Here is a 57671-nt window from a genome sequence, read left to right as displayed (position 1 = left end):
CTCTGCCCAATCCTTTGAAGATGGATTCAATCATATGATGTGTATTGGTTCCGTATAAAACTTCCACATGAAGGGTCACCTTGGCATGGCTGGTGAAGCCAATCAGAAACTCTTCCACTAATTCGGTATCGAAATTCCCGACTTTGTCCTTTAACCCGTCTACACGATAAACTAAAAAGGAGCGGCCGCTGATATCGATGGAAATGGAGGAAAGAGATTCATCCATTGGTGTTGTTGCTGTTGCATAGCGTTTAATGCTTTCCTTTGTTCCTAATGCTTCATTAAATGCCTGACCAAGCACAATGCCGATGTCTTCTACCGTATGATGCTGGTCTACCTCTAAATCTCCGTCACATGCGACCTGCAAATCTAATCCGCCGTGTTTGGTAAAGAGAGTCAGCATATGATCTAAAAAGCCGACCCCTGTTTTTAATTCTGATTTTCCTTCTCCATCTACGTTAAGAGCAAGGGATATATTCGTTTCTTTGGTTTGCCGTTCTTTTTCAGCTTGACGCATCGTTGTTCTCCTTTCGAATTCGAATTGCATTGGCATGCCCGGTCAGGCCTTCCGCTTCAGCAATTGTGATAATGGTATCAGCATAATCCAGCAGCCGTTCCTTTGAATAATGAATGGTGCTCGATTTTTTCATGAAGTCATACACACCGAGCGGGGAGGAAAAGCGAGCGGTCCCATTTGTCGGCAGCGTATGGTTAGGGCCAGCAAAATAGTCACCTAAAGGTTCGCTGGAATACGGACCGATAAAAATAGCTCCAGCATGCTTAATTTTCTCCACTTGTTCTTCCGCATTATTTCCCATTAATTGCAGATGCTCCGGAGCAATCGTGTTAATTAATTCGATTGCTTGTGCTTCATCCTCGCAGATAATAATTTTTCCGTTTGTCTGAATCGATTCACGGATAATAGCTGCCCGCTCCAGTAAAGGAATTTGCCGCTCAACCTCTTTTTGTACTTTCTCTGCATAAGCAGCATCTGTTGTCACACAAATTGAGGCAGCATCCTCTGCATGTTCCGCCTGGGATAATAAATCAGCGGCAACGTAGGAAGGAGGGACGGTATTATCAGCAAAGGCACAAATCTCACTTGGACCTGCAATCATATCAATGGCAACATCGCCAAACACCCATTTTTTCGCACGGGCGACAAATGCATTCCCGGGTCCAACGATTTTGTCAGCTTTAGGGAGACTCTCTGTTCCATAGGCCAGAGCAGCAACAGCCTGAGCGCCGCCAATTTTGAATACCTGATCCGCACCGGCGATTTTTGCTGCTGTCAGTACAACAGGATCAATCGTTCCGTCGGGGCGGGGAGGGGTTGTAATCACAACCTGCTCGACACCGGCAACGACAGCTGGAATCACATCCATTAATACCGTGGAAGGATAGCTTGCTTTTCCTCCGGGAACGTAGACTCCGACACGCTCCAGTGGGGTTATTTTTTGACCAAGACGAATGCCGGGCTGCGGGCTGAACTGAAAACCTTCTTCTTTGGTTCGTCGCTGGTACTGGCGAATGTTTTCCGCAGCTTCTGTTAATGCTTGAAAGAGAGCTGGCTGTTCAGATTTTACTTTATCAAAGGCAATATTCCATTCCTCATCAGAAACGAGCAAGGAGGATAAATCAGCTTTATCAAATTTTTTAGTATATGCAAGTGCTGCTTCATCACCGTGCTCCTGTACAGCACGGATAATTTCCAAAACCTGCTCATCTAAATTTCGCTGCATCAGCTGTGTTGCTTTTTCAGTATTTACTGCATTTTGTTTATATGTTTCATAACGGAGAATTTGCATTTTTCTCACTCACAACCTGTTCCAATTTTTTTAGTACATCTTGAATTTCTTTTGAACGTGTTACGAAGCTTGCTTTATTCACAATAAATTTTGTACTGATGGTTTCGATATCTGCTAATACCTCTAATCCATTTTCATGCAGGGTGTTTCCTGTCTCGACAATATCAACGATGTAATCCGCAAGTCCAATTAATGGCGCCAGCTCAACGGATCCATTGAGATGTACGGTCTCAATTGTCTGATTACGTTTGTCAAAAAATTTCTTGGCAATATTCGGATATTTGGTGCCAATCGTTAACGACTGATTATCAGGAAGAGAGACTCCTTTTTTTCCGGCGACAGAGAATTTACATTTTCCAATCCCTAAATCAAGAATTTCATAAACATCTGCTTCTGTTTCAATAATATTATCTCTGCCGACAATCCCGATATCCGCAGCGCCTTTTTCAACATAAATCGGAACATCCATCCCTTTTAAAAAGATTAACCGTAATGTCTTATCTTTATTAAAAAAAACGAGCTTACGGGTTTTTTCATGAAACCCTTCAAAATGGATTCCTGCTGCTTCTAGTAAATCAATCGATTGCTTTGCAGGGCGGCCTTTGGCTAAAGCGATAGTTACTGGCTGCATCATTTAACGTCCTTTCTAAAATACCAATCTAGTAATTCCTGATTTGTCTTAAACACTGCTGCTTCTTTTTGTTTACTATATACTATCTCTTCGGATTTTACGAGTATCTCCGGTGAATCAGAGCGATTTTCCTTTTTATCGAACGCCTTTACAATGACTGTCTGATTTGCTTCCCGGAACAATTCGGCGAGTTGAAAAGCATGCTGGCGTTCAGAAGCTTCATAACGAAGCTGGATTATCTCAGCTTCTGTAAAGATGCCAGGGAGCAGGTCAACAAGCAAATCAACCTCAAAAGCAAAGCCGATTGCCGGCGTTTCCTGATGAAAGGAGCGGGTTAAATAATCATAGCGTCCTCCCATCATAATGGGCTGGCCAAGCCCCTCCGCAAAGCCCTGAAAGATAATGCCGGAATAATAATTCATATGGTTGATCAGGCCAAGGTTGATCGAAATATAGGAATCCACCTGATAATCCTGGAGAAGCTGGTACACTCTTGATACATAGTCCAGTTCTTCACGCATCTTGTCTGATGAGATAATATTCTCCGCTTCATCGATAACAAAGCTTGCATCTCCGTATAACATTGGAATTTTACGAAGCTTTTCAATTAAGGCAGCCTCCAGTCCCAAGTCTTTTAAAAAGGGAACAATCTCCGAGATGTTTTTCGACTGAATATATTGATCCAGTTCTTTCTGCTGCATGGCGTCCAGGTCAGCCTCGCGTAATAATTCTTTATAAAAAGCAGCATGACCAATTTCTATTTTAAAAGAAGGAATCTCTAATTCTTTTAAGCTGGTTACAGCTAATGCAATCAGCTCTGCATCAGCTTCCGGCGTACGTTCTCCAAATAGCTCTACACCTGCTTGTGTGCGGGAGCGTTCTTCTGTCGTGGAACGGAAAATATCCAGCACATAGGAGAGGCGTCCGGTTGCTACTTCCTCCTGCAAATTGGTATAATGTCTGGCAATCGGGATGGTTGCATCCGGCCGCAGTACGAGCACTTTTCCAGATGGGTCGATCAGCTTCAGCATATCGGCTGTATTGACGGTCCCTTGAACATCGTTATATAAATCATAATTTTCAAAAACGGGTGTCTCCACCTGCTGATATCCAAATTTAGAAAAGCGGCCGGTTAATGTATGGATAACATGACGTTTTTTTGAAAATTGTTTCGGGTAGAACATGGTATGAAGCAGTTGTTTATTTCTCATAAAATTCTCCTTCGTATTCAACACTTTATCAATTTAATGCTTTATCTAATTAAAGTTATTTAGTATTATAGTAATGTTCAGAAAAAAAGTCAATGAAAGGAGCATAACTTTTATGTACGATTTTCATATGCATTCAAGCTTTTCGGCAGATTGTGAGGCAGAGATGGAGGAGATGGTTCAGGAAGCAATAAACAAAGGGATGGAGGAAATTGCGTTCACCGAGCATTTAGATGTGGACTACCCGGATAAGGAGTGGGATTTTAGCTTTGATACAGAAGCTTATCAAAAAAAATTAGAAGGGCTGCGGGAGAAGTATCAGGACAGGATTAAAATCCGCAAGGGAATTGAGGTAGGTGTGCAGCCGCATGTGCTTAAGGAAACTTCCGATTTTATTGAACGGCTGGATCCGGAATTTATCATTTGTTCCATGCACTCCGCGAATAAACAGGATTTGCATTCCGGTGAATTTTTTGAAGATAGAACCGTAGATGAAGCATATCGTATTTATTTTGAAGAGTACTATGAATGCCTGAAAAATTTTAAAAACTATCATATTTTAGGCCATCTTGATTTAGTCAGCAGATATGCCTCTGGGGGCTGGGAACATGTGCCGCAGGATATTATGGAAGAAATATTAAAACTGGTTATTTCAGAAGGCAAGGGAATCGAATTAAACACATCCGGCTATAAATATGGCATGAATGCACCGCTGCCAAGTAAAAATTTATTGCGCTTATACCGTAAGCTTGGCGGAGAAATTATCACATTAGGTTCTGATGCGCACCGTCCGGAAGAGATTGCTGCTCATTTTGAAGAGGCTAAAGAGATATTAACAGATTGCGGTTTTTCTTATATATGCAGTATGAATGAAGACGAGGTCCAATATCACTCCATAAAATAAAAAGGCAATTCAGCGGGGGTGGCTGCAAGTAGAACTAATTGGTCGTTACTGACTGTTAGAACTTCCGCAATGAAACACCGTATTTCTTGGTTTAGGAGTCGGGATTCTTACAGTCAGTTACACTGCGTAAATTAATGACGCTTTTTCAACACTTCTATTGAACATGTAACCGTTTTAACAGAAATGTGTTACGATAATAGTAGGAATATAATACGAAATAGGGAGGAATAGGGATGAGTATGAATGTATTAGTAGCTTATGACGGCTCCGACCTTAGTAAAAAAGCAATAGAAGAAGCCAAAGAGCAGGTGAAACTTGCTGAAGATGCCGTTGTACATGTTGTTACCGTAATCTCCAATGGAGGGCCAACGGTGAATGCCGCTCTTGCCCGCACTTTTATGAATGATTTGGCAGAGGAAGCGCGCCCTGCCATCCAAGAAGTATATAATGATCTGGAAGCGGATGGGATAACATGTGAAACAGAGGTTTTGATAGATTATTCTTTCCGTAATCCGGGTTATAAAGTAATTGAATATGCCAAAGAGAAGGAAATAGATTTAATCGTTATAGGAAGCCGGGGGCTTGGCGGAGTAGGAAGGCTTCTTCTTGGCAGTGTCAGTACGCAAATCGTTCATCAGGCAGCGTGTAAAGTGCTTGTTGTGAAATAAAGGATAAATAAAAGTCTCAAGCTCCCAGGATATTTGTTCGTGGGAGCTTGAGACTTTTATTTATAAGGGTTGAATCAGGTTTCAGGCCATTTTTGCCCAAACGATTAGTGGCAGCAGCAATCATATCATTCGATCAGCGTAGTATGGCAGCATATTTTCATGTCTATGAAGAATAGTATCTTAAAAAAATCACTTGACCACTAAACGGCATCTATGTATAATTTTAATCGTAATCGTTACGAAACGTAATCATTACGTATTATGGAAGGAGTGTTTTTTATGAAGAAGTTTTGGCAATTAGGAATTATATTAGGCTTAATTAGTTTCCTGTTTATAGCTGGCTGTCAGTCCGGAAATGAAGAAGCAGATAATCAAGATGAAGGGACAGACAGCCAGGAAGAGACAGAAGGAAATCATGAAGAAGAAGAGCATAACCATGATCATGATGACGAAGCGGTTTCCTTCGAGGATGTGCCGGAAAATATCGAAATTGAAGAGTTATCCGACCATTACCATACAGGCGATGTTTTTAAATTAGAGGCAGTAACAGAAGAGGAAGATTTGGATCATTGGCACTGGTACATACGTGATTCTGCTGAAGAGGAATGGACGGTGGCAGAAGATCAATACGGGGATTCTTATATGGGTGATGCAGAAGTAGATGGACAGGAAGTTCTTGCGGTTCTTTACGATGATGATCATAATCCAGTTGCCAAGTCTCCGGTTACAGAAATTACGATTGACGACCATGAAGGCGAGGATCATGAGCATGAAGATGGTGAGGAAGGCGATCATGACCACGATCATGAGCATGAAGATGACGACCATCATCATTAATCATATTATGAATAGAGGGCAATAAAGACTTATAAGCAGAAATGGATTATCGGCCGGGATATTATTATGAACGGATTGCCCAATAATGATTGAAAGCAAATAGAATGCTGTTTAAAAAGCAGATTCTATTTGCTTTCTTTTTATAGATACCCATGGCGGAGGAATGAACAGAGGGCTTCCTGCAGGTACTTATTTTTCAATCATTATTTTCTTAAAATTTGTATTTTAATTCCTGATAAAAAATATGCCAATGAAGTAAAAAAATAAACACATAAAGTAGAAGAAATGGTGTTCCAGCAAAGGAAGGATGTTATAATAGCTATGTACTTCAGAGCATGAGATGTACTTAGATTTACAACAGAAATTGAGGGAAATAAATGAGAAAGAAGATTGCAGGTATTGTCCTGGGTCTCCTGGTTATCTGCGCCATTGCAACAGGTATTTATTTTTACCAGAACGATGAAACGCAAGCAGAGGAGTATACCGGTGCACCGACGATTTTTATACATGGTTATAAAGGAACGGAGAATTCATTTGGTCATATGCTTGACCGTTTTGAAAATACGTACCAATGGGGAAATAAAGGATTTATCTACTATGTGACAGAGAACGGAGATATTGTCGATTATAACTTAAATAACGGGAGATATGCGCCCATGTTTGTACAGATTGTTTTAGAGGATAATCGTGCAAGCTTTGAGGAAAGTACAGAATGGATTGCGGCAGTGCTTCTTCATCTAAAGGAAAATTATCGAGTGGAGGAAGTTAACCTGGTCGGACATTCTATGGGCGGTATTCTTGCTGTGAAATATACGATGGAATATGCAAGGAATGACTATCCATCTGTTAATAAACTTGTAGCCATCGGCAGTCCATTTGATGGTATTTATAATGAAAGATATTTTGAAATTCATCAAGATGCAGCTGCAGAAGATTTGAAACCCGATTCGCATGCGATAAATATGCTGCAGCAGAATATGTTTCCTGCGGATGTGGATGTTTACAGCATTGCCAGTACAGGTGATTCCGTTGCTGTTCCGGAAAGTGTGAAGGCACTGAGGAGTATGATACCCGAACAAAATTTCAAAGAGACGATTATTGATGACCCGCAGCTGACACACAGTGCCCTGCACGAAAGTATGCAAATTGATAAATTGATTCATAGCTTTTTGTGGCAAGATTAAAGTGAATCAACTACAATGGTATAGGATTGATTTATCAAATAATCTTACTTCAGTTATGCGGAAATGCTCAACTGGAGTAAGATGAATGCCTGTTTTTAACAAAGTAGGAAAAGAATGAGAATATAAAGGTCAAATAGAGAAAAGCTTTTGACAAATTAAAGGAATGATAGCATGAATAAATACCATCATCTTTATGATCAATTAATTCAACATACGAAAAAAGAGAATGTATTGATGAATGAGCCGATTAGAGAACATACGTATACGAAATTAGGCGGGAAAGCGGATTTTTACATTACTCCGTCCACTTACGAGGAAGTACAGGCGATTATTCGCTTTGCTAATCAGGAAAATGTCCCATTTACAATGCTTGGAAATGGTTCTAATCTGATTGTGAAGGATGGCGGCATCCGCGGAATCGTTATGAACCTGCAGCAGCTGTCGGCTATTTGGAGAGAAGGAGGTAAAGTTATCTCTCAGAGCGGAGCAAGAATTATTGATGCTTCCCGTTTTGCTTTAAATGAAGAGCTTGCCGGTTTAGAGTTTGCCTGCGGTATTCCAGGTTCCGTCGGCGGAGCGCTATATATGAATGCAGGTGCATATGGCGGAGAAATTAAAGATGCGCTGGAAAGTACGGTAGTTGCGACAAAGGACGGCGAACTGCTGACATTAACAGCAGAGCAATTAGATCTCAGCTATCGCACAAGTAACATCCCGGACAACGGTTATATTGTGTTGGAAGCAACATTCGCGTTAAAGCCCGGGAACAAAGAAGAAATTAAAGAAATGATGGATGATCTTACATATAAAAGAGAATCCAAACAGCCGCTCGAGTACCCGTCTTGCGGCAGTGTGTTCAAACGCCCACCCGGTTTTTTTGCCGGCAAGCTGATCCAAGACTGTAATCTTCAAGGGAAGCAAATTGGCGGAGCAGAAGTCTCCACAAAGCATGCCGGTTTTATTGTAAATAAACAAAATGCAACGGCTTCCGAATATATTTCCTTAATTCAATTTGTTCAAGCGACGGTAAAAGAGAAATTTGATGTGCAGTTAGAGCGGGAAGTGCGGATTATTGGCGAGGATGTGGAAGGATAGCCTCATGGCACAGGTTCTGGCTGTGATAGAGGATGGCTGGGATAAAAAGAAAATTTGACATGCCTTTTATCTATTCTTATAATATGAAGTGTTATTTTAAACTTCAGGCAGAGGTTCTTAGCTTAAACCCTCTATAAAAAACTAAGGACAACTTGCGATTATCAAGCCGTGTTCCTTGGGAGCACGGCTTTTTCTATGTGAGGAAGTTTTGAACTGCAAGGTAATAGAAAATAACTGATTTCTGTTATCGTAATATATCTAAAGGAGGTGATGAGTATGGCAGGAAGAAGTGAGAAGGATCTTCAAGGAATTGAATTGCTGGGAAATAAAGAAACGAAATATGCGTTTGATTATACACCTGAGATTTTAGAAACATTTGATAATCAGCATCCAAATCGTGATTATTTTGTGAAATTAAACTGTCCGGAATTTACAACGCTTTGTCCGATAACGAATCAGCCGGATTTTGGGACGATTTATATCAGCTATATTCCAGATATCAAAATGGTAGAGAGTAAGTCTTTAAAATTATATTTATTCAGTTTCCGGAATCATGGTGACTTCCATGAGGACTGTGTCAATATTATTATGAACGATTTAATTGAGCTGATGGATCCGCGTTATATTGAAGTAAGAGGAAAGTTTACGCCCCGCGGAGGTATTTCCATCGACCCGTATTGCAATTATGGAAAAGCGGGGACAAAATTTGAAAAGATGGCAGAAAACCGGTTAATGCAGCATGATATGTATCCGGAAAAGATTGATAATCGATAGAGGGAAACTAAGATCCTTGCACCTTTGAAGAGAAGGGAACAGGAGAATGTATATTTATTTCACTGCCGTTTTTGTCGGCCTATTATTATTATCGAATATTTTGTCGGTTAAATTATTTGAAATGGGAAGTATTGTATTGCCCGCTGCAGCGATTGTATATGTGATTACTTATTTGATGACGGATGTCATTGGGGAAGTTTATGGAAAAAAGGCAGCTCGGAGAACGGTCCAGGCTGGTTTTCTCACACAGGTGCTTGCCATGGTATTTATTTATATTTCCATTCAGCTTCCGCCGGCTGCCGATTTCCAATCACAGGCTGCCTTTGAAGAGATTTTTAATGGGAGCTTCCGGATAATTTTAGCAAGCCTGGTTTCTTATTTTGTCAGCCAGCACCTGGATGTTTCCATTTTTCATACGTTAAAACAGCGGCATGGAAGGAAAAAGCTGTGGCTGCGTAATAATTTATCAACGATGACGAGCCAGCTCTTTGATACCGTCCTATTTATTACGATTGCTTTTTGGGGCGTTGTCCCGACATCTGTTTTACTGGGAATGATTGTCTCGCAATATATTTGGAAGTTTACCGTTGCAGCGGTTGATACACCATTTGCGTATCTGCTTGTCCGCTGGGCGCGAAAATATGAAGAAAAACATCAGTCGGAGTTATTGAAAGCTTCCTGATGAAGGAGAGGAAGTTTCATAAAATCTTATTTTGCATAACAGGAAAAAACCAGTCAATCCGGCTGGTTTTTTTAATACATTCGTAATATACGAAATCCTTTGCTCCCCTAAGAGCCTTTTCCTCTTATATTATTGCCTTTACGGAATATTTTTCCTTTAAATTATAAGTGAAACTTCAAAATTAAAATATTGATAGGTAACCCATTTGAACCCGTTTAACCAGAAACATAAAATATCTATAAAAACCTCAGCCGAAGCTAAACATGGCTGGGGAGGATTAAATATTTTTCGCTCACCCTCTAAAACGCTGCAAAAAGGATTGAACACGAGGGTTCTCTGAATGCTCGATGACCTCACTTGCTGTACCTTGCTCTGCGATAACCCCTTCATCTAAAAAGAGTACCTTATCCGCTATATCCAGGGCGAAGTTCATTTCATGCGTGACAAGAACCATCGCCATATCATCATTTTCTGCAATATCACGAATAACATTTAGCACCTCTCCGACAAGCTCCGGGTCAAGTGCAGAGGTAACCTCATCAAATAACATGATTTTAGGACGCATCACAAGGGCACGGGCCATGGCTACCCGCTGTTTTTGTCCGCCTGAAAGCTGACTTGGATAATTATCCAGTTTACTCCCGAGTCCTACACGCTCCAGCATTTCTATCGAGCGCTTTTTTACTTCGTTTTTTACTTCGTTTTTCACATGCATAGGCGCTGTCATACAATTTTCTAAAATCGTCATATGCGGAAACAGGTTGAAATGCTGAAATACCATTCCAATCTCACCGCGAATAGAGCGCAGATGACTTTCATTCGCATACACCCATTTTCCATTCTTCTCCATTTTCCACAAATTGCGGCCGTCTACGATAATGTCTCCAGATGTTGGCTGCTCTAATGTCATCAGCATCCGGATAATTGTTGTTTTCCCTGATCCGCTTGGACCAATGACAGCGACTTTTTCACCTGGATATATATCTAAATCAATCCCCTTCAATATCTCCACATTCCCAAAGGATTTATGAACATTTTGATAGGTAACGATAGGTTCTGGCATTATTGTATTGCTCCTTTGCACGCATTTTTTATTTCAACTTACTAAAAAAGAAACTTCTATCATAAAGAGATTTTCGAGTGATTCTCCGTGATAAACTTTAATAACATACATACTAGAGTTTATACTAAGTCCCAATATGGTACAAGCAAAGGGGAGTAAGTGGTTTCTTATATTGGAGGCGCAGTAACTTACAGCAAAATAGAAATTAATTGAAAAGGCATGCATAGTTTAATAGGATAGAATATAAGAAAAGATGATGGAGGTATATTATGGGGTCCTATATCGCAGTAATTGCTGTTTCGGTCATTGTGGTTGCAATGGTTATTATTTTATCCTTGGTTACATTATCAAAAGGGTATGGCTATAAGCATAAAATAGATCCGCTTCCTGGTGAAGAGGAGAAGAAGAATAGTGACGGTAACGGCAATGAGAAGAATCAGAAAGAAGAAAAGAAATAAGGTTATCTAGGAGAAAGCCATGAAGAGTATGGGATTATTTATGATTGCAGCATGTGCAGCTGCCGGTGTTTTATTTACTGTCTGTTCGCTGTATTCTACAAACCAAGTAATTTATGTAGCAATGGATGGAAACGATCAAAATGAAGGTACATTGGAGTCTCCCTTTCAGACAATTGCTAAAGCCAGCTCGGAAGCGGAGGCGGGCGCTACTGTATATATTCGGGAAGGGACGTATAAGGAGCCGCTGATCGTCCAGCACAGCGGCACGAGGCACAAGCCAATCTCCTTTCAAGCGTTTGAAGGGGAAGAAGTTATTATGGACGGCGAGAGTTTGAATACTGTGGATGGAAACCGTGCACTTGTTGTTCTGGAGGATAAAAATTACATAAATATAGAAGGATTGACTATCCAAAATGTAACGACAGATGCAATGGATGAAACGGTAATGGGGCTTTTCATCAGCGGTTCCAGCAGCCATATTACAGTGAGAGACAACTTTGTCAAAGGAATAAAAACGTGGCATGAGGAAGGGAACGGACACGGGATTGCGGTATATGGTACGGATTCAATGAAAGATATAAATATCATAGATAATATCGTTGAGGATTTGAAGCTGGGTACCAGTGAATCGATTGTATTAAATGGAGATATTGACGGGTTTACGGTAGATGGGAATATAGTTCAGTTCAGTGATAATATTGGAATCGATCTGATAGGATATGAAGGTGTTGCCAATAATCCCGCTGCGGATTATGTCCGTAATGGGACGGTCCAAAATAATACAGTCCACCATATTTCCTCTTCTACAAATCCGGCGTACGATGGCGAGTATAGTGCGGCGGCTATTTATGTAGATGGCGGAAAAGATATTCTGATTAAGAAAAATGAATTATATGAGAATGATATAGGTATTGAAGCTACTTCGGAACATGCCGGGAAATATGCGGAAGGTATACAAATTATAGATAATCTGATTTCAAATAATCATTATACCGGAATTGCTATTGGCGGCTATGATGAAGAGAGAGGCGGCACTCGTGATACGCTGATTACGAAGAATATCCTGTATCAAAACGATACGAAAGACTTAGACGGCGGCCAGCTTCTGGTGCAGTATAATGTGCATGATAATGAAATAAAGGAAAATGAATTCACTGCCGGTCCATCGCGTATTTTTATTGCGAATTTCTTTCAGGAAAACAAAGATAATCGTTTGATTGAAAATATTTATTATAGAGAATCAGAAGAAGAAGGCATCTGGATTTGGAAGGGTGAAGAATATCGTTCTTTTTCTGCATTTACAGAGGCTTCCGGGGAGGAAGCCTCGCAATATATTGCGGAATAAAACGGGCTGTATTGTCTGTTTTAAAGGGGCATCTCCTGCTGTGAAGAACAGACGGTAATCCAAGCCATATTTTTTCCTAATCTAATAGAGAAGTTTTAGACCTCCCAAAATAGGTAATATTTTTATAAAGGAGGTTTCCAAAGATGGCACGAAAGAAATACTATGTAACAGTGGATACGGAGGAAATCCGAGAGCTTTCGCTACCTGAAAACGGAATTGAGTATGAAATATATGCGACACCGGAAGAGGTAAAAGAAGTGGAAGTTTTATTTGCCAGAAAAGAAAAAAATGCAAAGGATGCCGTTAAATTCGTAGGAAAACCATTTGATGAACAGCCTGTCGATGCCAAACGAGATAATTACGAGGGAGATTTGATTGCCCTCTACCGCAAATTATATGATTTAGGAACTGATAAAACCAAGAGCGAAATCAAGGAACTTCGTCTGTTTTAAAATAGGATGATAAAAAGAAATGCAGGCAGAAACTTTTTTTCTGCCTGCATTTCTTTTTGTGAAATATATTCGAATATAATAAATCAGACCATCTTATTCTTCTCCAACAGGAGGACGGTATCCCTGCTGCAACTCAGAAATGCTCAAACCAAATGTCATTTGCAGATGCGGGTAATCTGTAAAGCTATTAAAATCTCCGCCCCATTCAAAACCTAATTCCTTTGCAATGTCTGCAACTTCAAACCAATCAGACTCTCCATTGTTATTCCCATCATAATGGATATCCCAAATAACCTCTCCATCATGATTACGAATCGCATAATCGACAGCCAGCCCATAATTATGATAGCTTTCCCCGGCTCTGGCATGGGTAACAATATCTTCTTCATTTTCTCTGCCTCTGGCGTACAGTGTTTCCTGCTCTTCCTCTGTACGCAGACCATCTGTAATAACGACCTCTATATCTATATCATCCGCACGATCAATTAACGTATCCACCGCTTCTTGGACATCGGGATGAAGTTCTGATACTGTTTCTTCTCCATCCACTCTTTCATAAGAAGGGGTTGTCTGCTCGTAAAGCCAGAACAGCAAACCTATAAAAAGAATAATGGCAATCCAAGAAAGCGTAAAATGCTTTAAAGCTTTCATTCGATATTTTGGGCTCCTTTAAAAAGAATCTCTAGTTCTATCATAACATGTACGGGCTTTTGGTGAAGGATTGAACAGTTAGCGAAATCTGGCAGTTTTGCAAATTGATTTCTTCGCTGATCTAGACATATAATGAGATAAACTTGACAGAAATGGAGGGAAAACAATGTATTATTACCTCATCAGCTGTTTGATTGGCTATATTTTTGGCTGTATTCATGGATCGCAAATCGTTGGCAAGATAAAAAAGCGGGATATTAAGGGGGAAGGCGTAAAGAATGCCGGAGCATCGAATACAACGATTCTGCTAGGCTGGAAATATGGGATTGTTGTTGCGCTTATCGATATTTTTAAAGCGACACTTGCCATTTTGCTTGTTCTCTTTATTTTAAATGAAGCGGGAATGTCGGCTGAGAGAATTTCGCTATCTATTTATTTGACGGCTTTATGTGTTATCATTGGTCATAATTATCCAATTACGATGAAATTCAGTGGCGGGAAGGGCACGGCATCGTTAGTAGGCGCACTAATTGCCATTGATTGGCGGGTTGCATTAATTGGAATTGCTATCTTATTATTCTTTACCTTTGCAACGGACTACCTTGTTATTGGTGTGCTGTTTATGTATCTTTCCTTTTTAATTACAACCTATTATTTCTTTGGGAATGGACCTGCGCTGGTAGTGATCTTTTTAACATTGCTATGTATATACAAACATATGGAAAATTATCGCCGTATTCTATTAAAAGAAGAGACCAGGCTATCCAGTATGTTTAAAAAGAGTGCTTAAAGAGAAGGATTTAAAAAGGAAGTTTTTTAAGAAGGAGCGTGGACGAATTGGATATTTTATTATGGATTATCATTATCCTATTATTTATCGCAAGCTTTCTAGGAATTATTTTCCCAATGATTCCATCAGTTATCGCGATTTGGGGCGGATTTTTAGTCTATTATTTCTTTATAAACAGTGACTCCCTGACCTGGTGGTTTTGGACAGGAATGATAGTTATCACAGTTATTCTTTTTGTAGCGGATATTATCGCCAACAGTTATTTTGTGAAAAAATTTGGCGGGAGTAAGGCAGGCGAAAGAGGAGCTGCAGTTGCTGTTATTGTCGGATCATTTATTACACCGCCATTTGGAATTATTTATGTGCCATTTTTTACGGTTCTTGCTATTGAAATGATACAGCGCAGGACAGCAAAAGAAGCAATCCGCGCGTCGATTGGTTCTTTTTTAGGGTTTTTAGGCGGATCGGTTGCGAAAGTAGTATTGCAGCTAATAATGATTGCCTGGTTCTTCATTGCAATTTGGTTTTAACTGGACAGCATATATGAAAAAAATCGTCAGCTTCTTGACTTTCATCAGTGAGAACTATATATTAAAAGCATAGTTGAAATGTTGACGGAGAATAGTACGTTGTAAATGTCTAACACAGAGAGAAAAAGAATGCTGAGACTTTTTCTTAGACAGACAAGGGAACCTGCCTTCTGAGTTCGCCATATAAGGAGTTCTGCTCTGAAATTGGCGCGGTTTTGGACCGTTATCCAATAAAGTGTATATATATGCTGGACGCGTCTATAAAATAATAGATGGCAGCTTATATATAAACAAGGGTGGTACCACCACTAAACCTCGGTCCCTTTTTTTGGATGGAGGATTTTTTGCGTTTACATGGAAATTTCAAATAATAGAAGAGCAAAATAAGAAAGAGGTGCTTACTTTTGGGTAAGAAGAATAAGCAATTTGTAGAAAAAATTACAGCGATGGAGGATGATTTCGCACAATGGTATACAGACGTCGTCAAGCAGGCGGAGCTTGTGGACTACGGTCAGGTTCGCGGAACGATGATTATCAAGCCATATGGCTATGCAATTTGGGAAAATATCAAAGATGAATTAGATCGTATGTTTAAAGTAACAGGGCACACCAATGTGGCCTTCCCGCTTTTTATTCCTGAAAGCTTACTGCAAAAAGAGAAGGATCATGTAGAAGGATTTGCTCCCGAGGTTGCCTGGGTAACCCATGGCGGAGATGAGGAATTAACAGAACGTATCGCCGTGCGTCCAACCTCTGAGGTGCTTTTCTGTGATTATTACTCAAAAAATATCCATTCTTATCGTGATTTGCCAAAGCTGTATAATCAATGGTCTAACGTGGTTCGCTGGGAAAAAACAACACGCCCGTTCCTGCGTTCTTCTGAATTTCATTGGCAGGAGGGCCACACAGCGCATGCGACAGATGCCGATGCGACAGAAGAAACAAATCGGATGCTTGAAATTTATGCCAAGCTGGTGGAAGACTATCTAGCAATTCCTGTTCTAAAAGGAAAGAAAACAGATAAAGAAAAATTTGCCGGAGCTGAATTCACGTTAACGATTGAAGCGTTGATGCATGATGGAAAAGCCTTGCAATCCGGTACTTCTCATCATTTTGGTTCCGGATTTGCAGAAGCATTTGACATTACGTACCTGGATGAAAACGGTGAAAGCCAATTTGTGCATCAAACTTCCTGGGGATTATCTACCCGGATTATGGGTGCATTAATTATGGTACACGGAGACAACCGCGGATTAGTAGTGCCTCCAAAGATTGCGCCGACACAGGCAATGATTGTACCAATCGCGCAGCATAAAGAAGGGGTTCTCGATAAAGCTTATGCGTTACGCGACCAATTGGCTGGTATTGCCCGCGTGGACATTGACGGCAGTGATAAAATGCCGGGCTGGAAATTTAATGAATATGAAATGAAGGGTATTCCGGTCCGTATCGAAATGGGGCCAAAGGATATTGAGAAGGAACAGGTTGTTCTTGTCCGCCGTGATACGGGAGAAAAAGAATTTGTCGCCTTAACCGATGTAGAAGAGCGTCTGGCTGCCTTATTGGATGAAGTACAGGCAAACCTTTATAAACGTGCGCTGGAACATCGTGTAGAGATGACACATACTGCGAAGGATATGGATGAATTTAAAACAGAAATCGAAAAAGGCGGATTTGTCAAAGCAATGTGGTGTGGAGATGTTGCTTGTGAAGAACAGATTAAAGAAGAAACATCCGCAACCTCCCGCTGTATCCCATTTGAACCGGAAAGCGTATCGGAAACATGTGTATGCTGTGGTAAAAAAGCAAAAGAATTAGTTTACTGGGCCAGAGCATATTAATCATAAATAAACAGGTGAGACAAATCTCAGCCTGTTTGTGTAAGAAATAATAAGCACCCGCTTTTACATAAAGTTAAAAGCGGGTGTTCTCTATTACTCACCCATTACATCCGCAATTTCTTCTTGCAGCTTATCGAAAATATCCTGATCGATATCGGATACTTCATCACGATAATATTGATGTACAGGCTCTGCAACCTCTCTAAATTCTTCAATCTGTTCATCTGTTAATTCAATGATTTCTGTCGGATTATCCGTATCTGCTTCAATCGCATTGATACCCTCTTGGTTTTGCGCCGTTTGCTCCTCAAATACCCAATCCTGCATTTCTGCTACCGTTTCGTCGACTACTTCTTTCACATTATCATCCAAGCCGTTATACCAATCTGTATTCACTGTTGTCATGGCAACATAGTTATTATGGTTAGAGACGGTAACGGTATTCTGTACTTCATGGAAGCTCGCTGATTGAATAAAGAAAATGGGGTTTTCTTGTGCATCTACCGTTCCGCGGTCCAGTGCTGTATATAATTCATCCCAGCTTAGTGATTGAACAGTTGCTCCATAAGCAGCATATGTTTCACGCATAAGCGGTGATTCCTGAACACGAATGTTTAAACCGCTCCAGTCGTCAGGAGATTCAATCCCGGCGTTACTGGACCAAGCCATTGCTCCTTCTGTCCAGTAAGATAGCGGAGAAATACCATGTTCTTCATACTTGGCACGTAAATCCTGATTCAATGCTTCACTATTTGTCAATACTTCTTGTACCTGCTCTTGATCAGAAGGGAAGAAATAGTGCAGAGAGAAGATTTGTCCATCTTGTACCTGGTTCCCGGTGAAGCCTGGAGACATTACAGCCAGCTCAACTCCGCCCTGCTGAAGTAATTGGGCTTGATCCACTTCACTGCCCAAAGCACCGAACTCCAGCGGTTCAACGGTAATCGCTCCATCTGTTTTTTCGCTGATACGGTTTGCGAATTCCGCGGCGTATTCATATTGAACCTCGCCTTGAAGCTCTTCCGTTACAAACTGCCAAGACTGCTCTTCAAATTCTCCATTGCCGGTATCTCCATTACTTTCTCCATCATCGCTTCCTCCGCACGCTGCTAATAATAAGCTGAGCGCTATAATAGAGGAAAGCATCCATAGAAATCTCTTGTTTAAAATAATAAATACCCCCTAATTTTTATATATAAAACAGAGATAAACCTGTTTTATTAATTAATAAGTACTAATGATAATTGCGGGAAGAAAATTAATAGCACACCAATGAGTAATAAAATCAAAATATATGGCGGTGTACTTCGAATTACTTCCAAGTATGGTTTGTTAAATACCGCACTGGCGGTAAATATATCTACGCCAAATGGCGGTGTTGCAGAGCCTAATGCTGCCTGGAAGGTAATAATAATTCCAAGGTGGATGAGGTCTACTCCTGCAGTTTCTGCTGCCGGTATAAATATTGGTGTTAATACGAGAATCACAACAATCGGATCAACAAACATACAGCCTATAAAGAAAAAGATACTGACAACAATAAGTACATAAATAGCACTTGGATCCGTTCCTAACACTGCTTCGGATATTTGCTGCGGAATTCTGGCGTACCCAAGCACCCATGAGAATAATTGACCGCCGGCTACCAATACAAATACGGCTGATGTAACTAGCCCGGTGGAAAGGGCAATACTCGGAATCTTTTTTAATGGAATGGTCCGGAAAATAAAGACTTCTAGAATAAATGCATAGAGTACCGCAATACCGGATGCTTCTACCGGACTGAATATCCCTGTATAAATACCGCCGACTATGATTACTGGAAAGGCTAAAGGAAGTAAAGCTTTACGAAAAGATTTCCAGCGTTCTCCCCAGCCCTGGCGCTCAGCAAGCGGAATATCCTTTGCCTTTGCATAAATCACACTATAGATGGCAAAAGCGAGAAAAACCATTATCCCTGGAATAATTCCGGCGATAAATAAATCACCGACAGATACACCTGAACCTGCTGCTAGAGCATAAATAATCATGCCGATACTTGGCGGAATGAGCAGGGCAACATCGCTTGCGTTAATAATTAATGCAATTGCACTGGAATCTTTATATCCCGCCTTCAGCATTCTGTCCCGCATCGGACGCCCGATTGCTACCACGGCTGCTTGGGTGGAGCCTGAAATTGCCCCGAATACGGAGCACGCAGCTGCAGTCGTTACAGCATAACCACCGCGAATATGACCAATAAAGGAACCGATAAAATCTAACAATCTATTCGATGTTTTCCCCGAAGTCATAATATCTGCTGCGAATATAAATAAAGGCACACATAGTAAAACAGAAGATGAAATTCCTGTTAGTAACTGTCCCATCAGTAAATCCATATTTAAATTTGGATTAAAGATAAGCATCACAACAACAGGGGCTAACATTAATGGAATCATCATCGGAAAATTCAAAAATAGTAATACAATCATTATCGATAATAATGTCGCTAACATAAGTTTTTCCTTTCTGCACGTTTTCAGTTTACAAATTAATATCTTCTAATTTAATATCCTGCTTTTTTTTCTGATCATTGTAATCTGGAGCATCAATCCCTATATACACGGTATCCTTTGCCTTCGCAGTAAAATTGATATACGTGTTTCGTAAATATTGGATACCTGCTGTTAAGAAGCCAATTGGAATGAATACACCCATTAGATATCTCGGAAGCTCCAGAGAGGTAGTAACAGCACCTGTGTTATATTCAAACATTACAAAGCTGTAAGAGAAGTATGCAAGTATAAACATAAAGATACTTGCAACGAAGTTAATGATAATCATCATTACTTTTCGTACTTTAAAAGGGGCGAAATCATAAAACGCTGACATACTGATATGTCTTCCTTTTCTTGCTGCATAAGCAATCCCCATAAATGTAGCGATAACAATTGCAAATTGACTGACTTCATAAGCGAAATAAAATGCACCTGAATTAAAAACTTCTCTGGCAATAACATTGCCGATAATCATAAAAGAAATCAGTATAATAGCGAAGCTCAGAATAAATTCTTCCAGCTTCATAAAGGCTTTATCAACCCATTGCAAAATTTTCAATATGCTTTTCCTCCTATATACATCGTGTTCTAACGGATCATAAAAAACATCTTTTGTATTTAAGAAATCCATTTTGTATGTATCTTTTTAAATTGTCTCTAATAAAGACTTATCAACTTAATAAGTCAATTATTTTTTATCACGAAGAATCTTCTGTAAACCTCCCGCTGAATGAAGTTTTGTTTTATCACGGAGAACCGTCCGTAAAACTCCTGCCTCAAAATAAAGCGTAAAAATAAATTTATTTAGGCGGGAGATAACGGACGCTAACTCCCTGAATCACTCAACTAACATTCAGTGGGAGAAGAACAAAACCTCCCACTGAATGAAGTTTCGTTTTATGTTACAGAAATGTTTCAATATATTCAAATGGGCTATAAGGCGATTATCCTTCGTAAGACGCGATAACGCTGCATCTAGGATATATAGCAGTTATTAACAGCTATATGATACCAAATACTCTCTGATAGTTAAGAATACGCTCTAGCTTCTTCGGAGAGACTGTGCAGGAATAGTGCTCATTTGTTGAATCGTCATGCAATATGTGTTATAAATATACATGTTGATTTATATATATACATTGAGTGAGGGAATAATAATGAAAGCAAATTTAAAAAATGAATTAGATAAAGTGATACATGATTTAACAGATTTAAGCGATACAATTTTTAATCATCCAGAGTTGGGAGATCAAGAATTTGAATCAATGAAGCGGTTAACAGATTATTTAACAGTACATCAATTTGACGTAGAAAAAGGAATTGTTGGCCGTGATACTGCATTTAAAGCGACCTATTCAAGCGGAAAGCCTGGTCCTCAGATTGCATACTTAGCTGAGTATGATGCGCTTCCAGGAATCGGACATGGCTGCGGACATAATTTAATTGGAACCATGAGTGTCGGAGCAGGCGTGGTATTAAGCAAGCTGATCGATGAAATTGGCGGAACCGTTCATGTATTCGGTACGCCTGCTGAAGAGACAAACGGAGCAAAAGTGCCGATGAGTGAGCAGGGTGTATTTGAAGGGGTAGATGCTGCGATGATTTTACATCCCAGTGATGTTTCGCAGGAGAGCGGTGATTCCTTGGCAATGGATGCGATCCAGTTTGAATATCATGGAAAAACAGCACATGCTGCAGCTGCTCCGGAAGAAGGAATTAATGCATTAGATAGCGTACTGCAATTATTTAATGGCATTAACGCATTAAGACAGCATGTGAAATCAGATGTCCGTATTCATGGCGTCATTCCTGAAGGAGGAGAGGCTGCCAATGTGGTGCCTGATAAAGCAGTTGCTCAATTCTATGTCCGCGCAGCGGATCGCTCTTACCTGAATGAGGTTGTGGAAAAGGTGAAAAATATTGCTGAAGGCGCCGCTTCCATGACAGGAGCAACACTAGAGATATCCAATTATGAATTAAGCTACGATGATATGACAACAAATAAAGTGTTATCCGATCTATTTACAGCAAATTTAAAAGAAACAAGCAGACTTCCTGTGCACGGTTCAAAGGAAAGCTATGGCTCCATTGATATGGGAAATGTCAGCCAGGTCGTTCCGGCAATCCATCCTTATATCGGCTTAAACAAAGAAGGGTTGATCGGGCATACGAAAGAATTTGCTGACCAGACGATTACAGAAGACGGGCACTTGGCTTTGTACGAAGGAGCGCTCTCTCTAGCAAAAACAGGCTATGATTTATTAACAAATGAAGAAGCTTTGAAAGCAATGGAAGAAGAATTTAATAAAAATAAAGCGCAGGCTTTGGTCTAACTAGTTAGAAAACAGCGGAGAAGGATGTTATCCTTCTCCGCTGTTTTCCGATTTAAGAAGTGCTTCGATATCCTTTTCCATCGTATCCGGATTTTTTTGCGGACCAAATCGTTTTGCAACTTTTCCATCCGTATCAACGAGGAATTTCGTAAAATTCCATTTGATCTGTTCGCCTAATATCCCTTTTTGCTCGGTCGTTAAAAAATCAAAAAGCGGATGCACATTTTTTCCTTTTACGTCGACTTTGGAAAACATTTGAAATGTAACCCCGTAGTTCAACTGGCAAAATTGGTTAATTTCTTCGTCTGCTCCCGGATCTTGATGACCAAATTGATTACAAGGAAAACCGAGTACTTCAAAATTCTGATCTTTATACTTTTCATATAGTCTTTGTAAGCCTTCAAACTGAGGGGTGAAGCCGCATTTGCTTGCAGTGTTTACGATGAGCAGTACTTTCCCTTCATAATCTGACAGCGATTTCTCTTCGCCTTCCATTGTTTTTGCTGAAAAATCATAGATAGTTGTCATATTACTTCACCTCGAAAAAAATGATAAGATGTACATGCATTAAAAATAATTCCAATTGTATTATAGCAAGAAAGGGCGTTTATTTGTGACTAAAATAATAAAAGATATTCCATTAAAGACGGATGAAAAAAATGCTTATTTACGTTATCTCACTACTACGGATTTACCCGATATTTTAGAATTGCAAACGATTGTTTATGAAGCTTTAGAGGATAAAAAAAGGCTGGAGACGCTGGATGAAAGTGAATTTCGGACGATATTAGAGGGAGAGCCGCTGATGGTCGGTATCTTTCATCAAGACAGGCTGATTGCTTTCCGGGCTTTTCTGAATCCAGCTGCTGATGAAGAAGGGCTAGGAAGCGATATCGGCTTGACAGAAGAAGAATTTGCAGAAATCATTTATTCAGAGATTTCCAATGTACATCCAAATTACCGGGGCAACCATTTACAAACCCAAATGGGCCGATTCATTATGAATCAATTAGATACTTCACTTTTCCGTTATGTCTTAGCTACAGTAGCTCCCGGAAATATTCCAAGCATGAAAGATAAATTTGCACTGGGGATGCGCATTTATAAAGTAAAAGAGAAGTATGGCGGAAAGCTGCGCTATGTTTATTGTAATGATTTAAAATTAAAAGAAATCAGGGCGGAAAATCAAACGGAGATAAATATGAACGATATTGACGGGCAAGAGAAGCTGATTGAAGAAGGTTATATTGGTGTAGAGATGAAGAAGTCAGATAGGGAATGGACAATTACTTATCAGAAATAAGAAACAGGCTGGGGAATCTAAATTCTCCAGCCTGTTTTCGTATCTATATGATTAAACCGTTGTTGTTTCTGGAAGTGTTTCCCCAATCGCTGCTAAGCGGGCTTTCACTTCTTCTGTGGATAAATCATGTTCTTTCACATAAAGGTTACGTGGTGTCACCCGGCATTCATGCGTGCATCCGCGTAAGTATTTATGTTCATTTTCCTCAGAAGCAAGCATTTGTCGATTACACTCTGGATTTGCACAGTTTACATAACGCTCACAAGGCTCTCCGTCAAAGTAATCCTTGCCAATGATGACATGTTCTTTTTGGTTAACAGGAACGCTGATACGCTCGTCAAATACATACAGCTGTCCATCCCATAACTCGCCTTGAACTTCCGGATCCTTTCCGTAAGTAACAATGCCGCCATGTAATTGACCTACATCATCAAAGCCTTCATCCTTCAGCCAGCCGCTGAATTTCTCACAGCGAATGCCGCCTGTGCAATATGTTACGATTTTTTTATCTTCAAGCATTTCTTTGTTTTCTTGGACCCACTCGGGCAGTTCACGGAATGTCTTGATATCTGGGCGGATTGCGCCGCGGAAATGTCCCAAATCATATTCATAATCATTGCGGGCATCCAATACGATGGTATCTTCGTCCTGTAATGCTTCATAGAATTCTTTCGGTTCCAAATATTTTCCGGTTGTTTCTAACGGGTTAATATCATCTTCTAAACGCAGTGTAACTAATTCGTTTCTGGGACGGACATGCATTTTTTTGAAAGCATGCTTATCATGAGCATCTACTTTGAATGTCATATCTTCAAAGCGAGAATCTGCATGCATATGCTCCATATAGGCATTTGTCTGTTCCACTGTCCCTGAAACAGTTCCGTTAATGCCTTCTTCAGCTACTAAAATACGTCCTTTTAGCCCAAGCTCGTTGCAATATTTAAGATGCTCAGCCGCAAATGCTTCCGGATCCTCAATATGCACATAATTGTAATAAAGTAAAACGCGATATTCTTGATTTGTTTCCATTTGGTTTACCACCTGTTCATTTATATTTGCAAGATACAAATGAGTCTGGTTTCGTTTATTCATTTTTCGTCTTGCAATTCTTTATTTTAGCATGTTTTATTGCTTGATTCCAGTCCATAAGACAAACGCGCCTCTCATTATTTATCCCGCTGTAGACGTGAGCATAGTCAATCTGAACTTTTTCTCCATAAGATGGAGTATCTATGAAGGAAGGAGATGAAATAATGAGCGAATCATCTAAAGACCCAATGATGTCCAATAAAGTGGTTGAGGTAATGGTAGACAGTATTTTCCGTAAGAACGGGATTAAACCAGAAGAAGTGAAAAATAACCTTTCTGAAAAACAGCGTGAAATGTTAAAAGAAATGGTGACGGATTTAAAAGCGCAGGTAGAGGAGTTTCAGGAAAAGAAGAATGAGTCTAAAGCAGAATAATTTCTATCTAAAATGTGAAGGAAATATATGATTTCTTCACATTTTTTGTGCTGCTTTCCAAAAACGGCAGCATTGCATATTCCCTAAAAATTGGACTAGGTGATTTTGTTATTTTCCGTGTTCTTTGTGCTGGTGTACAGGAAGTATAGTTATCAATACCATAAATTAATTTAGAACTTTAAGAAAGGAGTGTTAATCGATGTCTGTCTACAGAAGTAAAACAGAAGGGACCAACCGTTTCCACGATGACTTATATGGAAACGATTATGCATGTCAACCTGAAGAAAATGCCTGTGACACAAAAGATAATCAATACGCACCGGCTTATTATGATAATTCCTTCAGCCCGAATTTTGGCGAGGCGAGTGTTGTTCAAACTGCAGATGAATTTTCGTATATGGAACAAGAATCTGCAGAGGTTATCTGGGTTAAAGAATCCTGTAATATTAATGTGAATTCAACAGATACGCAAATCGGCGCATCCTTACAAGCAGCACTGCAATTAGCTATTTCCATTGTTATCCGTTTATCCATTGCTGATTCTGGAGATGAGGAAGCGGTAGAACAAGAATTAATGCAAACAATCAGTGCCAGCCAGGTAAATAAACAAAAAATATTTATCTATAATACAAAAGATGCAACTGTGACAACAACCGACACAGATATTTCTGTTAATATTCAGCTGCTTTTACAAATCCTCATCGCTTTGGTAATCATGATTGATATTCTGTAATCCAAATTTGGTATAGAAAGGAGTGTAGACGAACATGATGCACAAAAAAGAGTGGAGAGCCCTAGATTATTGTGATGACGAACGAAACAACCAGGCAGAAGTAGAGGAAGCAGCCAAACAAAAGAATATAACGAAGCAATCCTCTGAGGAATGGATTATCATTAAAGACTCTGAGGGAGTTACAGTAACAACGACAGATACGCAAGCAGCAATCAGTTTACAGGTAGGGATTGAAGTAGCTATTGCTGTGGTGCTCAGCATTACATTGGCTGATTCAGACAAGGCAAAGGCTGTTTTCCAGGATTTAGAACAAGTGATGAAAACGAAACAAAGCAACCGTCAAAAAACTATTGTTGAAAAATCGAAAAATGTAAATATCACTACTACCGATATTGATATTGCTATTAATATTCAGTTATTGATTCAGCTGCTGCTGGCAATTGTAGTAAGTCTGGATATTTTATAAGAACATTAATTGCGAAAAATAACGGTACGTTTTTTACCGGAGCTCCCTTTATAAAACTGTTAAAGGGAGCTCTATTCATTTAAGAATAGATATACAGAGCTGCGGTATTTTATACTTTTCATAGGTGAAAACTATGCATAATTCCTGTTTTTAGCAATTTTAAAAATTAATGGATTTTATAGTGTAGAACGCTATCGTCATATGAAAACGCTTCTTCCGTTGAAAAACATCGAATTTTGTCTAATAATCTTCATCGATATTCACTTGCATTTTTTTATGAAAGGGGTTAAAATAATACTTGCAAAAGGTAATTGGAGTTACAAGAATACTTTACGATCTCTTTTCCAAGACGGTGTAAAAGTATTTAAGTTTCAATGACTTTGCATATCTTGTATAAGGAGGTCATGATAATGACTGGTAAAGTAAAATGGTTTAATGCAGAAAAAGGTTTTGGTTTCATCGAGCGTGAAGACGGAGATGACGTATTTGTACACTTCTCTGCAATTCAAGCTGAAGGATTCAAAACTCTTGAAGAAGGTCAAGATGTTGAATTCGAAATCGTAGAAGGCAACCGTGGCCCACAAGCTGCAAACGTTGTTCGTCTTTAATTCGAATGATATAAAACGCTGGATAAGCCAGCTAAAAAACCTCGAATGTTTTCTAGAAACATTCGAGGTTTTTTCTGATGAAAAAGTTTTGTTACAGTGTCATTTCCGCTTCATATGCAAGCAATTTAATCAATGCTTGGGTGCCGCTGTCAGCTTCGCCCATGTCAGCTAATTCTTTATAAAGCTTTAATGCCAATTCCAGTCCAGGTGCTGGCATTCCCATGTTATGAGCTGATTCTAAAGCTATTTCCATGTCCTTGATAAAATGCTTTACATAGAAACCGGGCTCATAATCCCGTTCAAGCATTCTCTTACCTAAGTTGGATAAGGAGAAGCTGGCCGCAGCTCCGGTAGAAATAGTGGCGAGTACTTCCTCCGCATCTAAACCTGCTTTTTTTGCATAGATAATGGATTCACTGACCCCAATCATATTGGTCGCAATCGCAATTTGATTTGCCATTTTAGTATGCTGCCCAGCTCCTGCAGGTCCAAGTAAGGTAATTCTTTCTCCCAGGACACGAAAGATAGGTGCAATTTCATCATAAGCTTCTTTATCTCCGCCGGTCATAATAGCCAATGTGCCATTTTTTGCGCCGATGTCCCCTCCAGAGACAGGAGCATCTAAAGCGGTCAAACCTGCTTTTTTTGCTTCTTCATAAATTTCGATTGCTAAGCTTGGCTTAGATGTCGTCATGTCAATGACATAAGCCCCTTTATTTGCATGGTTTAAAATACCTTCATCTCCAAAATACACTTTTTCCACGTCTTCTGGATAACCAACCATTGTAATAATGACATCACTTGCTTTTGCCAAGCTGGCTTGTGTATCATGCCAGGCAGCTCCAAGCTCCAGTAACTCTTCTGCCTTTGATTTTGTTCTTGTGTAAACATTAAGCTTGTAGCCTGCTTCCATTAGATTTTTTACCATGCTTTTCCCCATTACACCTAAACCAATAAAACCGATAGTAGCCGTTGATGCCGTTATCATTGTCTCTCTCCTTTGTATAAATGTTGTATCTAAATCTTGTCATGAAAATTCGAAAAACGCAAATAATTATTAAGAAAAAACAGCTGAATTTCCAATAAATTCTTTTCACTCGTTAAAATATACTTGGCAACGATTGCCTTGCATCGAATTTTTCCATTTACATATAGTATAAAACGAAACTTCAATCCTAAATAAATATAGATAGAAGGGGAGGATAACGATGAGAGTAGATACGGTAAGGCTAAAGCAGCGGCTGCTTGCGAGACAAGAGGAGTTAATTGAACGAATAAATCAAAAAACAGAAATGAAATATGAATTTAGCCAAGAGGTGTTAGGTGAATTATCCAATTATGATAATCATCCTGCTGATACAGGAACGGAGCTTTTTGAAAGAGAAAAAGACAGTGCTCTGCAGCGACATGCGGAATCAGAATTAGAAGAAATAAATAATTCCATTCATGCGATGGAAGAAGGAACCTATGGAATTTGCAAGGTGTGCGGCGAAAATATTGAACCAGAGCGTTTGGAGGCATTACCGACTGCAGATTGCTGCGCCGAACATGAAAAACAGCGGACATTTCATGGAGAGACACCGCCAAAAGAAGTATTTAAAGTAAGAGAAGATGGCGGAGAAAATAGTTGGGAGGATGTCCAGCAATATGGAACATCCAGCTATACTCCGGATTATCATGACGGTGCAGGGGTGCCGGAAGATGGGGAAGAGAGCTCTGATGATATAGAGGTGGAAGACTTTTTGGCTGCTGATATAGAAGGCAAGTATACAGGCGTGATGCCTAATCATGAGGCGTATGAGGATGAATTGGATAGCGAAGAAGAGTAATTCACAAAAAAATCCGGACGATAATCCCGTTATGTTGGAATTTTATCTGTCCGGTTTTTAGTAAAATATAGAGATTATAATGTTGATTCAAATATATTTGTTAGGATATCCGAAATAAATAAGGTATTCATAATTGTAATAATAACAAAGGTGATGGCTAACGATACGATTGTAAAATAAAAACTGTGTTTTATTTTTTCTTGAGTAAGTGCATGAAGCGCATGAATAATCGGATTAACGTACATCACGATAATAAATAAAATGGTTATAAAAGATATTCCCCATGGAAAACTTGCTTCTTCCGGCTGAAGAATCCACGTATCCATTTCGGATATATCAATCTTAACAATACCCAGCAGTGATAATAAAGCTAGCACAACAAATAAGCCTGTAAATGGTACGAGTGTGCCTGTGTAACGAGTGAACTGCTGCACAAAGGAAGATGAATGTTTCGCAAGATTAAGCGTAATAAAGCTAGCAATTAGTCCCGCAAAGAAAAGAATAATAAAAATAAGCATCCCTTTTAGCGTGGTTGAGAAAAAAGGTACATAATCGCTTAGTGACTCGTTGCTGGAAAAGACTCCGATAGTGTCTTGAAATATTGTGTTAAGAAGTCCCCAAAAGAATAATGTGGCTGCAAGGGTAAGTATAATTGCGGTAATAATAGAATTAGTTACGTGCTGTTCATTATCCCTAAAAGCGACATTCGGATTTTTAATCCGGGTAATAAAATAACTCCAATATTGATTTGAACCTGTTTTTACTTTTTCAAGTGTTGCATTGAATTGCTGTGATGTTTCTGCAGTGGATGCATTTTCCTGTTGTGATGTCTCTGTATGTACCTCAGGAGTATTTTCTTTAGATGGATCCTCTGTTGCTGTTTTTTCTTGTGGATGCAGCGGTGAACCACATTTTGTACAAAACTTTCCTTCCTCCGTTTCCTGATTACATGCTGGGCAAATCAAAAAATCACTTCCTTTTCCAATAATTCAGCAAGATAAATCTTGCTTTGAAAGTTAATTATATACGATTTTTCAGGGAATCGGTAGGGGAAAATAGGTTTATTCTCCTAATATTTCCTTCTGTGTATAGAAAAAGCAGGCTGCTGATATTCAACAGTCTGCTTTTTCCGTTGCTATAGATAGCTTAGTAATTCTTATACCCGCATTCAGTGAGATCACTCCTCGTTGAAGAAAGTGTTCCTTTATGCTGTTTATTGATTTGCTTCTGGTTGGCTGGCTTTTAATTCATCCATTTTTAATGTAATGGAATGCAGTTCTCCATCACGTGCAAATTCGATTTCTACATGTTCTCCAGCCTGCCCTTGATCAAAAAGCTCTTTGCGAAGCTCGATAATGGAAGTGACTGGATTCCCATTTATTTTTGTAATGACGTCAAATTGTTGCAGGTTCGCATTGTCTGCTGGTGAACCAGATTGAACATTTGCAATGACCATGCCGCCTTCTACATCTTCAGGAAGCTCGATTTCTTGCTGGTATTGAGGCGGAACCTGGGTTAATGGCGCTGTAGAAATACCGATTAATGGACGGGAAACTTCACCGTCTGTTTCCAGTTTTTCAACAACTGGCAAGGCTTCGTCAATAGGAATGGCAAAACCGATGCCTTCTACTTGGCTTTGAGCAATTTTCATGGAGTTGATGCCAATCACATCACCGTCTGCATTAACTAATGCGCCGCCACTGTTACCAGGGTTGATTGCTGCATCTGTTTGCAGTACTTCTGTTACCCAATCCGGAGCGCCGTCTCCGTTTGTATCTACTTCAACATTACGATTTAAACCGCTGATGATACCTCTTGTTACACTGTTATTAAAGTCCATACCAAGCGGGTTACCGATTGCCATAACCGTTTCTCCTACTTCAATATCTTCACTGGATCCTAAATTTGCAACTGTATCAACATGCTCTCCATCAATTTCAAGCACAGCTAAGTCTGTTAATGCATCTGTTCCAAGTACAGTGGCATCTACCTGATGTTCTTCATTCAAAGCTACTTGAAGCTGTTCTGCGCCTTCTACAACATGGTTATTTGTGATAACATACGCTTTTCCATCTTCTTTTTTATAGATGATTCCTGAACCAGTACCAGCTTCTTGGCTGTCCTCCCATAAATTTTGCTGCTGCATATTAATAACGCCGACAACAGCTTGGGAAACTTCTGAAATATCAGCAGAAACGTCTGCATCATCAGAAGCTATCGTAGGGATAATAGATTCTGAAGAGGCACTGGATGACGCAGTTTCTCCTCCAGAGGAATCCATTATGCCCTCCGAAGCCGGCAGCAATTGATTTCCTAAGAGCAGGACAACAAGTACGGAAGAAATAATTCCTCCAATTGCTCCGCTAAAAAAAACGCGGAACCAGCCTTTCGATTTTTTTTGCTTTGGCGGATTGGTTTCTGATGAAGCGACATATGTTTGCTGCTTTTCATCGGTTGTTCTATTTTGCTCTGATCTATTATTATCAATTGTCGATGCTTCATCAGTCAAAGGCTCATTATTCTTTTCAAGGTCACCCGATACATTTTCATTTCTTTCATTTTCATAATCGTTGTTACTCATTGTAAAGCACCTCCAAGTTATTTGATTTAATTTTATTATAGTACCGACCATGGGAAATCCTTTGGTATAATTGTGTAAAAACTGTGTAATCTTAAATCCCGTTTGTCAGAAGCAGGGTGTTCATGTAAAAATAAATAGTATAGAATGAAAGATTGTTGAAAATGGGGATATTCTTTCTTCCTATATTAGAATTACCCGATTTGTTTTTTTTAATAAACGTGAAAACGCCTGAAAATAATCAAGTATATTGCTTTATCACGGAGAATCGTCCGTAAAACTCCCTCTGAATAAAGTTTCGTTTTATTGCTGGGGTCTGCCGAAGCGGCATCTTGCCAAATCCGCAGTTGATAAACTACAATTTAGTACAGGATGAAAGAGGTGGGAAATACATGTCATACCATATTGGTTTAGTAGAAGATGATAAAAACATACAAGATATTGTTGTTGCCTATTTAAAAAAAGAAGGGTATCAGATAACTGTTCTGGACAATGCAGAAGACGGCTGGACATTATGGGAAAATAATCCACCGGATATGTGGGTATTAGATATTATGCTCCCGGGGATGGATGGTTATGAATTTTGCAGGAAAATTCGTAATGAAAGCGATGTTCCCATTATTATTATTTCAGCGAAAGATGAGGAAATCGATAAAATTTTAGGTCTGGAGCTGGGCAGTGATGATTATTTAACCAAGCCATTCAGCCCGAGAGAACTGATTGCCCGAATGAAAAGGCTGTTCAAACGGGTGCAGCCAAAGTCTTCGGAATATAAAGAACCGGACGATCGGGTAAAAGTAGATCAGCTCCTTGTGTATAAAAATGAACGGAGAGTATTTTTTGAAGGAATCGAATATGAAACAACTGCAAAAGAATATGATATGCTGCTCCTTTTAGCAGAGAACCCTAATCGTGCTTTTTCTCGTGAAGAATTGCTGGTAAAGGTATGGGGCGATGATTATTTTGGGAGTGACCGTGCGGTAGATGATTTAATGAAACGGATTCGGAAAAAGATGGAGCATATTCCCCTTGAGACAGTATGGGGATTCGGCTATCGTTTGAGAAAAGATGAGGAAGCATAATAATGAAATTACAATCGCAACTAAATGCTGCTTTTACAGCGCTGCTGCTTGTTATTATGACCACTGCGGGCCTGGTTATTTACTCGCTGGTATTAGATGTGCTCATCCAGGATGAACAGCGTCAGCTTGCAGAAACAGGAGAATTACTTATCAGTTTTCTATCGGAACAGTATGATGATGCAAGTGAATATCGAAATATTGATGACTTCTTGAAGGATCAAGAATTGCAGCTTTTCTTATATGACCGGAACTTAGATACAGTTTTATTTTCGACCATGTCTATTTCGGTTGTGAATGAGTTTTTTCAGGAAAATAATTTTGAGGACAACGAAGAAACACTGTGGCAGCATGGAAATGACCGTTTCGTAACGCAACGAATTATATTTTCTCCGGAGCAGTCCGGGATGGAATTGATTTTATTAACACCCATCAACGATTTACGAGCCGTGCAGCAAAACTTTTTCTTCCGATTAGCATGGGTATTTTTAATTGGAGCTCTGGCGGCAGTCATTTTAAGCTATTATATGACGAATAAATTGGTAACACCATTATCCTTGCTGAAGAAAGAATTGAAGAAGGTGGAAAACCGCCAATTTGACCAGATGAAGCGGATCCGGGCCAGCGGAGAAATAAAAGAAGTGGAACAGAGTGTCTACGAGATGTCACAGACATTAGAGCAATATATGAAATCGCAGCAGACCTTTTTTCAAAATGCGAGCCATGAGCTGAAAACACCATTGATGACAATCCAAGGCTACGCAGAAGGAATCCGTGATGGTATTTTTGATGAAAAAGATACCGAGAAAGGGCTGGATGTCATGGTGACAGAAGTAAACAGACTCAAGAAAATCATCAATGAAATGATTTTACTTGCCAAATTGGACTCTCAGCCGGATGTGTACGAGGAGACAGAAATCGATGTGCAGGCTTTTGTGGACGGGATTGTGAGCAAAGCATTGCCAATCGTCAATGAAAATAAACTGGACCTTCATCAGAAGGTGGACGGCTCCATAACGATACATGCAGATGAAGAAAAGCTCCTGCGAGCTGTTTCCAATGTGGTATTTAATGCAATCAGGTATGCCAATAAAGAGATATCTATCCATGTATATAAGAAAAAGAATATGATTTTCTTTGATATAGAGGATGACGGAAAAGGGATTACCGAGGAAGATATGGATAAAATATTCCACCGGTTTATCAAAGGAAAAGGCGGAGAAACGGGACTGGGACTGGCGATTGCACGTGCAATTATTGAACAGTCAAACGGGAAGATATATGCCGGGCAGTCGAAAAAATTAGGTGGAGCGAAGTTTACCATGTGCCTGCCTGTTTCTAGTAAGCCGAAAGGAAATAAAAAAATAAAATCTTAATGAATGATAAAAAGACTTCTTTCTTTGCCTGATTGGGCGTGGAAGAGGTCTTTTTTATCGCAGCCCCAGTGTAAAGCTCCGCAGAAAAAGCGATTTTCTTTTTCCGCCGCAGGCATAAATATGACTATACTTTGGTCTGCGCCTGTGGTCCCGCAATTAGCAAGGCTTCTTTAAAGGGAGCTAAAGACAAGTCTCTGGAAACGCAGTATATTTCTATAGCGGCTGCTTACAGTAAAATTATATCTGCTAAGTCATCCAGCTATTTTGGTGAAAATCCTTCATGAAATGATAATATAAAATACATTGTTATAATAATACATGAGCAATCAACACATCCTAAAGGAAAGAAAAACAATTTTACAAATTTCCTCATTATATGATATAATAAATTGGTTTTACATTCGATATGTTAGAGGAGCGTACTATTTATGCAATTAAGAAATGATATTCGTAATATCGCAATTATTGCACACGTTGACCACGGGAAAACAACGTTAGTGGATCAGCTATTAAGATATTCTGGGACTTTTCGGGAAAACGAGCACGTAGATGAACGTGCGATGGACTCTGGAGATATAGAACGTGAACGCGGGATTACTATCTTAGCGAAAAATACAGCTGTAAAATATAAAGATTCAACAATTAATATCCTTGATACACCAGGTCACGCCGACTTTGGCGGTGAAGTGGAACGTATTATGAAAATGGTTGATGGTGTTGCCTTAGTCGTGGACGCCTACGAAGGAACCATGCCGCAAACACGTTTCGTATTAAAAAAAGCTTTAGAACAAAAACTGACACCAATTGTGGTATTAAATAAAGTTGACCGTCCAAATGCCAGACCGGCAGAGGTCGTTGACGAAGTATTAGATTTATTTATTGAATTAGGAGCGGACGATAACCAATTAGAATTCCCTGTTGTTTATGCATCTGCGTTAAATGGAACCTCCGGATTAGAGCCGGAAGATCAGCAGGAAACAATGGATCCAGTCTTTAATACCATTATGGAGCATATTCCGGCTCCAGCTGATACAAGAGAAGAGCCGTTACAGTTTCAAGTAACTTTACTGGATTATAATGACTATGTCGGCCGAATCGGAGTTGGACGTGTGGTCCGCGGTTCTATCAAGGTAGGACAGCAGGTTGTTGTATTAAAAGAAGATGGATCACAAAAATCCTTCCGTGTTTCCAAATTATTTGGTTTCATTGGTTTAAAACGGGTTGAAATCCAAGAAGCTGTTTCTGGTGACATCGTAGCTCTGGCTGGAATGGAAGACTTAAATGTCGGTGAAACGGTATGTCCGGCTGAGCATCCTGATCCGCTTCCATGGCTGCGTATTGATGAGCCGACCCTGCAGATGACCTTTGTTGTAAACAACAGTCCATTTGCCGGAAAAGAAGGGAAGTATATTACGTCCCGCCGTATTGAAGAGCGTTTATTAAAAGAATTAGAAACCGATGTAAGCTTACGTGTGGAACCGACCAGTTCACCAGATGCCTGGACTGTTTCCGGACGCGGAGAGCTGCATTTGTCTATTCTTATTGAGAACATGCGCCGTGAAGGCTATGAGCTTCAATTGTCTAAGCCGGAAGTAATCATCAAAGATATTGACGGTGTAAAATGTGAACCGATGGAGCGTGTCCAAGTAGATGTTCCGGAAGAACACACAGGAGCAATTATGGAATCCTTAGGAGAACGTAAAGGCGAAATGCTTGATATGGCTAATCAAGGAAACGGACAAGTTCGTATTGAGTTTAAAGTGCCATCCCGCGGTCTTTTAGGATATACTACAGAATTTATGTCGCAGACACGCGGTTATGGTATTATTAACCATACCTTTGAGGCATACGAGCCTGTGATTAAAGGACAGGTCGGCGGCCGCCGTGAAGGTGTGCTAGTTGCATTGGAAAAAGGGAAAGCATCTACCTATGGAATCATGAACTTGGAGGATCGCGGAGTTATCTTTATTACTCCCGGAACGGAAGTTTATGAAGGGATGATTGTCGGAGAGCATAATCGTGAGAATGACTTAACGGTTAATATCACAAAAGAAAAGCACTTAACTAACGTGCGTTCAGCTACAAAAGACCAGACATCCACTATCCGTAAGACAAGAGATATGTCTCTGGAGGAAGCCCTGCAATATTTAAGTGAGGATGAGTATTGTGAAGTAACACCAGAAACAATCCGTCTTCGTAAGAAAATCTTAAATAAAAACGAACGTGAAAAAGCAGCGAAAAAAAGTAAGTAATGAAGTGGAAGCATAAGCTGCCAGAAAAGCCGGTTCGATTTTTACTAGAAATAGTAAGAATTGAACCGGCTTTTTTATATTAGAGAAGTATATAATTTTTAACGCAGAAGAATTCCGAAGCTAACACCAAATTGAATGTAGTTTATCCCCATGGATTTTGATGAAGAACCGTCCATAAAAACTCCCAAGGAGTGAAGTTTCGTTTTATGCCATCTAAATAGTCAGTCAGCATAGAAGAAAATATATATGATTATAATTTATTTTGTATTGGAGTAAACGTATAAGAAGTACTACTATTATAATTATAGAAAAAATATGTAAATTAAAGAGAAACAGCTGATAGCATATTATATAAGTTAAAGTCTTCCTGATTTGTATCGAAAAATTTCATTTGAAGCAGGCTTGTATCACCACTAAAAATTATTGGAGGGATAAAATGGCGGGATTAACGAAGGGCAGATTATTTAGCAATGAATTATTAGAAGAAATTAGAGACAGGTTCGCCTATATTGATATGGATCCGTTGACACAGAAAAAGCGGGTGTTTTTAGACAATGCCGGCGGTTCTTTTCGGTTAAAAACTGCCAATCAGAAATTTGCTCAGTACGACTTGATGCCTGACCACCCTTTGCGCAATCATGACACAGCGAAATTTTTATTCGAAGTGGAGCAAAGAGGCATAGAAGATGCAAGAACGATATTTAATGCAAAGCAGGGAAGTATTGCCACTTACTTTACTGCGTCTCAAGCAATGTTTGCAGCAACCGGTGTCATTGCGGAAAATATAGAGGGAAGCAATATTGTGACAACGGAATTAGAGCATCCGTCCGCTTATGATGCTGCCAAGTTTTATGCAAATAAGCTGGGAAAAGAATTTCGTGTAGCTAAAACAAACCGGGTAACTGGAGGTGTGGATGTTGCGGAAATCACCAGACTGATTGATGAGAATACAAGCTTTTTAAGTGTGATTTATGCATCTAATATTTCAGGTACGATTTTAGATATTGAAATGATTGTAAAGGAAGCCAGGAAAATCAAGCCGGATTTATACATTATCGTCGACGCTGTGCAGCATGCTCCGCACGGTATCATTGATATCGAAAAAACCCCTGTAGATGCGATTAACTTTGCACCATATAAATTTTTCGGGGTAAGAGGAAGCGGTTTTGCATATGTTTCCCAAAGGGCAGCAGCGCTTCCGCATCAACGTTTAACTGGAAAGGATGACAGTGATCTGCAGCTGGGAAGCTCCACACCGGGTCATTTTGCTTCTCTTAGCGAAATTGTCGATTATGTCTGCTGGATAGGGAGTAAATTTTCGGAGAAACAGGATAGAAGAAGGCTGTATGAGGAAGGAATGACACGGATCGCTTTACATGAAAGAGCATTGCTGGAAGCGATACTTCATGGCACAGATAAAGTAAAAGGATTAAGAAATATCCCTGGCGTTACCGTCCATTTAGATGATGAAGATTTATCTAAGAGGGATCTGATTATCGGAATAACAATTGATCACTTAGATTATCAAGAGGCTGTTCGGCAATATGAAGCGGAGCATATTGTGGTTTATGAGCGTGCTGCTTCCAGTATTTATTCTAAAAGAATGTTAGAGTCTTTTGATCTCGACGGTGTTGTAAGGGTATCTCCCCTACACTGCAATAGTGTGGAGGAAATAGAAGCATTTCTGCGTGTTACACAAAAAATAGCGGAAAGAGTTAAAACAGTAAGTTAACAATTAAATTTTTGCTTGGTGCTCCTCATTCAAGTAAGTGATTCTTTATTTATGGCAGTATGAGTGTCCGCCATTTCCCCTGCTGAGCAGAAGGGAAAAACGGTCACTCCTTTTCTGCTTCATATAAATCTGAAATGCGTGCTTCCCAGCGCTCTGCAAAATCATTTTTTACAGCGTATTAAAACTCACAGATGATCGATTTTTTTCTCCTTGATAAATGAAATAAAATCTGTGCCGACTTTCGGAAGCGGCTGTGTTTTTTTATAATACAGCATAATATTTTGACGGGCGTTGTCATCATCAATTTTGTAAAAGCATAATTTATTGGTTGCTTCTAAGTAATGCGTGACGCTGGCCCGAACGAAAGCGATTCCCTTTTCATTACTGGCAATGTAATAGGAAGTCAGCATCTGGTCAAGGTACATGGATATGGTTGGTGTGAAACCGGCATTTCTACACATTTTTAAACTTCGCTGGTTTAGGTCATTCCCTTTTTTTAATAGCAGAAAATCTTCCTTCTGAAATTCTTTCAGGTTTACCTTAGGATATCGTTCACTTAAATAGTTTCCATTAGCTATATTTTGAAAGGTGATTTGATAGTTACGAAGCTTATTATTTATTTCATAGCTTGAAGGCACTGCCAGTAAAATATGTTCTTCCGCCCAGACAAAGGAATCAAACATTTTAGAAATGTCCTTTTTCTCGACATCGATCATCATATCAACAATCCCTGTGCGCAGACATTTTATCAGATCATCCGCATTGGCTTCCAGAAGATTTACCTTATAATCGGGATATTCTTCCTTAAACTCTTGAGCGATTTTCGGCAGGATATGTGTGCAAAAGAAGGATGCGCCTCCAACACTGATGGTACCTTGATTATCCTCTGCTAAGTGATTAAAATAACTCCTCATTTCTTTTTCAATGTTCATAATAGTCTCGATGGATTCAATATAATATTCTCCAGCCTTTGTTAATTGGATGGGATTGCTGCTTCTATCGAAAATAGGAAGACCTATCTCTTCTTCCACTTTTTTAATCGTTGCACTGAGTGCCGGCTGAGAAATATATAATTCGCCGGCAGCTTTCGAAAAGCTCTTATTTAAATATACTGCATATACATATTCCATATTTTTCAGCATTTCATTCCTCCTCAAATTATGTATAGAGAAATACCTATAGTGTTATAAATTATTTCGTATTGGAGTTCGTATCTAAGATGGGATACTATTATAACTATAATGAATTTGCAGATATTTTGTAAAGGTATACTATTTTTCAATTATAGAAAAGAGGGTTAATCATGGATTTGATAGAAATAAAGTTTTTAAAGCTTGGTGCGGAATATGCTCCTGGTCAAGAAGGACGCCAGAAAACGAATGAAATCGATGTTCCTTTTGAGAAAATTCCCGGTAGGCCGGTGGACTTTTCACATGGGGATGTGGATGCTTTTCAACCAATTCCGGGCTCTTTAGATGCCTTTGTGGAAGGAGTTCATCTTGGAGGGAAGCAGGCCTACACAGAATATCGCGGGGGGATGGATATCCGGGAGAAGCTAGCTGAAAAGCTTGCTGATTTTACGAACACAAGCATTGACCCGGATCAACATGTTATCCTAACACCTGGAACCCAAGGAGCGTTATTTCTAGCAATGGGATCAACGGTGGCCAGAGGAGATAAGGTTGCTATTGTAGAACCGGACTATTTTGCCAATCGGAAGCTTGTTGAATTTTTTGATGGGGAAGTCGTTCCTGTCCAGCTGGATTATTACAAAACAGACACATCAGCCGGTTTAGAGCTAACGCAGCTGGAGGATGCTTTTAAATCAGGAGTAAAACTCTTTTTGTTCTCTAATCCAAATAATCCGACGGGTGTTATTTATTCCCGGGATGAAATTCAGGAGATTGCCGGTTTAGCAGAGCAATACGGGGCAACCGTGATTGTTGATCAACTCTACTCGCGGCAAATTTTTGAAGGACGGACGTATACTCATTTATGTGCGGAGAACCGGATTGATCGAGAAAATGTCATTACGATCATGGGACCTTCTAAAACAGAATCACTTAGCGGATACAGGTTAGGGGTCGCTTTTGGATCGGCAAAAATGATTAACCGAATGGAAAAACTGCAGGCTATTGTATCATTGCGCGCTGGCGGATATAATCAGGCCGTCTTGAAAACATGGTTTTCTGAACCGGCAGGCTGGATGGAGGAGCGAATTAAAGCGCATCAGGCAATCCGTGATGACCTGGTCGCCAAAATACGTGCAGCTGAGGGGTTTCAGGTAAGAGCGACAGAAGCGGGCAGTTATTTATTCCCGAGAATTCCGGAACTGGGTATTTCAATCAATGAGTTTGTGAAAGCACTTCGTCTTCAGGCTGGTGTGACCGTAACACCAGGAACGGAATTCGGTCCACAATTCGGTGACAGCTTTCGGATAAATTTTTCACAGGATCATCAAGCGGCGGTAGAAGCAATGGAACGTGTTATCCAAGTAGTGGAGGCGTATCGAAATGCATCCATCAAATGAAGGGAATAATCTGATTCCACAGGGGAAATACCTTCCTGCATCCCGGTTTGGAAATATTATTTATACAGCCGGGATGACACCAAGAAAGAATGGTGTGCTGCTTCAGAGCGGAAAAGTTATTGCAGCAGAGCCTGTATCAACCTATTATCCAGCAGTCAGACAAGCAGCTGCAAATGCCTTAACTGCTGCTGTAAACACACTTATGGAGGGAGAACAACTCATGCAGATATTATCACTCACCGTTTATGTGAATGCAGAGGAAACATTTCAATCCCATTCAAGTCTGGCAAATGCTGCTTCCGAATATTTATCTGAACAATTGGGGGAGGCGGGGATAGGCAGCAGGGCAGCAATTGGTGTATCCTCGTTACCGGGAAATGCACCTGTTGAAATTCAATTGGTTGCTGGAGTGAGCTTATAAAGAATATACTGGAATTGTTAATTAGAGCAAGCTAAAAAATGAATGTAACTTGATGAAATCTCCTTTATCGAGTTACATTTAAAGTCAAAAATGAAAACGCTTTAATTAACGAGGTTAAATGAAATGATGACGGGTGGATGACATCGAAGCAGAAAAGGTTGAAAAACAAAACTAGACTTGCTTACACTTATTTCAGTCATCCATCGTACGCTTCTTCGGATTGTAGCAAAGCTAACGATGAAATACTGCCAAAATCAGCCTTTTTAAAATCTGAAAGTTTGTTTAAACATCATAAACAATGGGGGAGTTACCATGAAAAAGATTTTATTAAGGTTAAAGAATGTCGGTCCAGGCGCTATTGTAGCAGCTGCTATTATCGGGCCGGGAACGATAACAACAGCCAGTCAGGTTGGTGCCCAATTCGGTTTTATCTTGATTTGGTCCTTGCTGTTCTCCGTTATTGCTACCATGGTCTTGCAGGAAATGACCACCCGCTTAGGAATTGTTACAAGAAAAGATTTGGGCACAGCTTTTAGAGAACAGTTTGAAAATCCTTTATTAAGGGTGTTGACAATCATATTAGTTGTCGCTGCTATTGGAGTCGGCAACGCAGCTTATGAGACAGGCAATATCGTCGGCGGTGCCATCGGTCTGACCACCTTAACAGGTTTCCCTATCCAGACATGGGGCGTAATTATCGGTATTTCAGCCGGGTTGCTGCTCTGGTTTGGCACATACAAAATACTTGAAAAAGTTTTCATTGTATTAATTGGTTTAATGGTACTCAGTTTTTTAATTACGGCAATTGTAGTTAAACCTGATTTATCGGCTATTTTTGAAGGTGCATTTATACCGACAATTCCGGATGGCTCTATTATCCTTGTGATTTCCTTAATCGGTACAACGATTGTTCCGTATACGCTTTTTTTGCAGTCAGCAACGGTTCAGGAGCGGTGGAAGGATAAAAGCGGGATAGGGGAAAGCCGGTTCGACATTGTTATATCGCTGATTGTGGTCGGTATTGTTACGGCCTCGATTGTAATCACTGCCGCAATGGCTTTTCCTCTTGGCACAACAATTGATAATCCAGCTGAAATGGCTATTCAATTAGAGCCGCTGCTTGGTTCTTGGGCAAAATATGTATTCTCGATTGGTATTTTTGCTGCAGGTGTTACATCAACGATGACGGCGCCACTAGGAGCAGCCTATGCTATTTCAGGAGTTTTTGGCTGGGACAGGAATTTAAAATCCATGAAATTCAGAGCCATTTGGATGGTTATTATTTTAATTGGAATCATTTTTTCAGGTTTGGGATACAGTCCGATTGAAATTATTGTGTTTTCTCAATATGCAAATGGCTTAATTTTGCCTGTTATCGTTCTATTTTTGTTGTTTGTCATGAACAACCGCCGAATGCTGGCCGAGAACGTCAACAAGCTATGGATAAATATTGCAGGCTGGGTTGTATTTGCCATTACGGTACTTTTGGCTTTATTATCATTTAATATAATAGGTTAGCTGGAGGAATCGCTATGCAAAATATCATCTTTCAGCCGTTAGGAGATACAGGGATACGGGTACAGTTTTGCGAACAGGTTTCCTCCCGGCTAAATAAAAAGATCAGGAGCTTTTGCCTTCTGCTAAAAAAAGAGCGTATTAAAGGTATTGTAGAATGGGTTCCTGCCTATGATTCCGTTTCTGTCTATTATTTGCCGGACCAGCTTACGTATCATGCAATCTGTGAAGAATTATCCACTTTATCCAGTTATGCATCACGGGATAAAGTGGAGCAGAGGAATCGGATATTTATTCCAACTTTGTACGGCGGGGAAGCTGGTTCTGATTTAGACCATGTCGCCGTTTCTAATCAATTAACAAAAGAAGAAGTGATTGAGAATCATTCAGGTACAGATTATCTTATTTATATGATGGGATTTCTGCCGGGCTTTCCTTATATGGGCGGACTGTCTAAATCCATTTGCACACCGCGGCTGGAAAGCCCGAGATTACATGTGCCGGCAGGATCGGTAGGAATCGCCGGGGAGCAAACGGTGATATACTCATTACAGTCCCCGGGCGGTGCAAATATTATAGGACGTACACCTGTCACCTTGTTTGATTCTTCCCAAGAGAATCCATTTTTATTTCAGGCAGGAGATAAAATCCGCTTTGTTTCGATTACGGAAGAGGAGTATGAAGCAATAGAACAAGCGGTAAAGGACGGCAGCTATAAAGTGAGAAAGGAAGTGTTCCATGATGAAACAAAGAAGCATTGATTTAAACAGTGACTTGGGGGAGAGTTTTGGAGCTTATACGATAGGTCTTGATAACGAAATTTTGGAGGTAGTCACCTCTGCAAACATTGCTTGCGGCTTTCATGCCGGAGATTATAATGTTATGGGAAAAACCGTTAAAATGGCTAAAGAAAAGCAGGTAGGGGTTGGAGCCCATCCAGGCTTTCCAGATTTGATTGGTTTTGGCAGAAGAGCCATTCAAGTGGATCCAGATGAAGTTTTTCATTTAACAGCTTACCAAATTGGTGCTTTAAAGGCCTTTTGTAATATTCATGAGGTGCCTATGCAGCATGTGAAACCGCATGGAGCTTTGTTCAATATGGCAGCGAAAGACCGGGAGATTGCTGAAGCAATTGCGAAGGCGACAGCTCAAGTAGATGAACAATTAATTCTCTTTGGGTCATCAGGAAGTGAATTGATTCGTGCGGGAAAAAAATACGGATTAAAAACAGCCTCAGAAGTATTTGCTGACAGAACGTATCAATCGGATGGCTCGTTGACAGCTCGAACAGAAAAAAATGCAATGATTACAGAGGTAGAAAAAGCAATTGAACAAGTACGCAGTATGGTTTTTGAAGGAAAAGTCACCTCCGTTGATGGAGAGGAAGTCCAGGTGGAAGCCGACACCATCTGCGTCCATGGAGATGGACAGCATGCCCTTCTGTTTGCAAAGGAATTGCGGCAGCGTTTGGAACAAGAAGGGATTCGGATGAAACGTGTTGGAGAATAAAGCGGAGCAGCAGCCGCTTTTTAAAGTAATTAAACCGGGACTGTTAACAACCATCCAAGACTTGGGAAGAACCGGCTTTCAAAAATACGGGGTTGTTGTCTCCGGAGCAATGGATCCATTCGCTTTGCAGACAGCCAATCTCTTAGTGGGAAATAGAAGAGATGAGGCCTGTCTGGAAATAACCATGATGGGTCCGGAGCTGGTTGTATTATCGGAAGCAACGATAGCTATTTGTGGCGCAGATTTAAGTCCTATGATAAATGGCAAAGCCGCACCGATGTGGAAATCAATCCAGCTTAAAAAGGATGATTATGTGACGTTTGGCGCTCCTCAATCGGGGGTGCGGACTTATTTATCTGTTTCGGGCGGGTTTGACTCACCAGTAGTTATGGGTAGTAAATCAACTTACCAAAAAGCTGGAATTGGGAAGCACGTTGAAAAGAAAGATACGATTTTCGGTTATGCGGTGAATGGAAAAGCAGGAGTTGGATTAATGCATACAGAAATCCCCAGGTACCGCAAGGAGGTAGAGCTTCGTGTCGTGAAAGGTCCACATATGGAGCGATTTACAAAGGAAGGAATAGATAACTTTTTCAATAACGTACATCTTGTTAGTCCGCAGGCAGACCGGATGGGGTATCGGCTTCAATCCAAGGCTATTGCTCATAAAAATGGAGCAGATATTTGGTCGGATGCCATTCCGTTTGGAGGTGTGCAAGTGCCGGTGAATGGCCAGCCAATCATATTGATGGCTGACCGGCAAACGACTGGAGGATATACGAGAATTGCTACAGTTATTTCTGTTGACCTTCCCAAAGTAGCTCAGCTTGTTCCGGGCGGCAAAATTTGTTTCCGGGAGGTAGATGTCGAAGAGGCACAAAAACTTTATAGGGAAAGAGAACAGTTTTTACTTCAAATAAAATATTTTTGCAGAGGTGATAGCAGTGTTAAAGGAAAGAATGGCTATTCGAAAAGGAGAGTGGACTAAACCCACAGCAGGGCTGGCTCCAACTCATGTACAGGCAAACCTGGTCATTGTTCCAAAGAAGCATGCGTATGACTTTCTCTTATTTTGTATGCGAAATCCGAAGTCTTGCCCATTGATTGAAGTGACGGATGCTGGCTCCTATACACCTGTAAGCTCTGCGCCGGATGCAGATATCAGAACGGATATTCCGAGATATCGAATTTTTAGACACGGGAAGCTGGCAGATGAAGTGATGGATATTACAGAAGAATGGCGTGAGGATTTTATCAGCTTTTTGATTGGATGCAGCTTTACCTTTGAAAATGCTTTAAGGGCGGCTGGAATTCCTTTGAGGCATATAGAAAACAAACAAAATGTTACGATGTATGAAACCAATGTGCCCTGTCATGGGGCAGGGGACTTTCAAGGGAATCTGGTGGTTTCCATGCGTCCGATTCGCGCAGATCATGTGCCCGCAGCTGTTCAAATCACATCGGCCTTCCCAACGATGCATGGCGCACCGGTACAGGTTGGTTATCCAGAGAAGCTGGGAATCAAAAACCTGCAGGCCCCTGAATATGGTGATCCTGTAGAAATAAAGGAAGATGAAATTCCAGTGTTTTGGGCGTGTGGTGTAACACCGCAGCTTGTAGCACTTCAAGCAAAAATTGAAATAATGATCACACATGCTCCAGGACATATGTTTATTACAGATTTGCTGGATTCTGAAATAGGAAGATGAGTTTGTAGAACGATTGAAGCTGCCAAAAGCGCCTAATCACTTTAAAGATTACGGCGCTTTGAATCATTTTGCTGGATTCATTGAACATATCTCTCATCAAAATATTCAATATCATCGATGTACCATTTATTATCTATTTTCATCATCGTAATATTGTCGTACAGCTCGTATTTGGAATCCTGATCAGGAATATCGGATGGCAAGGTGATACGAATCTCTGTGCCTACGATTTTATCGTCCTGTGTCAGCCAGGATGATACGCCTTTTCTTCTGGAAGCTTCAATTTGAGAATAGCGGAATCCGTCACCCGTATTTGTTAGAAAAAAAGTGATATTTTCAGGAGTTTCTTCATAATCCGGATTTCCTTCCATGCTGTTTCGGATTTGATAGGCAACTTTTCTGGAAAAATCACCTGAAAAATATTCGCCCAGCTGATCGTCAACTGTTTCGATGACCTCTTCCGGATCATCTGAATCAATAATAAGGTCGCCGTGATTTAATTCATGAATAAAGTCTTCCAGTACGTCCAGGCTTCCCACTTCTGCCTTGTCATGAGAATCAACGCAGCCAGATAATATAATAAAGATACATAAATATAGCACAGACCCAAAAATATTTCGCAAAGCGTTCCTTCCTTTCTGCCTTCCTTATCTGTCCTTTCCTAATCTTTCTAATTTTTCTCCATTTGAGTCATACTCGGTAATCCAATAGACATGATATTTATCCATTAACGTATCTAAGCTCTCTGCAAATTCTTTATTTTTATCAGCAATTGGCATGCTGTTTTCATTGAATTTCTCCAAAGCAATTTCTGTTTCTGATTCCGTACTGTCAGGGTTTAACTCATCAGCAAGCTCTTGGAATAATGCTAATAAATAAGACTCTCTGTCTAATAGTAATTCGTTTAAATCATTAACAGCACGATATTCCAAATCTGTCTGCTCCAGATAGTCAACACTTTTTGTTAAAACAGGCAATATATCGTTTTCGATAATAAGTAACATTTCTTCGGCATCCTCTGCCCAATTAAGAGAGGAGTATGTAGAACTATCTATCTCCCAGTTCTCCATCCAATGATTATAAAAGGCAATCAGTTCATCGCCTTTTTGACTTTTATTAAAACAGCCGGAAAGAAGCAGTATGCCAGCCAATCCAAAGAATAGCCAAACCCTTTTCAACAAAGCCACCTCCTTGCATTGCTAAGTAATAACAGCGCAATACAGAAACAAGATACAGCGTACCTTTTATGTACAAAAATAACGAATGTTTTCATGATGTAATAAATAATAATAAGAATATCGGAACAAGAAAAGAAACAACCACAGCACTGAGTGTCATAGATAAAGCACTGATGGCGCCTTCCATTTCACTGTCCTCTAATACTTTTGCCGTCCCTATTGCATGAGAAGCCGTTCCAATACTGAGTCCTTTAGCAATGGGATGCTCAATCCGGCAAATTTTTAAAATAACAGGCCCAAACATTGCTCCGCTGACACCAGCTAACATAACGAATACAGCAATTAGGGAAATATTCCCGCCTGCTGTGTCCGTAATACTGATCGCAATAGGAGCAGTTACAGATTTAGCAGCAACAGTCTGAATCAGCCAGTCATCAAAACCTAATAGCTTTGCTCCTGCTATTCCAGTAAAAACACCGGTCAGAGAACCGGCAAATATACCGATACCTATCGCACCTGCATATTTTTTGATTAAGTGAATTTCTCTGTATAAAGGAACAGCCAGAGAGACAACGATAGGACCGAGAAAAAGATCAATCCACTGCCCGCCAATCATATAGGTTTCATAAGAGATTCCTGTTAAGGATAAGAAAATGACCATACTTGCCGTACAAAGGAAAATAGGCATGGTAAATGGGCTTGGTTTCCTTCGATATATCCTCTTGGATAACCGGTACAGGATAAACGTTCCTGCAATTGCCGTTATCCCAATAAAGAAATTAGTCATAGGATTTCACCTCTTTTTTTAAGATGAAATTTGTTACAATCCCACTGACACCGATAACAATAAAGGTACTAACAATAACCAATAGAATGGTCAAGCTGCCTTTGCCATAAAAAAAGGTTAAGTACTGGATAATTCCAATGGTAACCGGGATAAAGAAAAATGGGATATCTTTTAAAAGAAAATCAACACCAGCCTGCATCCACGTTAAAGGAATTATTTTGAAAAATAACAGACTGAAAAGCAGCAGCATCCCAATAAGACTGCCGGGAATACTCAGGGAGAAGAAGCCTTGAATAAGCTGGCCAATAAAATTAAAAAGAAATAAAATACCAATTTGTAAAATCATTATGAAATACTTCACTATAAACCTCCGTTGTTATTCTCCATTTTGAACAGCCTTTAAAAAAGAAAAGATACTAATCATTTTATCAGAAAACGTGTCATTCGTTAAAGGGCGTTTTGAAAGCATATTTCCTTTCTTGAAAATCTTGATAATCTGGAACGCGACCCGTTGATGAAAAAAGATTTTTGTTGTCTGTCCCTTCTAAATAGAAAAAGTAGGATTGCATAAAAAAACAGCCCGGCAAAGCGCTGGCCAGGCTGTTTGTAATCTTAATATTATTACATGATCATCATTTTGTTAATCAATCATATTACTTTTCTTGCTCTTAAGATAGGCTTTATGAACACGCGGTGCAATCCATGGCCGGAAAGTATATCCTAACAGAATAAAGATAGCCGGGAAAATCGCCAGTATAAGGAATCGGTTGTAAACAACAGACCATACAATACCGCCGGTCGCTTCTCTTAGAATATCAATAGCATACGTGAACGGCAGGAATGGGTGAATAGCCTGGAAAAATTCCGGCGCTACTTGGATTGGAAACATTCCGCCGCCGCCTGATAATTGCAGAATCATAAAGATAATCGCAATCGCCTTTCCGACGTTTCCAAATAAGGAAACTAACGTGTATACGATAATCATAAACGCTAACGCAATCAAGACGCTAAAGAGTGTAAAGTAAACAGGGTGTGCCATATAAGCATCGAGTATAAAGATATTGCCGAGCGAAACAATGACCGCTTGTAAAATAGCTACAATCAAGAACAAGGTCATTCGGCCAAGATAAATATCTCTTAAGCTGAATTCTTCTCTATTTTTATCTTTTAGATCCGTTGTAATCAAATTACAAAGCAGTAATGCACCAACCCATATTGCCAGCACAGTGTAGAATGGTGTGTTGGCTGAACCGTAGTTCGGGATAGGGAATAATTTTTCTTCATCCAGTTGTACCGGACGGGAGAAATACTCTGTTTCATCACTCAAGTCATTCTGCAATGCAGCAATTAATTCCTCGATAATTTGATCGTCTTCCATCTGTTTTATCCGGTCATAGGCATTTTGAATATCCTCTTTGTATCCTGGCCAATCATCACGGATAAAGTCGGCCATTTCTCCAATAGCTTCCTGCGCTTCCGGTAAATTATCCTGCACAAGGGAATTCAAATTCTCATATTGGGCAATTAAATCATCCATATCGTTTGTAACAAAGCCGGCTAAATTATTTATTTCATCTTCTAAATGCGGCATATCATTCTGGAAAAAGCCGCTTGCCATATCCACACCATTTTTAAATTCAGGGAAGTGTTGATTTACAGTATCAGAGACATCACTGAATTGTTCTTCATAATATGGTAAGTTCTCATTTAAAAGGTTTAAATAATATTGGGAATCATTAACAACTGTTGCTGCTTCCGATAAATAATTAGAAGCTAAATCAGTATATTCCAATGCGGCACTTAACTTGGAATCTGCATCATTTAACCTATTTTCTAACGTAGTGAAAGCATTATTCACAAATGGTTCTAATGTGTCCTCGTTAAAGGTTTGTAACGTATTCAAATCATTTATGGCGTTATCCTTCACGTCTTCTAACTGGCTAAGGTCTAAATTTCCGTTTTCCAGAAAATCAATGACATTATTTAAATTAAAATCGCCGCTTTCAAGAGCCTCTTGAATGTTATCCAACTCCTCTTTATTCTCCGGAGTTTCTAATAAAGCAAGTGAGTTCTCCGTGCTTGTAATAGAGGATTGAAGCCCTTCAATACTGTCCTGAATCGCTTGAAGTTGCTCTTCTGCATACTCTGCCCGGTCAGGATTTTCCTTCATGGCAATCAATTCAGGCAGTTGCTGTATATTGCTTTTAGCAAGGTCTATATTTTGATCCAATACATTGGAAATTTCATCAAAAGCCTGCATCGTATCGTCATGAAGTTCATTAATGACTTGGTCGATTTCTTCATCACGCTGCTGCGTTTCCGGTGTATCTTCGGATTGCTCTGTTTCTTCTGCAGCATTATCGTTATTTTCTTCGCTTTCTTGTTCTGTGTTTTCTTCCGCGTCATTGCTGCTTTCTTCGTTATTCTCTTCGGTACCTTCTTCGGCATTGTCACTATTCTCATCGGTTTCTTCGTTCTCTTCATTTTGTGAGGTATCTGGAACAAATTCAGCATTTGCTAAATCTTCTTTGACCTCATCGAAAGAGGATTGGTAATCAGCTATTGCCTCATTTAACGTAGTTATATCTTCTTCCGTAAAATTATCCGCTTCTATTTTAGTAAGCATATCCTCTAATTCAGCAGAAAGTTCATTTCCTTGCTCTTTTGTTCCGTCAGCAGTACTGCTTAATTTATCTAAGGACTCATTTGATTCCAGACTGTCTGAATTACGAAGCTCTTCTAGCATTTCTTCCAGCTTACCTTGAGAATCACCAACTGAATCCTTTACGTTATTCACAAAATCAGGTGTTACGGATTCTTCTGTATTAAAATCAAAGGAAGGCAGTCCATTGATAATTTCCTCCGCTTCATTGATTCGGCTGTTGACAAGCTCTGATACTTCATCGGTTGCTTGTTCGGCCTCTTCTAACGTGTCCTGTGCATTATCAACCTGATTTTGATAGTCCTGAATTTGATTATTGATCTCTGGAATACGTTCTTGTACATCTGCTAGCGTATCGCCGGCAGTAATACTTGCTGCATAAGCATCCTCCAGTCCCTGATTAATCGCAGGGAAATATTGCTGGATAGAGCTGATTCGAGTTAAAGCATTTTCGATGTCAGGCATGGATTGATTTAATTCAACCACTGCATTTCCAAGCCGATTGATATCATCCAGATGAGACTGGGCAGTCAGAATCTGATCTCCGCCTTCCCGAATGTTCGACTCGTACTCCTGTAAGCTGTCTAATGTATCTGCATAGTTCTGAATCGTATCTTGATCTTCGTCTAACTGAACAATAAGGTCGCCTGCTTCATCAATATCATCAATGTGATCATGCAGATTATAAACAGCATCTCTTATTTTTTGCATGGTAGGCAGATTTTCTTCAAGCTCTATCCCTGCGTTATTAAATTCTTCCAGCAATGTTTTTGCCGTTGTCTGCACAAATTCATCATTAATGGTTTCTGTGATTTGTGTAGCTCCGGTGCTGGTCATTTTAGGAGCAATGGCATTGACCTTTTCATTCACTTTATATTGGACGATGGCGCTCCTTGGTTCTTCATTAAGTATACTGGCTACATCCTCCGAAAAGCTTTCAGGAATATGAATTGTGGCAAAGTATTCTCCTGTATATACCTTTTCATCTGCTTCTTCAATGGAATCATCGAACTGCCAGCCTAACGAATCATTTTCCTTTAAGTTTTCTATCAGTTCGTCTCCCATATTAATGGATTGGTCTTCCACTTCCGTCCCGGTATCATCACTGACTACGCCAATTTTGATTCCCTCTGTATTGGAGTAAGGGTCCCAGGATGCTTTTATATTAAACCAGGCATAAAAAGAAGGGAGGATGGCTAACCCAATAATTAAAATAAGAACAGAAGGAACCCGAATGATGTTTTTCATATCTTGTTTAGTAATTTTAAAAGCTTTTTTCAAAAAAATTCTCCTCTTTTCTCGATCGGGTAAATAAAAAATTATAAAATGTGTTATTATTTCAGAATCAATGCTAACATCTATAGTTGATATAAAAGAATAAATATGTTGTCTTCCTCTGGCGGTTGCACATAATAAATTCAATGTAGTTTCTCACCTATAGATTTTGGTTATGTGTCTTATTTTATGCTTTATACATACAGATTGAAGTATCCAATGGCTGCCAGAATCAGTACTTTTAATTTTTTAATGTTCATCTTTTACTAGAAGTATGGTATCATAAAAATAAATGAATGACAATCAGTCAGTTTTAAAATTTTCAAAAGGGGGCATAGTAGTGGCTAGAATATCAAATAAAAAAGAGCTTATTTTAGAGAGTGCCTATCAGATTTTTAAAGAAAAAGGGCTGGAAGATACGCGTGTCTCCCAGATTGTGAAAAAAGCCGGGATTGCTCAAGGAACATTTTATTTATACTATAACAGCAAAATGGATGTTCTCCCGGATTTAGCACAGCAAATCATCTCCAATTATACGCAATACCTTACAGAGCATGGAGATATAGAAGCTGGGCTGGATGCTAATTTACGCCTGGCAATAGATCGTATTTTTGAAGTGAACCAGGAAGATAGAACAATCCCTTCGATTGTTTACGCAGGGATTACCAGAAGCGGGGATATCGATAAGTGGAAGGTCATTTATCGTCCATTATATGATCTGATTGCTGACTATCTGAAGGCTGCAAAAGCAAATGGAGAAATCCGGGAAGATATCCATCCGGATTATTATAGTGAATTTGTAATATCTTTAATTGAATCTACGGCAAGAGGCTTGATTTTATTTCAGCATTCTCCGGAGGAAGTGGAAAAATATAAAGAAGAACTGTCATCCTTTATATTGAATGCTGTGTCTTGGACTCCGATAAAAGTAATTTAAATTAAAAAGACTTCGATTCTAGTATTTTTATAGAAGCGAAGTCCTTTTATTATTCATTCGTATGAACCTTCTTAGCTTAATAATACTTCCTTTTCTGCTTCTAATTGCAATGTGTCATTCATTTCCTTGTTTAAATCAGCAAATAAATCAGGGTGATCGGATAACGAAACACCGTATGATGGAATCATTTCCTTGATTTTCGGCTCCCATTTTGTGAAATGATGCGGGAAGCAGCGCTGAAGTACATCAAGCATGACATCAACAGAGACAGATGCTCCAGGGGAAGCGCCGAGTAAAGCCGCAATCGAACCATCTTCTGCAGTGATTACCTCGGTCCCGAATTGAAGGGTCCCTTTTCCGCCTGTATCGGTATCCTTAATAACCTGTACCCGCTGACCAGCAACTACAATATCCCATTCTCCGCTCTTGGCATTAGGAATGAATTCGCGTAAGTCTTCCATTCTTTTTTCATCTGACAGGAGCACCTGCTGAATAAGATATTTTGTCAGGGCCATTTCCTTCGCCCCGGCTGCCAGCATAGTGGTTAAATTATTTGGCTTGATAGATCCAAATAAATCCAAGTTTGAACCGGTTTTTAAAAACTTCGGTGAAAATCCAGCGAAAGGACCAAATAATAAGGAGCGTTTTCCGTTAATAAATCGAGTATCTAAATGCGGGACAGACATTGGCGGAGCACCGACTTTTGCTTTTCCATAAACCTTCGCGTGATGCTGTTCAACAACTTCCGGATTATTACAAACCATAAATAATCCGCTCACCGGGAATCCGCCAATATGCTTTGATTCCGGGATATTTGTTTTTTGTAATAAAGGCAGACTGCCGCCTCCAGCACCAATAAATACAAATCGTGCTTTATGATAAGAAACTTTGCCGTTGAATAGATTCTTAACTTTCACTTTCCATAATTGATCTTTCGTACGAGTAATCGATTCTACCTCATGCTTAAAGTAGAGCCGTGTCCCGCCTTGTTCCTCCAGTTGATCAAACAGTTTTCGCGTTAAGCTTCCAAAATTGATATCGGTACCTGACTCAATTTTGGAAGCGGCAATAGCCTCATTATCATTACGTCCATCCATCATAAGCGGAATCCATTCTTTTAACTTTTCTTCATCATCCGTAATCTCCATGCCTTCAAATAATGGATTATCCTTTAGAGCTTCTACACGTTTCTTTAGAAATTCCACATTTTTTTCGCCTTCTACAAAGCTTAAATGCGGTACGTTTTGAATAAAATCACCAGGGTTTTCTAATATACCCTGTTTCACCAGATAAGACCAATATTGTTTCGAAAGTTGAAATTGTTCATTTATTTTTATTGCTTTCGTAATATCAAGCGTGCCATCTGCCTGTTCCGGTGTATAGTTCATTTCGCATAGAGCCGAGTGTCCTGTGCCGGCATTATTCCATGCATCCGAACTTTCCCGCGCAGTCTGGTCAAGTTTTTCAAAAACATTAATCTGCCATTCCGGTTGCAGTGTTTTTAATAAGGAGCCAATCGTGGCACTCATGATTCCACCACCGATTAAAATGACATCTGTTTGATTCGTATCTTTCCTCATCATCGTCACAAACCTTCCTAAACTAAAATTCTTGCATGTATACTCTTACAAAATAGAATTCTCTAAAAATAACGGTCCAGCTGTTATTTAAATAAACAGTTACCCATATTAATCTATTATACTCCTTTTTGATAAAAGAAAAAAGATGTTTCACGTAATCGAATGATTATAAGTACAAATAAAGGGTGAAAAGGTCCTGCTAAAGGGGGAAGATGACTGCAAAAAAACTGCGAAAGCTGATCTATTTGCATCAGCGCCCGCAGTTTAAGATGACTTCTTCCGATAAAGGGGAAGCGTACAGCATCGGAAGGATCCTCCGGATTTAATAATTTCAGAAAAAGGAACTTCTATAATATGATAGCCAAGCTCTTTCAATAGATGATTCACCCGTTTATTTTCAGGAAGGCTGATTACTTTTTTATCTCCGATAGACAGGATGTTTGGCGCCATACTGAATTGTTCCTCTTTGGTTACTTCGATTAATGTATAATGCTCCTTCATCATTTGATAGGCAGCTTCACTCATTCCATCCCGGTAAATTAACGCCTGTGCGCCCTCCAGGATATTAAATACACAATCCAAATGAAGAATATCCTCCTGCAATGGAACAGCGGTAACCTCCAGATGAGGGAATTGCTCACAGAGATAATCGATTGCTGCCTGATTTGTGCGCTGGCTTAAGCCAATCCAAATACGATTGTTGTCAAGAATCACATCTCCGCCCTCTATACTTGTGTTGGAAAAAGAAGTATAGTCCAGTTGTTTGTCCCGAAGCCACTTTTTTAAAAGAATGGTTTCTTCCTTGCGAATATCCCGGTCCATATTAGCCGCGAATAATGTATCATGAAGTGTAAAACCAATGTCCCGGGTAAAAACTTGCTCATTTAAATTTGGCTTTGCCGGGAGGGAAATGACTTCGACATCGTTATCCTCCAGCGTTTTTACAAAGAAATCATGTTGTTCGGTTGCTTTTTTTATATCAATATTCTCGGTTGCATAATAAGCCTGTGTTTCATTAATAACCGTTGTAATTTTCATATAATCTGGCGGGACAACGATGACTTGCTGTAATGGGTCAAATTCATTTTGACAGTGAATGATATATTTTTCATTTTCCTTATTATCCATATAGACTGTGCCCCCAATTTTTCCTTAAGGTAACTTGTTTCTGTAAATTTATTATATGTATTAAATGATGAGGATGCAACGAACTTGGTGGGGCGAGTAATCGCAGCAATGATGTCAGAGTAATACGCCGCTGCGAAAAAACACTACGCTTTCCATGGGCTTGTGCTCAGCCTCCTCAAAAAAAGAAGTTCGCTTTTTTTCTACGGGTCTTCACCCTACGCTTTCCCATTCGAGCCTCTGTATTTTTCCTTCGCTAGATAGTTTTTTACTACCCATTTGTAACAAATATAATATTCAATAAACTCATTAACCTGACAACATTGGTAATCGCAGTCCCATACCAACACCAATGCTTAAAAACAAAATTGGTCATTCATACATTATCCGCGGCTTAACTAGCAGTAAAAACTTCATTGATATGTTTCAAGAATCTTTAAGAAATCATACCTTTAAGCAGATATCCTTAGGGTACTAACTTTTAAGCTGATGAGGCAGAAAAACGTTAGACTGAATAAAATATCGCTTTATCTTATTATGGCGCAGATTGCTAAAAAAATCCATCTATCGTATGTTATGATGAAAATGATAAATTTGTATCGGAAAGAGGATAATGGTTGGAAGATATACGGCACAGAAACAATCGATACAACCTTTGTTGATGGGAAGGCAATGAGATTAGCGATGCTTATACTGGGATGGAATACAGCGGTCAGGATATCGAACAGCTGGACGGAGAGTATGCCGATGCTATAAAAAAATTAGATTTCAGCTCGGTTGATGATACATTAACCGTAGCGTACTATACGGAAGAAGTGGGTTATGCCATTGCTGATATCATGATTGGAAATAATCCGCTCCAGCAATTAACTGTCGAAGTATTAGCAGATATGAAGGATTATTTGACGATTGAAGAATATATAGATCAATGGATGAGCACGGCAGAGGAATTAGGCTCCGTTGAAATAAATATTTTAGAACAAGAGGAAGATTATGCTATCTTTCCTTCTGGTATGACAGAGGCTACCCCGGAATTTGCAGAGCAATTTCAGGTCAGCAAGGTATATCTTGACGGCAAAGATATTTACACAATCGATTATACCCAACTGAATGACAGTGAAATCGATGATGAAGAAATAGATAGAAGGGTACAGATATTAAAGGAAATGGAGTAATATAAAATATGAAAATCTCCTCGTCACTACAGTACAGTGGATAACGGGGAGATTTTTTTAGATTTCCTTCTTTTTCTTTTTAGAGACTTTTTCATTCGGAATGTATTTTGAAAAGTGTACGGCAAAAATAAGGCATACTAATGCAAGCCCCCATGCAACAACGCCGCTCCAATACAGCTGCAATTTAGCTCCAATATAGATGATAAGAATACTTACTAAAAAAAGAATTAATGTTAAATACCGTTTCATCTTCCTTCCCCCTAAAAATCTGAACACAACGATATATATAATGATGGTTATTATCTAGTTTTTCTTTTCTATTTTAATCTATACCAACAGTATAAAGGATATGTCAATCATCGTCATGATAAAAGCCTTTTTAATATATGTATGCTGCTTTATTTCTGTAAATGATATTTGAACAATTTGTAAATTAATGAATAAAACCTTTTCTAAAGTATATTTTTCTGACCACTTTTGATAAAATAACCTGGTAGTAATGAAATATGAAGGAGAACAAGCATACATGGAATGGAAAAATGTATATCGTGGTTTAATTATGGGTTCCGTAGAGGTTGTTCCAGGAATAAGCGGGGGAACAATCGCTGTATTATTAGGCATTTATGAACAGTTAATTGCATCAATAAGCGGTTTTTTCAGTAAGGATTGGAAGAAGCATCTTAGCTTTTTAATTCCGTTAGGGGTTGGCATGGTTACAGCCATCTTCTTATTTGCCAGAGTGATTGATTGGCTGTTTACACATTACCCAACGCAAACACAATTTTTCTTTTTAGGACTGGTTATTGGAGTAATTCCGTTCTTATATCAAAAGGCAGAAGGGAAAACAAAGTTCCAGGCAAAACAGTATATATTGCTGATTATTGGGTTCATTGTTGTTAGCGGATTGGGAATTTTAAATCCGAATGAGGGACAGGTTATTCAAGATATTAATACAGATACGTATATCTTATTATTTATTGCGGGATTTATCGGCAGCAGTGTGATGATGGTGCCGGGAATTAGCGGATCTATGATAATGATGCTGCTTGGTGTATATCCAACGATAATGGCTGCCATCAGTAATTTTCAGTTTTCTGTTATCATTGTGGCAGGTGCGGGGATTGCACTTGGTTTTATTATTATGAGTAAAATTATTGCTTATTTTTTAAGAAATTATTTTACAAGTACCTACGCGATTATCATCGGGCTTGTTATCGGTGCCGTTACCATTGTTTTTCCGGGTATCCCGGCAGGCGCTGGAAGTATTATTGTGTGTATCCTTTTATTTATAGGCGGATTAATTGCAGCATTGGCATTGGGCAGATTAGAATATAAATAAAATGGAATGGGAGAGATGATGATGGAAGCAATTAAAACAGAAGCAGCATTTCAAGAAATTATTCAAAGTGAAAAACCGGTAATTATAAAATTCTTTGCAGACTGGTGTCCCGACTGTAAACGTATGGACATGTTCATCGGCGAGGTAATGGAAGAATTCAACGGCTATGACTGGTATGAGGTGAATAGTGATGAAGTGTCTGGATTAGCCGAGAAGTATGAAGTAATGGGCATTCCAAGCATTCTTTTATTCCAAAACGGTGAGAAGATCGCTCATCAGCATAGCGCGTATACCAAAACGCCGGATTCTGTTACAGATTTCTTGAAACAACATCTAGGCTAAAAGGCTTTGACAGCAGGCTTAGACCATGCTTGAATTAAACTGTTTCCCAAAAGGATTGAACGAATAGACAATTCTGCTTGATAAAGCAGAGTGATTTACGTAGGTAATTATTCATTCAGCTGTTTTGGGGACAGTTTTTTTGTATAATTAATTCGTATGCTTTAAATATAAAAAAGTGAAAAAATAACGTACGTTGGACACCCCGGTTAGAGGAAGTGTCATGTTTTCTTTAGAAAGGAGCACAGGCCATGCAGGAACGAATACTTATTGTTGAGGACGAACAAAAAATCAGCCGTGTTTTGCAATTAGAATTAGAATATGAAGGCTACGAAACAATCGTTGCAGCAGATGGCAAACAAGCGCTGGAATATATAGAA

59 protein-coding genes, 1 riboswitch and 1 other annotated feature (1 of these 61 running past the window's edge) are annotated in these 57671 nt (G+C 39.6%); of the genes, 36 read left to right on the top strand and 23 right to left on the bottom strand.

The features are described 5' to 3' along the window. The 4 genes in view from hisB to hisZ are tightly spaced (each overlapping or abutting the next) and all read right to left on the bottom strand, a layout consistent with a single transcriptional unit that may run on beyond the window. A protein-coding gene (hisB, locus tag ACZSMY_RS21135; protein WP_042532273.1) for an imidazoleglycerol-phosphate dehydratase HisB crosses the window boundary here: on the bottom strand, window positions 1-517 show its 5' portion. 68 nt of this gene lie to the left of the window's left edge; the window shows 517 of its 585 coding nt (coding positions 1-517); it begins with the start codon at window positions 515-517; its stop codon lies beyond the left edge, outside the window. Continuing rightward, on the bottom strand, window positions 504-1808 hold the full coding sequence (gene hisD, locus ACZSMY_RS21130) for a histidinol dehydrogenase (RefSeq protein ID WP_289584799.1): 1305 nt from the start codon (window positions 1806-1808) through the stop codon (window positions 504-506). Before hisD ends, hisB begins: the two co-directional genes overlap by 14 nt. After that, a complete protein-coding gene (gene hisG, locus ACZSMY_RS21125) occupies window positions 1789-2442 on the bottom strand; it encodes an ATP phosphoribosyltransferase (RefSeq protein WP_226895022.1) in 654 nt (217 codons plus the stop codon). The genes hisD and hisG overlap by 20 nt, the downstream gene beginning before the upstream one ends. Then, window positions 2439-3650, bottom strand: a complete 1212-nt coding sequence (hisZ, locus tag ACZSMY_RS21120) for an ATP phosphoribosyltransferase regulatory subunit (protein ID WP_052484983.1) — start codon at window positions 3648-3650, stop codon at window positions 2439-2441. Before hisZ ends, hisG begins: the two co-directional genes overlap by 4 nt. A gap of 112 nt (window positions 3651-3762) precedes the next feature. Between hisZ and ACZSMY_RS21115 the strand changes: the two genes are divergently transcribed. The 7 genes from ACZSMY_RS21115 (at window position 3763) to ACZSMY_RS21085 (ending at window position 9791) form a co-directional block, all read left to right on the top strand. Next, entirely contained in the window at window positions 3763-4551 is a 789-nt protein-coding gene (locus tag ACZSMY_RS21115) for a histidinol-phosphatase HisJ family protein (protein ID WP_193064433.1), read from the top strand. 233 nt (window positions 4552-4784) lie between these two features. After that, window positions 4785-5219, top strand: a complete 435-nt coding sequence (locus tag ACZSMY_RS21110) for a universal stress protein (protein WP_193064432.1) — start codon at window positions 4785-4787, stop codon at window positions 5217-5219. Between the two features lie 279 nt (window positions 5220-5498). Further along, the gene (locus tag ACZSMY_RS21105; protein ID WP_465148270.1) at window positions 5499-6056 is read left to right on the top strand and encodes a hypothetical protein; all 558 of its coding nucleotides are present in this window, start codon (window positions 5499-5501) and stop codon (window positions 6054-6056) included. 377 nt (window positions 6057-6433) lie between these two features. Then, complete coding sequence (locus ACZSMY_RS21100) at window positions 6434-7240, top strand: alpha/beta fold hydrolase (protein WP_042532283.1); 807 nt, start codon at window positions 6434-6436, stop codon at window positions 7238-7240. Window positions 7241-7411: 171 nt separating this feature from the next. Beyond that, window positions 7412-8335, top strand: a complete 924-nt coding sequence (gene murB / locus ACZSMY_RS21095; protein ID WP_042532285.1) for a UDP-N-acetylmuramate dehydrogenase — start codon at window positions 7412-7414, stop codon at window positions 8333-8335. A gap of 104 nt (window positions 8336-8439) precedes the next feature. Further along, window positions 8440-8486: riboswitch (PreQ1 riboswitch) on the top strand. A gap of 125 nt (window positions 8487-8611) precedes the next feature. Beyond that, window positions 8612-9109, top strand: coding sequence for a preQ(1) synthase (gene queF / locus ACZSMY_RS21090; RefSeq protein WP_193064429.1), 498 nt, complete (start codon window positions 8612-8614; stop codon window positions 9107-9109). A 46-nt stretch (window positions 9110-9155) separates the two neighbouring features. Then, the gene (locus tag ACZSMY_RS21085; RefSeq protein WP_042532289.1) at window positions 9156-9791 is read left to right on the top strand and encodes a queuosine precursor transporter; all 636 of its coding nucleotides are present in this window, start codon (window positions 9156-9158) and stop codon (window positions 9789-9791) included. A gap of 292 nt (window positions 9792-10083) precedes the next feature. Here ACZSMY_RS21085 and ehuA read toward each other — a convergent pair whose 3' ends face one another. Then, window positions 10084-10854, bottom strand: coding sequence for an ectoine/hydroxyectoine ABC transporter ATP-binding protein EhuA (ehuA, locus tag ACZSMY_RS21080; protein ID WP_368901122.1), 771 nt, complete (start codon window positions 10852-10854; stop codon window positions 10084-10086). A 269-nt stretch (window positions 10855-11123) separates the two neighbouring features. Between ehuA and ytzI the strand changes: the two genes are divergently transcribed. The 3 genes from ytzI to ACZSMY_RS21065 all read left to right on the top strand — a co-directional run bounded on the left by ytzI (window position 11124) and on the right by ACZSMY_RS21065 (window position 13109). Continuing rightward, entirely contained in the window at window positions 11124-11312 is a 189-nt protein-coding gene (gene ytzI, locus ACZSMY_RS21075; protein ID WP_368901121.1) for a YtzI protein, read from the top strand. 19 nt (window positions 11313-11331) lie between these two features. Beyond that, the gene (locus ACZSMY_RS21070; protein WP_052484985.1) at window positions 11332-12657 is read left to right on the top strand and encodes a DUF1565 domain-containing protein; all 1326 of its coding nucleotides are present in this window, start codon (window positions 11332-11334) and stop codon (window positions 12655-12657) included. Window positions 12658-12800: 143 nt separating this feature from the next. Continuing rightward, window positions 12801-13109: a hypothetical protein gene (locus tag ACZSMY_RS21065; RefSeq protein ID WP_042532295.1), complete on the top strand. Its 309-nt coding sequence runs from the start codon at window positions 12801-12803 to the stop codon at window positions 13107-13109. A gap of 93 nt (window positions 13110-13202) precedes the next feature. Here the strand turns inward: ACZSMY_RS21065 and ACZSMY_RS21060 are convergent, their stop codons facing one another. Further along, window positions 13203-13760 (bottom strand): M15 family metallopeptidase, encoded by a 558-nt coding sequence (locus ACZSMY_RS21060; protein WP_042532297.1) that lies wholly within the window; start codon window positions 13758-13760, stop codon window positions 13203-13205. A gap of 166 nt (window positions 13761-13926) precedes the next feature. Here ACZSMY_RS21060 and ACZSMY_RS21055 point away from each other — a divergent pair, with 166 nt between their 5' ends. From ACZSMY_RS21055 to proS, 3 genes are all read left to right on the top strand, one after another. After that, complete coding sequence (locus ACZSMY_RS21055; protein ID WP_042532299.1) at window positions 13927-14550, top strand: glycerol-3-phosphate acyltransferase; 624 nt, start codon at window positions 13927-13929, stop codon at window positions 14548-14550. 47 nt (window positions 14551-14597) lie between these two features. Beyond that, window positions 14598-15080 (top strand): DUF456 domain-containing protein, encoded by a 483-nt coding sequence (locus ACZSMY_RS21050; protein ID WP_042532301.1) that lies wholly within the window; start codon window positions 14598-14600, stop codon window positions 15078-15080. A 72-nt stretch (window positions 15081-15152) separates the two neighbouring features. Continuing rightward, window positions 15153-15407, top strand: a binding site (T-box leader). Between the two features lie 77 nt (window positions 15408-15484). Next, complete coding sequence (proS, locus tag ACZSMY_RS21045; RefSeq protein WP_193064423.1) at window positions 15485-16921, top strand: proline--tRNA ligase; 1437 nt, start codon at window positions 15485-15487, stop codon at window positions 16919-16921. A 93-nt stretch (window positions 16922-17014) separates the two neighbouring features. On the opposite strand, the gene dctP is transcribed toward proS, so the two are convergent. The 3 genes from dctP to ACZSMY_RS21030 form a co-directional block, all read right to left on the bottom strand. Beyond that, window positions 17015-18067, bottom strand: coding sequence for a TRAP transporter substrate-binding protein DctP (gene dctP, locus ACZSMY_RS21040; RefSeq protein WP_042532305.1), 1053 nt, complete (start codon window positions 18065-18067; stop codon window positions 17015-17017). A 74-nt stretch (window positions 18068-18141) separates the two neighbouring features. Continuing rightward, window positions 18142-19416, bottom strand: coding sequence for a TRAP transporter large permease (locus tag ACZSMY_RS21035; protein WP_193064421.1), 1275 nt, complete (start codon window positions 19414-19416; stop codon window positions 18142-18144). A 28-nt stretch (window positions 19417-19444) separates the two neighbouring features. Continuing rightward, window positions 19445-20017 carry a TRAP transporter small permease gene (locus ACZSMY_RS21030; RefSeq protein ID WP_042532308.1) on the bottom strand — a complete coding sequence of 191 codons (573 nt, stop codon included), beginning with the start codon at window positions 20015-20017 and terminating at the stop codon, window positions 19445-19447. 598 nt (window positions 20018-20615) lie between these two features. On the opposite strand from ACZSMY_RS21030, the gene ACZSMY_RS21025 reads away from it, so the two are divergent. Continuing rightward, a complete protein-coding gene (locus ACZSMY_RS21025) occupies window positions 20616-21791 on the top strand; it encodes a M20 family metallopeptidase (RefSeq protein ID WP_193064420.1) in 1176 nt (391 codons plus the stop codon). Between the two features lie 27 nt (window positions 21792-21818). Here the strand turns inward: ACZSMY_RS21025 and ACZSMY_RS21020 are convergent, their stop codons facing one another. Continuing rightward, complete coding sequence (locus ACZSMY_RS21020) at window positions 21819-22319, bottom strand: glutathione peroxidase (RefSeq protein WP_042532312.1); 501 nt, start codon at window positions 22317-22319, stop codon at window positions 21819-21821. A gap of 85 nt (window positions 22320-22404) precedes the next feature. On the opposite strand from ACZSMY_RS21020, the gene ACZSMY_RS21015 reads away from it, so the two are divergent. Beyond that, complete coding sequence (locus ACZSMY_RS21015; RefSeq protein WP_226895019.1) at window positions 22405-23094, top strand: hypothetical protein; 690 nt, start codon at window positions 22405-22407, stop codon at window positions 23092-23094. Window positions 23095-23145: 51 nt separating this feature from the next. On the opposite strand, the gene trhO is transcribed toward ACZSMY_RS21015, so the two are convergent. Then, window positions 23146-24123: an oxygen-dependent tRNA uridine(34) hydroxylase TrhO gene (gene trhO, locus ACZSMY_RS21010; RefSeq protein ID WP_042532314.1), complete on the bottom strand. Its 978-nt coding sequence runs from the start codon at window positions 24121-24123 to the stop codon at window positions 23146-23148. Between the two features lie 224 nt (window positions 24124-24347). Between trhO and ACZSMY_RS21005 the strand changes: the two genes are divergently transcribed. The 4 genes from ACZSMY_RS21005 (at window position 24348) to ACZSMY_RS20990 (ending at window position 26364) form a co-directional block, all read left to right on the top strand. Beyond that, window positions 24348-24557 (top strand): hypothetical protein, encoded by a 210-nt coding sequence (locus ACZSMY_RS21005; protein ID WP_042532316.1) that lies wholly within the window; start codon window positions 24348-24350, stop codon window positions 24555-24557. Between the two features lie 199 nt (window positions 24558-24756). Continuing rightward, window positions 24757-25290 (top strand): spore coat protein, encoded by a 534-nt coding sequence (locus tag ACZSMY_RS21000; protein WP_042532318.1) that lies wholly within the window; start codon window positions 24757-24759, stop codon window positions 25288-25290. A gap of 34 nt (window positions 25291-25324) precedes the next feature. Next, window positions 25325-25756 (top strand): spore coat protein, encoded by a 432-nt coding sequence (locus tag ACZSMY_RS20995; protein ID WP_084612924.1) that lies wholly within the window; start codon window positions 25325-25327, stop codon window positions 25754-25756. A gap of 407 nt (window positions 25757-26163) precedes the next feature. Continuing rightward, the gene (locus ACZSMY_RS20990) at window positions 26164-26364 is read left to right on the top strand and encodes a cold shock domain-containing protein (RefSeq protein WP_198048619.1); all 201 of its coding nucleotides are present in this window, start codon (window positions 26164-26166) and stop codon (window positions 26362-26364) included. 91 nt (window positions 26365-26455) lie between these two features. Here ACZSMY_RS20990 and ACZSMY_RS20985 read toward each other — a convergent pair whose 3' ends face one another. Then, window positions 26456-27352, bottom strand: a complete 897-nt coding sequence (locus tag ACZSMY_RS20985) for an NAD(P)-dependent oxidoreductase (RefSeq protein WP_042532321.1) — start codon at window positions 27350-27352, stop codon at window positions 26456-26458. A 220-nt stretch (window positions 27353-27572) separates the two neighbouring features. Between ACZSMY_RS20985 and ACZSMY_RS20980 the strand changes: the two genes are divergently transcribed. Continuing rightward, window positions 27573-28193 (top strand): TraR/DksA C4-type zinc finger protein, encoded by a 621-nt coding sequence (locus ACZSMY_RS20980; RefSeq protein ID WP_042532323.1) that lies wholly within the window; start codon window positions 27573-27575, stop codon window positions 28191-28193. Between the two features lie 74 nt (window positions 28194-28267). Here the strand turns inward: ACZSMY_RS20980 and ACZSMY_RS20975 are convergent, their stop codons facing one another. Next, on the bottom strand, window positions 28268-29158 hold the full coding sequence (locus ACZSMY_RS20975; protein ID WP_193064419.1) for a zinc ribbon domain-containing protein: 891 nt from the start codon (window positions 29156-29158) through the stop codon (window positions 28268-28270). A 248-nt stretch (window positions 29159-29406) separates the two neighbouring features. Further along, window positions 29407-30774 (bottom strand): S1C family serine protease, encoded by a 1368-nt coding sequence (locus ACZSMY_RS20970; RefSeq protein WP_465148269.1) that lies wholly within the window; start codon window positions 30772-30774, stop codon window positions 29407-29409. A gap of 389 nt (window positions 30775-31163) precedes the next feature. Here ACZSMY_RS20970 and ACZSMY_RS20965 point away from each other — a divergent pair, with 389 nt between their 5' ends. The 4 genes from ACZSMY_RS20965 to ACZSMY_RS20950 all read left to right on the top strand — a co-directional run bounded on the left by ACZSMY_RS20965 (window position 31164) and on the right by ACZSMY_RS20950 (window position 37210). Next, on the top strand, window positions 31164-31853 hold the full coding sequence (locus ACZSMY_RS20965) for a response regulator transcription factor (RefSeq protein ID WP_042532329.1): 690 nt from the start codon (window positions 31164-31166) through the stop codon (window positions 31851-31853). A gap of 2 nt (window positions 31854-31855) precedes the next feature. Then, window positions 31856-33226: a sensor histidine kinase gene (locus ACZSMY_RS20960; RefSeq protein WP_193064417.1), complete on the top strand. Its 1371-nt coding sequence runs from the start codon at window positions 31856-31858 to the stop codon at window positions 33224-33226. Window positions 33227-33654: 428 nt separating this feature from the next. Beyond that, window positions 33655-35478, top strand: coding sequence for a translational GTPase TypA (typA, locus tag ACZSMY_RS20955; protein WP_193064416.1), 1824 nt, complete (start codon window positions 33655-33657; stop codon window positions 35476-35478). Between the two features lie 436 nt (window positions 35479-35914). Further along, complete coding sequence (locus ACZSMY_RS20950; RefSeq protein ID WP_465148268.1) at window positions 35915-37210, top strand: aminotransferase class V-fold PLP-dependent enzyme; 1296 nt, start codon at window positions 35915-35917, stop codon at window positions 37208-37210. 185 nt (window positions 37211-37395) lie between these two features. Here the strand turns inward: ACZSMY_RS20950 and ACZSMY_RS20945 are convergent, their stop codons facing one another. Beyond that, on the bottom strand, window positions 37396-38352 hold the full coding sequence (locus tag ACZSMY_RS20945; protein WP_193064414.1) for a LysR family transcriptional regulator: 957 nt from the start codon (window positions 38350-38352) through the stop codon (window positions 37396-37398). A gap of 161 nt (window positions 38353-38513) precedes the next feature. On the opposite strand from ACZSMY_RS20945, the gene ACZSMY_RS20940 reads away from it, so the two are divergent. From ACZSMY_RS20940 to ACZSMY_RS20910, 7 genes are all read left to right on the top strand, one after another. Next, the gene (locus ACZSMY_RS20940; protein ID WP_465148267.1) at window positions 38514-39740 is read left to right on the top strand and encodes a pyridoxal phosphate-dependent aminotransferase; all 1227 of its coding nucleotides are present in this window, start codon (window positions 38514-38516) and stop codon (window positions 39738-39740) included. Further along, a complete protein-coding gene (locus ACZSMY_RS20935) occupies window positions 39724-40161 on the top strand; it encodes a RidA family protein (protein ID WP_193064412.1) in 438 nt (145 codons plus the stop codon). The genes ACZSMY_RS20940 and ACZSMY_RS20935 overlap by 17 nt, the downstream gene beginning before the upstream one ends. 312 nt (window positions 40162-40473) lie before the next feature. Continuing rightward, entirely contained in the window at window positions 40474-41679 is a 1206-nt protein-coding gene (locus ACZSMY_RS20930; protein ID WP_368901111.1) for an Nramp family divalent metal transporter, read from the top strand. Between the two features lie 14 nt (window positions 41680-41693). Further along, complete coding sequence (gene pxpB / locus ACZSMY_RS20925) at window positions 41694-42437, top strand: 5-oxoprolinase subunit PxpB (RefSeq protein WP_193064410.1); 744 nt, start codon at window positions 41694-41696, stop codon at window positions 42435-42437. Then, the gene (locus ACZSMY_RS20920) at window positions 42418-43185 is read left to right on the top strand and encodes a 5-oxoprolinase subunit PxpA (RefSeq protein ID WP_374705744.1); all 768 of its coding nucleotides are present in this window, start codon (window positions 42418-42420) and stop codon (window positions 43183-43185) included. The genes pxpB and ACZSMY_RS20920 overlap by 20 nt, the downstream gene beginning before the upstream one ends. Then, the gene (locus ACZSMY_RS20915; RefSeq protein ID WP_193064409.1) at window positions 43175-44173 is read left to right on the top strand and encodes a 5-oxoprolinase subunit C family protein; all 999 of its coding nucleotides are present in this window, start codon (window positions 43175-43177) and stop codon (window positions 44171-44173) included. The genes ACZSMY_RS20920 and ACZSMY_RS20915 overlap by 11 nt, the downstream gene beginning before the upstream one ends. Then, complete coding sequence (locus ACZSMY_RS20910) at window positions 44145-44894, top strand: putative hydro-lyase (RefSeq protein WP_042536030.1); 750 nt, start codon at window positions 44145-44147, stop codon at window positions 44892-44894. Before ACZSMY_RS20915 ends, ACZSMY_RS20910 begins: the two co-directional genes overlap by 29 nt. A gap of 77 nt (window positions 44895-44971) precedes the next feature. Here the strand turns inward: ACZSMY_RS20910 and ACZSMY_RS20905 are convergent, their stop codons facing one another. The 5 genes from ACZSMY_RS20905 to ACZSMY_RS20885 all read right to left on the bottom strand — a co-directional run bounded on the left by ACZSMY_RS20905 (window position 44972) and on the right by ACZSMY_RS20885 (window position 50802). Continuing rightward, window positions 44972-45517, bottom strand: coding sequence for a hypothetical protein (locus ACZSMY_RS20905; protein WP_212929097.1), 546 nt, complete (start codon window positions 45515-45517; stop codon window positions 44972-44974). A gap of 24 nt (window positions 45518-45541) precedes the next feature. Further along, the gene (locus ACZSMY_RS20900) at window positions 45542-46072 is read right to left on the bottom strand and encodes a hypothetical protein (protein ID WP_368901110.1); all 531 of its coding nucleotides are present in this window, start codon (window positions 46070-46072) and stop codon (window positions 45542-45544) included. Between the two features lie 91 nt (window positions 46073-46163). After that, the gene (locus tag ACZSMY_RS20895; RefSeq protein ID WP_042532351.1) at window positions 46164-46859 is read right to left on the bottom strand and encodes an LrgB family protein; all 696 of its coding nucleotides are present in this window, start codon (window positions 46857-46859) and stop codon (window positions 46164-46166) included. Beyond that, window positions 46852-47220, bottom strand: a complete 369-nt coding sequence (locus ACZSMY_RS20890) for a CidA/LrgA family protein (RefSeq protein WP_042532353.1) — start codon at window positions 47218-47220, stop codon at window positions 46852-46854. Before ACZSMY_RS20890 ends, ACZSMY_RS20895 begins: the two co-directional genes overlap by 8 nt. Before the next feature lie 279 nt (window positions 47221-47499). Continuing rightward, on the bottom strand, window positions 47500-50802 hold the full coding sequence (locus ACZSMY_RS20885; RefSeq protein WP_042532355.1) for a YhgE/Pip domain-containing protein: 3303 nt from the start codon (window positions 50800-50802) through the stop codon (window positions 47500-47502). Window positions 50803-51136: 334 nt separating this feature from the next. Here ACZSMY_RS20885 and ACZSMY_RS20880 point away from each other — a divergent pair, with 334 nt between their 5' ends. Next, window positions 51137-51733, top strand: coding sequence for a TetR/AcrR family transcriptional regulator (locus tag ACZSMY_RS20880; RefSeq protein ID WP_052484989.1), 597 nt, complete (start codon window positions 51137-51139; stop codon window positions 51731-51733). A gap of 71 nt (window positions 51734-51804) precedes the next feature. Here the strand turns inward: ACZSMY_RS20880 and mqo are convergent, their stop codons facing one another. Continuing rightward, on the bottom strand, window positions 51805-53313 hold the full coding sequence (mqo, locus tag ACZSMY_RS20875) for a malate dehydrogenase (quinone) (protein ID WP_193064441.1): 1509 nt from the start codon (window positions 53311-53313) through the stop codon (window positions 51805-51807). Between the two features lie 264 nt (window positions 53314-53577). Continuing rightward, window positions 53578-54441: a dimethylarginine dimethylaminohydrolase family protein gene (locus tag ACZSMY_RS20870; protein ID WP_256705788.1), complete on the bottom strand. Its 864-nt coding sequence runs from the start codon at window positions 54439-54441 to the stop codon at window positions 53578-53580. Between the two features lie 695 nt (window positions 54442-55136). On the opposite strand from ACZSMY_RS20870, the gene ACZSMY_RS20865 reads away from it, so the two are divergent. Then, entirely contained in the window at window positions 55137-55613 is a 477-nt protein-coding gene (locus tag ACZSMY_RS20865) for a hypothetical protein (protein WP_455725248.1), read from the top strand. Between the two features lie 57 nt (window positions 55614-55670). On the opposite strand, the gene ACZSMY_RS20860 is transcribed toward ACZSMY_RS20865, so the two are convergent. Further along, window positions 55671-55862, bottom strand: a complete 192-nt coding sequence (locus tag ACZSMY_RS20860; RefSeq protein ID WP_042532362.1) for a hypothetical protein — start codon at window positions 55860-55862, stop codon at window positions 55671-55673. 277 nt (window positions 55863-56139) lie between these two features. Here ACZSMY_RS20860 and ACZSMY_RS20855 point away from each other — a divergent pair, with 277 nt between their 5' ends. From ACZSMY_RS20855 to ACZSMY_RS20845, 3 genes are all read left to right on the top strand, one after another. Then, window positions 56140-56952 carry a DUF368 domain-containing protein gene (locus tag ACZSMY_RS20855; protein ID WP_042532364.1) on the top strand — a complete coding sequence of 271 codons (813 nt, stop codon included), beginning with the start codon at window positions 56140-56142 and terminating at the stop codon, window positions 56950-56952. A gap of 21 nt (window positions 56953-56973) precedes the next feature. After that, window positions 56974-57294 (top strand): thioredoxin family protein, encoded by a 321-nt coding sequence (locus ACZSMY_RS20850; RefSeq protein ID WP_042532366.1) that lies wholly within the window; start codon window positions 56974-56976, stop codon window positions 57292-57294. Window positions 57295-57542: 248 nt separating this feature from the next. Continuing rightward, on the top strand, window positions 57543-57671 hold a 129-nt coding region (locus ACZSMY_RS20845; protein WP_465148271.1), incomplete at its 3' end, for a response regulator.

The sequence above is a fragment of the Oceanobacillus sp. B139/18 genome, assembly GCF_055524595.1.
This window is presented reverse-complemented; position numbering and strand designations above follow the sequence as displayed.

Bases quoted from the DNA above. Each gene is read 5' to 3' on its own strand.
- hisD (WP_289584799.1), bottom strand. From the start codon at position 1,808: ATGCAAATTCTCCGTTATGAAACATATAAACAAAATGCAGTAAATACT.
- hisG (WP_226895022.1), bottom strand. From the start codon at position 2,442: ATGATGCAGCCAGTAACTATCGCTTTAGCCAAAGGCCGCCCTGCAAAG.
- hisZ (WP_052484983.1), bottom strand. From the start codon at position 3,650: ATGAGAAATAAACAACTGCTTCATACCATGTTCTACCCGAAACAATTT.
- ACZSMY_RS21115 (WP_193064433.1), top strand. From the start codon at position 3,763: ATGTACGATTTTCATATGCATTCAAGCTTTTCGGCAGATTGTGAGGCA.
- ACZSMY_RS21110 (WP_193064432.1), top strand. From the start codon at position 4,785: ATGAGTATGAATGTATTAGTAGCTTATGACGGCTCCGACCTTAGTAAA.
- ACZSMY_RS21105 (WP_465148270.1), top strand. From the start codon at position 5,499: ATGAAGAAGTTTTGGCAATTAGGAATTATATTAGGCTTAATTAGTTTC.
- ACZSMY_RS21100 (WP_042532283.1), top strand. From the start codon at position 6,434: ATGAGAAAGAAGATTGCAGGTATTGTCCTGGGTCTCCTGGTTATCTGC.
- murB (WP_042532285.1), top strand. From the start codon at position 7,412: ATGAATAAATACCATCATCTTTATGATCAATTAATTCAACATACGAAA.
- queF (WP_193064429.1), top strand. From the start codon at position 8,612: ATGGCAGGAAGAAGTGAGAAGGATCTTCAAGGAATTGAATTGCTGGGA.
- ACZSMY_RS21085 (WP_042532289.1), top strand. From the start codon at position 9,156: ATGTATATTTATTTCACTGCCGTTTTTGTCGGCCTATTATTATTATCG.
- ehuA (WP_368901122.1), bottom strand. From the start codon at position 10,854: ATGCCAGAACCTATCGTTACCTATCAAAATGTTCATAAATCCTTTGGG.
- ytzI (WP_368901121.1), top strand. From the start codon at position 11,124: ATGGGGTCCTATATCGCAGTAATTGCTGTTTCGGTCATTGTGGTTGCA.
- ACZSMY_RS21070 (WP_052484985.1), top strand. From the start codon at position 11,332: ATGAAGAGTATGGGATTATTTATGATTGCAGCATGTGCAGCTGCCGGT.
- ACZSMY_RS21065 (WP_042532295.1), top strand. From the start codon at position 12,801: ATGGCACGAAAGAAATACTATGTAACAGTGGATACGGAGGAAATCCGA.
- ACZSMY_RS21060 (WP_042532297.1), bottom strand. From the start codon at position 13,760: ATGAAAGCTTTAAAGCATTTTACGCTTTCTTGGATTGCCATTATTCTT.
- ACZSMY_RS21055 (WP_042532299.1), top strand. From the start codon at position 13,927: ATGTATTATTACCTCATCAGCTGTTTGATTGGCTATATTTTTGGCTGT.
- dctP (WP_042532305.1), bottom strand. From the start codon at position 18,067: ATGCTTTCCTCTATTATAGCGCTCAGCTTATTATTAGCAGCGTGCGGA.
- ACZSMY_RS21035 (WP_193064421.1), bottom strand. From the start codon at position 19,416: ATGTTAGCGACATTATTATCGATAATGATTGTATTACTATTTTTGAAT.
- ACZSMY_RS21025 (WP_193064420.1), top strand. From the start codon at position 20,616: ATGAAAGCAAATTTAAAAAATGAATTAGATAAAGTGATACATGATTTA.
- ACZSMY_RS21020 (WP_042532312.1), bottom strand. From the start codon at position 22,319: ATGACAACTATCTATGATTTTTCAGCAAAAACAATGGAAGGCGAAGAG.
- trhO (WP_042532314.1), bottom strand. From the start codon at position 24,123: ATGGAAACAAATCAAGAATATCGCGTTTTACTTTATTACAATTATGTG.
- ACZSMY_RS21005 (WP_042532316.1), top strand. From the start codon at position 24,348: ATGAGCGAATCATCTAAAGACCCAATGATGTCCAATAAAGTGGTTGAG.
- ACZSMY_RS21000 (WP_042532318.1), top strand. From the start codon at position 24,757: ATGTCTGTCTACAGAAGTAAAACAGAAGGGACCAACCGTTTCCACGAT.
- ACZSMY_RS20995 (WP_084612924.1), top strand. From the start codon at position 25,325: ATGATGCACAAAAAAGAGTGGAGAGCCCTAGATTATTGTGATGACGAA.
- ACZSMY_RS20985 (WP_042532321.1), bottom strand. From the start codon at position 27,352: ATGATAACGGCATCAACGGCTACTATCGGTTTTATTGGTTTAGGTGTA.
- ACZSMY_RS20980 (WP_042532323.1), top strand. From the start codon at position 27,573: ATGAGAGTAGATACGGTAAGGCTAAAGCAGCGGCTGCTTGCGAGACAA.
- ACZSMY_RS20970 (WP_465148269.1), bottom strand. From the start codon at position 30,774: ATGAGTAACAACGATTATGAAAATGAAAGAAATGAAAATGTATCGGGT.
- ACZSMY_RS20965 (WP_042532329.1), top strand. From the start codon at position 31,164: ATGTCATACCATATTGGTTTAGTAGAAGATGATAAAAACATACAAGAT.
- ACZSMY_RS20960 (WP_193064417.1), top strand. From the start codon at position 31,856: ATGAAATTACAATCGCAACTAAATGCTGCTTTTACAGCGCTGCTGCTT.
- typA (WP_193064416.1), top strand. From the start codon at position 33,655: ATGCAATTAAGAAATGATATTCGTAATATCGCAATTATTGCACACGTT.
- ACZSMY_RS20950 (WP_465148268.1), top strand. From the start codon at position 35,915: ATGGCGGGATTAACGAAGGGCAGATTATTTAGCAATGAATTATTAGAA.
- ACZSMY_RS20945 (WP_193064414.1), bottom strand. From the start codon at position 38,352: ATGCTGAAAAATATGGAATATGTATATGCAGTATATTTAAATAAGAGC.
- ACZSMY_RS20940 (WP_465148267.1), top strand. From the start codon at position 38,514: ATGGATTTGATAGAAATAAAGTTTTTAAAGCTTGGTGCGGAATATGCT.
- ACZSMY_RS20935 (WP_193064412.1), top strand. From the start codon at position 39,724: ATGCATCCATCAAATGAAGGGAATAATCTGATTCCACAGGGGAAATAC.
- ACZSMY_RS20930 (WP_368901111.1), top strand. From the start codon at position 40,474: ATGAAAAAGATTTTATTAAGGTTAAAGAATGTCGGTCCAGGCGCTATT.
- pxpB (WP_193064410.1), top strand. From the start codon at position 41,694: ATGCAAAATATCATCTTTCAGCCGTTAGGAGATACAGGGATACGGGTA.
- ACZSMY_RS20920 (WP_374705744.1), top strand. From the start codon at position 42,418: ATGAAACAAAGAAGCATTGATTTAAACAGTGACTTGGGGGAGAGTTTT.
- ACZSMY_RS20910 (WP_042536030.1), top strand. From the start codon at position 44,145: ATGGCTATTCGAAAAGGAGAGTGGACTAAACCCACAGCAGGGCTGGCT.
- ACZSMY_RS20895 (WP_042532351.1), bottom strand. From the start codon at position 46,859: ATGACTAATTTCTTTATTGGGATAACGGCAATTGCAGGAACGTTTATC.
- mqo (WP_193064441.1), bottom strand. From the start codon at position 53,313: ATGAGGAAAGATACGAATCAAACAGATGTCATTTTAATCGGTGGTGGA.
- ACZSMY_RS20870 (WP_256705788.1), bottom strand. From the start codon at position 54,441: ATGGATAATAAGGAAAATGAAAAATATATCATTCACTGTCAAAATGAA.
- ACZSMY_RS20865 (WP_455725248.1), top strand. From the start codon at position 55,137: ATGGAATACAGCGGTCAGGATATCGAACAGCTGGACGGAGAGTATGCC.
- ACZSMY_RS20860 (WP_042532362.1), bottom strand. From the start codon at position 55,862: ATGAAACGGTATTTAACATTAATTCTTTTTTTAGTAAGTATTCTTATC.
- ACZSMY_RS20855 (WP_042532364.1), top strand. From the start codon at position 56,140: ATGGAATGGAAAAATGTATATCGTGGTTTAATTATGGGTTCCGTAGAG.
- ACZSMY_RS20850 (WP_042532366.1), top strand. From the start codon at position 56,974: ATGGAAGCAATTAAAACAGAAGCAGCATTTCAAGAAATTATTCAAAGT.